Genomic DNA, 56,528 nt, shown 5'->3' on the forward strand with positions numbered 1-56,528 from the left:
CGGCGGGACGCCGTCAGCTTCTGGCTGGCGGCCCTCTTCCCGTCTCCCGTCCCGGGCCGCCTGTGGGGCAGCCTCTACCCCGACCGGCTGGCCGAGCGGTTCATCGGGCTGCGCCTCGAGGTCGATCCACTCCTGGCGGAGTCCCTGGCGGCGGCTGCGGATGACCTGCAGGCCGTGCAACTGCTGACCGTCTACAGCCGCGCCGCGGCCCACCCCGACGTCCAGGGCCGACTGGACGAGCACCTGACCGGGCTGTGCGTCCGGCACAGCGGCCGCCTGGCGCCCCAGCTCATCGAGGTCGCCACCCAGACCGAGAATCCCGGCCCCCTGCTCGCCGCCCTGGAGCGGATCACCGGCGACCTCGACGCGGACGACCTGGAAGGCCTCATCCACCTGCTCCCCCAGTCCAGCCGACGCCTCGCCGACTGGGCCGCCGAGGCCTCCGGGCGACTCGCGGACCGCTGCCGCGCCCTGCCGGACAACACGCCCGACCGGCTCCCCAGGCTCGCGCGAGCCCTCAACGAGCATTCCAACCGGCTGAGCGATCTGGGGCGGCAGGAGGCGGCGCTTGCCGCGGTGGAGGAGGCCGTCAACACCTTCGGGCAGCTCGCCCGGACCGATCCGACGGCCCATCTGCACGATCTCGCCAAGGCGTTGAACAACCTGTCGAACCGACTGGGCGACCTGGGGCGTCGCGAGGACGCGCTGACCGTCATCGAGAACGCCGTGAGCATCCGGCACCGGCTCGCCCAAGCATCATTCGCGCAGTACTTCCCCGACTACGCGATGGCGCTGAACAACCTGTCCAGCCGACTGGCAGAGCTGGGACGGCACGAGGAAGCGCTCGAGACGGCCGAGAAGGCGCTGAGCGCCCACCGCCTGCTGGCCGAGTTCGATCCCGGCACCTACCGCCCCGACCTCGCCAGGATCACCAGCAACCACGGGGTCCGGCTCGCCGGGACGGGACGGCGACAGGAGGCCCTGTCCACCCTCGAAAGCGCGCTGATCACCTGCCGTGACCTCGCCGAGAGCCGCCCCGACGCGCACCTCCCGGACCTCGCCATGGTCCTGGGCAACGTATCGGTCGAGCTGGGCGCCCTCGGGCGGCACCAGGAGGCGCTGGCGGCCTCCGAGGAGGCCGTCGCCACCTACCGCGCGCTCGCCGAGAGCCAGCCCGGCGCCTACCTCCCGGACCTGGCGCGGGTGGTGAGCAACCTCTCCGCCAGACTGCGCGCCGTAGGCAGGCACCAGGACGCACTGCATGCAGCCGAACAGGCCGTTGCGATGTACAAGGGACTCGTAGAGATCCACCCCGAGGCCCACCTGGCGGACCTCGCGACCGCCCTGGACCGGCTGTCCCTGCGGCTGGGCGTACTCGACCGGAGAGACGAAGCCCTGGCCGCAGTCGTCCAGGCCGTGGCCCTCTACCGCCAGCTCGCGGCCCGCTTCCCCGCTCTCCACCAGCCAGATCTCGCCAGGAACCTGCACAGCCTTGCCATGGCTCTGGGCGTCCTGGGCCGGCGCCAGGAGGCACTGGCCGCAGTCGACGAAGCCATCGCGATCCGTCAGAACCTTGCTGCGGCGGATCCTGGAGCCCACGGGGAGTCCGTCGCGGCGTCGAGGCAGCTGCGCGCCGTACTGGATGCACGCGCAGCCCCGCCCGGCGACGGCTCGGTCCGGACGGCGGCCTTGCGGGTGATCGCCATCATCTCCGAGCAACTCGGTATCGACGAGGACCGAATCCATCCGGACGCCGCGCTCGTCGAAGACCTGGGAGCCGACGAGCTGGACATGGTCGAACTCGTCATGGCCGTGGAGGACGAGTTCGACATCGAGATCCCGGAGGAGGACGCCAACGCGGTGACCACGGTCCGAGGGCTGGTCCACGCCGTGGTGGCCCGACTGCCGTGAGATACCGTACGGTGCGGGCCGTTGCTGCCGCGGTCGTCGTGGCGTTACGGCCCGGCCGTCGGCCTGATCACCGGGCGCAGATCCCGGTGCGCACCGCGGAGCCCTTCCGGCTCGGGGCCCAGACCACGGCGCGTACCGGCCTCGGGATGTGCACAGGACCCAGCACTGCAATGGCTAGGCCCGGCCGCACGCTGCCCTGAACGGCACGGCTGGGTGCGTAGCGGTCGGGTGCCGAACACCCCGCGGTGCCGGCGGTCTCCGCCAACCGATCCCCGGGAACAGCGCCAAACAGAACGTCCTCACGGGCACCGGGGGCGATACGGCAGCTGCACAGGGGGCCTGATCGGAGGCTGCCTTCCGGGCTCCGGTTCTGTAAGAAGCTGTTGTCTTTCCGATCTTGAGTGGTGTCCGTCGAACGGGAGTCTCGATGTCCTATCGGTGGGCTACGCTGTGCGGCTATGAATACCGGGACGGCCTTGCGCCACACACGGATTGGTGACCCGGTGCTCTTCTGAGCGCCGTACGGGCCGGTTTGGGCCCGCTGTTCGATCGAGGCTCTTGCGTTGCTGCGCGTGCTCCGCCTCCGTCGTGTTGATCACAGGCTCTGCACGTCAACCACGACAGGAGTATTCATGCCCACCAAGACGCTGCGGATTCCCACCGCGGACGGTCAGGCCGACGCCTTCGCCGCCTTCCCCGACCACGGTGAGCGGCACCCAGGGGTGCTGATGTACGCGGACGGCTTCGGCATCCGGCCCGTGCTGCGGGAGATGGCCCGCGAACTGGCCGGGCACGGCTACTACGTGCTCGTCCCCAACCCCTTCTACCGGCATGGCCCGGCACCGCTGGTCGAGCTCCCCGAGTACATTGGAGAGGAGGTCCGGTCCGCGGTCTTCGCCCAGCTGATGCCCCTGATCGAGGCGCACACCGCCGAACGTGTCCTGAGCGACGCCGACGCCTACCTCAGGTTCCTCACCACTCAGCCCGAGGTCGGCGCCGGACCCATCGCGGTGACCGGCTACTGCATAGGCGGCCTCTACGCGATGCGCACCGCTGCGGCCCTTCCCGACCAGGTGGCGGCCGTCGCCGCGTTCCACGGCCCCGTGGGCGCCGACGGGCCCGACCTCTTCTCCAAGCTCACCGCCCAGGTCCACCTCGGCCACGCCGAAGGCGACATGACACCTGAGGCCCTCGGCGAGCTCAACCAGGCCCTGGATGCAGCAGGAGTCGGCTACACCTCCGAGATCTACCCCGGCACCATCCACGGCTTCACCATGTCCGACACCGACGCTTATAGCGCCTCCGGGCTGAAGCGCCACTGGGATCGCCTGCTCCCCCTTCTGGACCGCACCCTGGCCAACAGCTGAGACTCCAGCCTGGAAACCAAGCCTGAAACGGCCGCGACCAGCAGACGGCATGGCGGGCCACGCTGATGTCTCCATGGCCGTGGCCCGCCTCTATCGCGAACGGAACTTCCGTAAAGGGTCGCTTGAGAACTCAAATCCTCCGCGGTCGCAAACGACCTGGCATCCCAGCTCGTCAACGGCCCACCATGTGACAGCCGCAGTCCGACAGGACATTCGATCGGGTGATTGTGGCCGGTGCCGGGCATGGGAACAGGGCCTCTTGGTAGCTCGGAGGGTGTCTACTCCAACTCGCCATCCAGGAGGCCCTGTTGTTGCAGTTGTATGCCACCGCGGAGACGGAGTCCACTTCGGTCACTCTCGCGTGTGACTGTCTGGCTCACCGGTTCGGGAACGCCGCCGACACCCCGATGCGTCAGCGGCGGTATCCGACGGACATGACGGACGCGGAGTGGGCCCGGGTCCTGCCGCTGCTGCCGGTACCGGGTTGGATGCGCGGCCGGGGCGGCCGGCCGGAGGCGTACTGCCACCAGGCCATGCTCGATGCAATCCGGTATCTCGTGGGAACGGGATCAAGTGGCGGGCGATGCCCGCCGACTTCCCGCCGTGGACCGCATCTACGCATTCTTCCGCCGATGGCGCGACAACGCCCTGGTCAAGGAGTTCCACGACCGGTTGCGCGCGAAGTCCGCGAGGAGCTGGAGCGGGATGCGGAGCCGACGGCCGCAGTGATCGACTCGCAGTCCGTCAAAGCGGACGCCGTCGTCGGCACGGACAGCCGCGGCTTCGACGGCGGCAAGCTCATCAACGGCCGCAAACGGCACGTCGTGGTCGACACCCTCGGCCTGCTGCTGGGCGTCTTGGTCACCGCTGCGGATGTCCGCGACCGCACCGCTGCCCAGGTCCTGCTTGAGCAGGTGGCCGCGGCACACCATCGCCTGGCCCTGGTCTGGGCCGACGGCGGCTACACCGCCAGCCTCGTCGAGTACTGCCTGGCCACGTTCGCCCTGGCCCTGACGATCGTCAAACGCAGTGACGACCGACGAGGGTTCGTGGTGCTGCCCAAGCGGTGGATCGTCGAGCGCCTCTTCTCCCACCTGATGCGCAGCCGCCGCCTGGTGCGCGACTTCGAGCGCCGCACCACCAGCGCCGAGGCGATGGTCTACTGGTCGAAGACCCTGCTCATGACCCGTCGCCTGGCCCGGTCACGCCTGCCGCGAGGGTGAACCGGCCCGGCTGCTGCTCGGCCAGCCAGCCGCGGGCCACCAGGCGCTTCGCTTTCGACCGCAGGGCCTCCACTCGCGCCGGCACCACGTCCATGCCGAACATGGCGGCCATCTCCTGGCACGTCAGCGACCCTTGATGGAGCCGGGCCCGGTCCGCGAGTGTCCTGAGGATGCGCTGGTAGTCGGCCGACAGCGCCGACCAGGCCAGCCCCGGGCGCCACACCGGTACCTGCGACTTCGGTCCGTCGCCCGGAGTCAGTACCGTATCGACGCGCCTGCGAGCGATCGCCCACTCCTGCCATTCCAGCTCGGCCGCAGCGAGCTCGGCCTGGATCCGGTCGGCCTCCTCACGCAGCCCGTCGACTCGACGCCGAGCGGCGAGTTCGTGCTGTTCCAGCAGTCCAACGACCGACGGCATCCGCGACCTCCCGGTGAACGACGACCCGACAGGCCACCACTCCCACGGAACGTCCCCGACCAGCGGAAACGCGTCGATCACGTCCGGAAAGACAACAGCTTCTAAGTACATCAACTGGCCGATGCTCTGGCTCGCCTGCCGAGGCAGATGAAGATGCGTGATTTTTCTCCGGATTTGCCTGACCCGGTGAAAGTACTCGAAAACGCCCTTCGGCTCACCTAAAGTGGCAGGTCAGCAAGTCTGCTCCCCGCACCCGCGGGGATGACCCCATCGAGCTGGGCCCCGAGTTCACCGTCGAGGACTGCTCCCCGCACCCGCGGGGATGACCCCGACCTTCTCGCCGGCGGCAATTTCATGGACGAAGCCCGACAGCTGCAATGGCCCGGCGAGGTCGCCAACCTTCAAGAGAGCCTGCGGCACATCGCGGGCCAGAAGCGGCAGGGCCGAGCGCCTACGTCAACGACGAGCAGCAAGGCGAGTCAGGGGACAGCCCGCTCGGCTGATCAGGCATTGCCAGCACCGTCCGAGAGCCCCGCTGGCGCTCACGCCATAGCGCTGCCGCCCGGGAGCCCTCCGCGAGCACCCAGCTGTCGAAGTCTTCGCGCACGAAGCCGGGGTCGACGGGCATGAGTCTGATCTGCGGACGGTCATCCATCCACCAGATCTCGAAGTCCGTCGCCGTGCCGACGGCAGGCCAGCGCGTCACGTCGCGCGGCAACATGAGCACGTCGACGAAGCCGCCGACGGCAAGGCCCAGGTCGACACCGATCCCGGTGACGCCTGGACGGTGAACCCAGTCCACTGTTCCGGCCAGCCGCTGGCCAAGCCGAAGCTGTCCACGCAGCTCCTCCCGGGCGTCGTGGAGGTAGGTCATTGTGTCATCTTGCCGCATCTTCCCTCGGCTCCTCCTACGCCCCCAGTAGTGCGGAGAAGGGTCTGCGCATCGGCTGGGCAGGAGGTCTTCGAGGTCAACGTCCGCGCTCTCACCTGCCGATTTCGACTGCCAACGCGGCCATCTCCCCCAGGCGCTCGTAGTGCTCGACCGCGCCGCCATTCATCATCGATCAACGGCAGGACCTGCTCAACGACCGCGAGGCAGCTGAGAAGGGCATTGCGGCGCTTCTCGTCGCTGGCTCCGTTCGCCGGCCCCGGAAGAGCTCAAGCGCGTAGAAGCAGCTCTCTTCGGTAGTCCGCAAGCGTGCGAACCCGTTCTTCTCCAGGACGCGCTGGGAGCCGACGTTGTGCAGGTCGGTCTCGGCGTCGATCGCAGCGACGCCGCCATGGTCGCGGCAGATCTCGACGAGCCGAGCGACCGCCTGAGATCCGTATCCCTGCCCCCACTCGGCGCTGACCATTCCGTACCCGATGGTCACGCGGCCGGAGGCGTCCGGCGGACGGTGGAAGCCGATCGTGCCGATGGTGAGCCCGTGGGAGAGCGGCACGATCCGGTACACGCCGAAGGGAGCCGGGGCCGCCGCAGCGTTGGTCAGACGGCTGGCGGCCGGCGCGCAATCGTCTTCACGGGGGAAGCCTGCGGCCCACTGGTCATCCGGATCCGGCCGGTCTGACGCGATCCTCGACGCCTCGCCATCATCTATGGCCATCAGCACGATAGTCCTGTCGCCGCCCGGGCGCGTTCCGCCTGCACTCTCCACGGCACCGGATTCAACCAGCCCCCAGTTCGGCCGGCAAAGAGACACCGCACGGAACGCGTGGGGGTGCACAGGAGTGCTGGCCGGTGCACGGTTCACGCCCCCGCGCCAGGCTGGAAAAGCGGCGACTACAGCCAGCCGAGAGCGGCGGGGTCGCGGTGTAACGCCGGTCTGCAGGCCGCCGGCTGCGCTTACCAGGTGTCGCCGCCCACCTCTTGCGGAATCTGCCAGCATTCCGCGGACCTCGGTCGTGCCGGGGCGCTGGTCTCGTGGCGGTCGAGTGGGAGGCGGGGACCGACGGGGGTGGAACGGTGGCCGGCAGCAGCTCGGCGTCCACGAGCTGGGCCTCGACGACTTCTGTGTTCTCGGTGCTTGCGGCGGCAGTGCGCCTAGGATCGAACGCGGACACCGACGGCTCCCACACCAGCCTCTGATGCTCGGTCATGCGCCTTCTTCTCGCCTCGCCGGTCGTTCCTGGGCAACCACCCTTGTATGGGGAATTTGTTCGGGGGTCTCAGATCTGCACGAGCACCTTGTCGGCGTCACCGGTGGGTTGTGGAACGGACCATCGCCTGGCTCCACGGCTTCCGCCGCCTCCGCGTCCGTTGGGAACGAGCGCTTACAGCTGGACGGTGGTGCCGGGCTCGAGGCGGTCGATCCGGGTGCCGGTCAGGCCCTTCTCGCCGAGGAGATTGGCGGTGGAGTGCTGGCCCAGGTCGCTGAGCATGAGTTCGTGGATCTGGATGATGCGCTCGGGCTTGAGGGTGCGGACGTAGTCGGCGGCTTCGCCGAGCTTTGTCCATGGGCCGCTGGTCGGCAGCAGGAGGGTGCGTACGGGAGCGTCGGGCGCGAAGTAGGCGTCGCCGGGGTGGTAGACGGCTCCGTCGTCGAGGAGGTAACCGACGTTGTCGGGGCACGGGATGTCGGCGTGGATCAGCGCGTGGCGGTGGCCGTGGACGGTGGCGGTGATGGAACCGACGCTGAAGGTGTCGCCGGCGGCGACGGCGTGGACGCGGCCATCGTGGCTGCCGAGGGTGGCTGCGACCGTGGCTGTCCCGTAGACCTGCAGCCCGGGCTGGGCTTCGAGAGCGGCGGTGACGAGCTTTTCGTCGAAGTGGTCGAAGTGTTCGTGGGTGATCAGGACGGCGTGAGCCTGGGTGACGGCCTCTGCCGCGTCCGGGGTGAAGGTGCCGGGGTCGATGACCAGGTGGGTGCCGTCCTTCTCCAGCGTGACGCAGGCATGGGCGTGCTTGGTGAGCTTCACAGCGGGTCCTTTCCGAACCGACCGAATATCTACAGCCAGACTGTACAGTGTGGTTGTAGATATCGGCGCTGCGAGTGTCGACTGCGGCTCGACTGCGACGCCCTGCCCCTGACTGCGAGGCTGGTGGGTGTATCTGGAGCACCAAAGCAAACAATGTAGCCAAGGTGTACAGTTTGGTTGATGGGGGTGGGTAAGCTGGCATCATGGACGAGAGTGAGCTGGCCGAAGAACTTCGCCTGACCATCGGACGGCTCGTGCGCACTGTGCGCACTGCCGACAAGATGCCGCCCGGCGAGGCCGCCGTCCTGGGCTACCTGGACCGCAGCGGCCCGCTGACCACCGCCGATATCGCACAACAGCGGGGAGTCAGTCACCAGTCGGCCGCCAAGGCGGTCAAAGAACTCCTGGCTCAGGGCCTTGTGCATGCCGAGGCACACCCCAGCGACGGGCGCAAGCTGTTGCTCCACCTCACGCCGACGGGAAGTGACCGTCTGGCCGAGGAGCGCCGAAGGCGTGCGGACTGGCTCGGCAGCGCGATCAACGATGTCCTCAGTTCCGATGAACGAAAGACGCTTGAGGCGGCGCTGCCTCTGCTATCACGCCTGACCACATACTTGGATGGCAAGTAGCCCAGGGGCTGCCGTTCGGGTCATCGAGCCCTGCGCATTGTGAAGTTGCAGGTCACGCGTCTGGTCTGCGTGAGGTCCGGGACGCCCGTGCTGGTCGCGCGCGGATGACTTCGGCGAAGATCGCCGGTCGCCGGGGCCCGGCCTTCAAGTGGCGGTGCGCAGCCAGCACGAAGGCGGGCTTCTGCGCAGTCGGATGGTGTCCGGTTCATGCGGGTCAGTCGGGTGGGAAGCCCCGGAAGTAAGGCGGCCGGTCTCGGCGAATCCTGCTGGTTGCCATTCCACCTGGATGCCCGCTCGCTCCGCCAGGACCAGCACCGTGACAACGAACCCCTGGGACAGGGCAGCCGTGACCGCGTGACTCGTTCTCCGGTGCCACGCGAGCAAGGCGCCTACGAACGCTTCGAACACGAGGGCCGATCTGACACTCGTCAGCCTGCACGGGGCCGATGCCGGACGGCGGCCCCAGTAGAACGCCGTGCCATCGCCCTGCCCAGCCCCTCGATGGCCTGGTCGGTGGGTGCTTCGGCCGCCGCGGGCGAGGCGGTGCAGGACCTGCTCGGCCTCGGCGGTGCCCAGGGTGACCGTGCGACGTGGCCAGGGCTACACGGTGCGCGTGACTGTTCTCAGAGCCAACTGCTGTAGCAGTTTCGAGGCCGGGGCTCGCCCCCTGGCTCACCTGGCGGCCGGGCCGGGGTGCGGTGACGCCAGCGCCGCGGACGCAACCGCGGTCGGCCCGGCACTCGGCTCAGCCGCTGACCGGCCACTGCGCTGGTTCCGCGTTGAAGCCCTGGAAGACCTCGACCGCGGCCGGCTTCTGCCCTGCGGGGATCAGGAACGCCGTGCAGATCTTCTCGGACTGACCCGGGCCCAGGGTCTTCTCGCTCTGCGTTGCCGGGCAGTTGGCCCACTTCGCACTGCCCATCATGACGATCAGGGCACGCGTCCTCAGACCTGACTCCGTCCTGATCATCAGGTCGCCGTCCATGTCACCGACCTTCATGGGCGTGCCGCTCTTGTGCGTGAGCGTCGACCACACGAAGACGGGGATCTGCGGGCCTTTGTCGTCCTTCTGCAGGCCGGAGTTCTCGATGTCCGCCTCGGTACCGGTGTGCACCTCCAGCGGTGTCACCGTGAACTTCGCGTCCTGCGAGTCCAGCTTCTGGCTCTCCTGCTCCGGACTGGCCTCGCCCAGGCGGAACGTCTTCTTGGTGTCCGCGGCGGCACGCGGCGATGGTGAGCTGTTCCCCTTCGCCGTTCCAGGGCCATTGCACCCGGTCAGGAGGGCGGTCACGGTCACAGCACCCACCGCTGCCGCTGCAGCGCGCGTCCACGTACGCAATCTCATCTCGCCTTTCCCCGGGCCGGGCGGCAGATGCCGCCACGACCCGCACTTCATCGCTTCGAGCGATCATCCTCTCAAATGTGGACATGCCAAGATGGCCCCAGCCCGGTGGCGGGCCTCCCTCGGCGTGCGGGAGGCGGCCCAGCGCGCCGGCCAGTTGGCGGACCGCTGTTCTCGTGCACCGGGTCGGTGCCGAGGCCGAGGCCGAGGCCGAGGTCGGCGAGGTGCACGACGCTGCGTACCTCGAGCTTCGGGTTGGACGCCACCCGCTCGTTGAGGCGGTACACGCGGACCCGGTGGCCGATCAGCGCCCGGGCCCGTTCGATCATCGCCCGGCCTGCCTCGGAGTCGCCGCGGTCGGTGCCGATCGGTTGTTCCAGCTCGCCGGAGGTGTTGCGCAGGACCAGGACGCCGCGGTACTGGAGGGCTCCACCGGTACGTCCGGCAGCGTGGCCGTGAACTGCTTCGCGAATCCAGCCGGGCGACGTCCTGCCCGACCGTGTCCCCGAGGACGTGGAGGCTGACGGCCCGTTCGCGGACCCGGTCGGTCCACTTGGCCTCCCCGCCCGGCGGGCACGGTCCGACGGCGTGGGCGGCGGCGATGCGAGGTCGAGGTCACGGGGATTCGCCGGTCATCATGACCGACGGGGACCGACCGGCTGCGCCCTGCCCGCGGCAGCTGTCGGATCGCCCGGCCCTTGCCCAAGTCGGCGCGGCCACCATCGTCGCCGCCATGGCAACCAGCGCCTGGCAGGCCGTCCGCGCCGACGCCGTCCGCCTCTTCCGGCGCCGCGGGGCTGCCGAGCAGGCGGCCACCGAAGACCAGCTCAACGGCGGCGCTGCTCGCGTCCCGCGGGCCCGGACCGGGAACGCCCCCGCCTGAGCCCGCTCCCGTAGCGGCAGTTGCAACTGGAAGGGCTGAACGCCCCGGCACCGAAGCTTCTTGGGGTCGCGGTGGGGTCAGAAGGCGTCGTCGGCCGCGGCGGGGGCGGCGAGGCGCTGTTCGAGGTCGGCGGCCCAGTGCCCGGCCCAGGTCCTCAGGGCGGTGATCGCCTCGTCGTCGAGGCCGTACGCGTGGAACTCCTCGTCGTCGTACCAGTCGGCGCCGGCGAGGCGGTCGTGGAGGTCGTCGAGGCGGAACTCGTCGCGGCCGTGGCGCCGGCCGAGGTGTTCGAGTTCGGCCGTGGTGCGCCGGCGGGCGGCGGCATGGACGTCGATGAGGTCGCGGACCGCGCCGCGGTCGGCCAGGGCGCGGACCTTGGTGCCGATGACGTCGTCGAGGGCGAGGACCGGGCCGTACGCGGTGTGGGCCGGGGGGCTCCAGAGGTTCTCCTTGAGGACGTCGACCTCGCATTCGGCGCCGTCCGCCGGGTCGGTGACCATCAGGCGGGCGGACAGCGGGTCGACGGCGATGACTGCGACGCGCCAGCCGCGTCTGCTCAGCTCGTGGACCAGGTCGGCGGTGATCTCGGCCATGGGCGCGGGGTTCTCGGTGGCGACGTCGAGGTCCTGGCTGAGCCGGTCGACGAGGCCGTGGGCCTGGACGGCGTAGCCGCCGGTGATCACGAGGGGGTAGGGCGTGCCGATGGCGATCACGTCGGCCAGGAGCCGGCGGTGGAGGGCGCTGAGGTTCACGCGGCGGACGTCGCCCGGCTCGTGAGCCGGGGGAAGCGCTCTTCCCAGACCTGGCGGACGTGCCGGCTGACCAGGGTGCGCAGGACCGGCCACTGCTCGATCAGGAGGTCGCCGTCGAGGAGGGCGATGAGGTCGTCGTGCTGCCCTTCGGCCAGGACGGTGCGGTACAGGCTCATCCGCTGCCGGGGCCGGTCCAGGTCGTACGTGCGCAGCCCGGACCAGGCGACGTGCAGGGGCAGCTCCACCACTCCGCGGGCCGGGCCGGCGAGCTCGCCGAGGGAGGCGGGCAGGCGGCTGGCGTACCGCTCGCGCAGGACCTCGCCGACGGGTGCCGGCGGGACGGGGGAGGACAGCTGAGCCATGCGGCCAGTATCCCGTGTCCCAGGCCTCACTCGCACAGCGGACGCGACATCCGCCCGCGACCGGCCGGCCCCGCGGTGATGATCACGATCCCACGAGCCGCCGAGCCGCCGAGCCGCCGAGCCGCCGAGCCGCCGAGCCGCCGAGCCGCCGAGCCGCCGGGCCGCCGGGCCGCCGGGCTGTCTGGCCGCCTGGGGCCCGGCCGCCCCGCCGCCCGGGCCCCGGCTGTGCGGCCCCCGGCTACGCCCCCCGCTACGCCCCCCGCAGCTCCGCGGCGCGCTGCTCGATGGCCGTGATCAGCGCCTCGACCCGCACCTCGAAGATCTGGATCTCCGTCACCTCGGCCAGTTCGGTGCTCAGCCCGGTGATGTTCGGGAAGACCTCCGGGTCGACCATCCTGTACTCCCGGTTCCACGAGGACTCGTCGGCCGCCCGTACGTCGGCGTCGAACAGCAGGTAGGCGGCGCGCTGGCCGACGAAGGCCAGGAGCGAGTCGCCGACCATCCGGTAGTGGACCGCGGCCTCGGCGCCGTCCAGGCCGGCTTCCCGGACTGCGCCCAGGATCAGCTCGACCACCCGGAACTCGTTGGGCCGCCGGGTGGTCCGGCTGGCCATGGTCGAGCCCACCACCGGATACCGCAGTGCGACTTCCAGGGAACCGGCGGCGAGCGCCCGGATCCGCCCCTTCCAGTCCAGGCCCTCGGGGATGCTGTCCAGCACTTCTCCGAGGGTGCGGTCGGCGACGGACAGCAGCAGGTCGTCCTTGTCGCGGAAATGCCGGTAGATGGCCGTCGGGTCGGCGCCCAGTTCTTCTCCGAGGCGCCGGACGGTGAAGGCGTCCTCGCTGCCCCGGGCGGCGATGCGCAGGCTGGCCTCGATGATCGCTTCGGGGGTGAGCTGGCTGCCGGCTCTCTTGCTCCGGGCGGCGTTGGCAGGTGGCTTCGACATCGTGCGGGTCAGTGTATCGACGTGGAAGAGAGGTGGCGCAACATCGTTGACAACATTGTTGCGCTGCCGTTCACTCCTCCTCAACAAACCAGCCAGCGGGGGCCGCCCCGCCCGAGCGTGAGGATGCGTCAATGGGCACCACCAGCCAGCGGGCGGACACCGTGTTCGTAGGGGGCCGCGTCTTCACCGGCACCGGCTCCGCCCCGATCGACGCCGCCGTCGCCATCGCGAACGGAGTGATCACCGCGGTGGCCGACGAGACCACGGTGCGCTCGCTCGCCGACGCGTCCACCGACGTGGTCGACCTCGCCGGAGGCCTGCTGCTCCCGGGCTTCCAGGACGCCCACGTCCACCCCGTGGTCGCCGGACTGCAGATGCTCGGCTGCGACCTGAGCGAGGAGCGCACCATCGCGGGCTACCTCGAAACCGTGGCCGCGTACGCCGCCCAGCACCCCGGGGCGGCCTGGGTCCGCGGCGGCGGCTGGTCGATGGACGTCCTCCCGGGCGGCACGCCCACCCGGTCCATGCTCGACGCGGTGGTGCCGGACCGGCCGGTGATGCTCACCAACCGCGACGGCCACGGCGCCTGGGCCAACACCCTCGCCTTCGAACGGGCCGGCGTGGACCGCGACACCCCCGACCCGGTCGACGGCCGCATCGAACGGGAGCCCGACGGCACCCCGGCCGGCACCCTCCAGGAGGGCGCCATGGACCTGGTGGGCCGGCACGTGCCCCTCGCCACCCCCGACGAGGCGCACGCCGGACTGCTCGCCGCCCAGGAACACCTGTTCTCCCTCGGAGTGACCGCCTGGCAGGACGCCATGATCGGTGCCTTCCCCGGCACCCCCGACAACTTCGGCGTCTACCTCCGTGCCGCCCGCGAAGGCACACTCCGCGCCCGGGTGGTCGGCGCCCTGTGGTGGGACCGGGAACGCGGCATGGAGCAGCTGCCCGAGCTGCTGGAGCGCCGCCGCACCGGCCAGGTCGGCCGCTTCAACGCCACCAGCGTGAAGATCATGCAGGACGGCATCGCCGAGAACTTCACCGCCGGCATGCTGGAGCCCTACCTGGACGCCTGCGGCTGCGCCACCGCGAACTCCGGACTCAGCTTCATCGAGCCGGGCCTGCTCAAGGAGGCGGTCCGCGAACTGGACCGCGAGGGCTTCCAGATCCACTTCCACGCCCTCGGCGACCGCGCCGTACGCGAGGCCCTGAACGCCCTCGAAGGAGCCCGCGAGGCCAACGGCGCCAACGACAACCGCCACCACCTCGCGCACCTCCAGGTCGTCAGCCCGCAGGACATCGCCCGCTTCGCCGAGCTGGGCGCCGCAGCCAACATCCAGGCCCTGTGGGCCGCGCACGAGCCGCAGATGGACGAGCTGACCATCCCCTTCCTCGGGCCCGAGCGCGCCGCCCGCCAGTACCCGTTCGGCGACCTCCAGCGCGCCGGGGTCCGGCTGGTCGCCGGCAGCGACTGGTCGGTGAGCAGCCCCAACCCGCTGTGGGGCATCCACGTGGCCGTCAACCGCACGGTCCCCGTGGAAGCCCCCGACTCCCCAGGGCAGGCCGAGCCCTGCGCCGCCCCGTTCCTCCCCGAGCAGGCCCTCACCCTCGCCCAGGCCCTCACCGCCTACACCGCGGGCAGCGCCTGGATCAACCACCTCGACGAGTACACCGGCACCGTCGAGGCCGGCAAGTACGCGGACCTCGTCGTGCTCGACCGGGACCCCTTCGCGCACCCCTCCCAGGAGATCGCCGACACCCGGGTGCTGCGCACGTACGTCGGCGGACAGCTCGTCTTCGCCGCGACCGCCTGATTCCCGGCCCCCCGGCCCCCTCATCCCCAGAAAGTACGGCTTCGACGAGCCCTTCCTGGTGCGGTACTGGCACTGGCTGGAGGGGCCCCGCACGGCGACTTCGGCCGCTCGCACGTCTTCCACCAGGACGTCTCCTCCGTCATCTGGTCCCGGCTGCCGGCCTCCCTCCTGCTGGGCGCCGTCTCGGCCCTGCCGATCGCCCTGTCCGTGAGCTTCACGGCCCTGGTCACCCGCGTGACCCGGTCGGCCATGCTCGACGAACTGCGCCGCGAGCACGTGGAGGTCGCGCTCAGCCGGGGCGTCCCCCGACGGACCGTGATCCGCCGCCATGTGGGGCCGCCGCCCAGTGTCTGATCCTGCTGGCGCTGTTCGTCGTGGTCGCGCTGCCGGCCCCGTGGCTGGCCCCGCAGGACCCGACCTACGGGAGCCTGGGCGAGACCCTGACCGGCCCCGGCGCCGCCCACTGGCTGGGCATCGACCAGGGTGGGCACGACACCTTCTCGGCCCTGATCCTCCGCACCCGCACCAGCCTCGCCGGCCCGCTGGCGGTGGTGGTCGTCTCCACCCTCACCGGTATCGCCGTCGGACTGTTCTCCGGATGGCGGGCGGCTGGGTGGACGCCCCGGTGGGCCGGGCGCTCGACATCCTGTTCGCCTTCCCCGCACTGCTGCTGGCGATCCTGTCGGTGGCCCTGTTCGGCAAGGGGCTGACCGCCCCCGTGACCGCCATGGCCGTCGCCGTGGTTCGGCCCTCTGCGTTCGTTGCTCCGGCACCCGACTCAGTGAGTGCTCCGGAAGCTGCTGGGTACGGCTACTCATGCGTCGAGCAATGGTGACGCCTACCGTCGCATGCATGTTCAAGAGCCTTGTAACCAAAGCCCGCGTCTCCAAGCGGTCCGTCCTGCATGCCGTCACAGGGCTCGTGATGGTGGCGCTGCCAGTCGTTGCCGTAGTGGCGGGGAACGCCATGTGGAACGGCGCGCCGTATCCTTCGGTCGACCCCGACGCGGTCGCACAACGGCTCAGGGCACGGTCCGACGAGGTGTACGACGGCTTCGCGCTGCCCGAAAAGTACGCCGCAGAGTCGGGCAGGGGCGGTACCGGCGCCTGCTACCACCGCGGGCTGAGGAGCATCGCTCACATTGACGAGGCACGAAGCGACGTCCGCAGCTTCGGTCTCGACTGGAGCGTGCCCGACGTCCCTGAAGCCACCGCCCGAGACGCCCAGCAGCGCGTGCGCCAGCAGCTGGTGGAGAAGGGTTGGAAACTCACCCACGAAGGCGACCGTGCAGGCGGGGCCTTCCGCCAACTGGGCTTCCGATTCGAGAACCCGGAAGACGGGGACCAGGTCGACGTGCAGTGGAACAACTCGACCACGACTTTGTTCATCAGCATCTACGCCCCTTGTGGGCAGGTTCCCGACGAGTTCGTGGAGCACGACTGGGCTGGGGCGGACTGGCACCCGAAAGAGCGACCGACCGGGCCTTGAAGCCCTTCCGGGTCGATGCCGGTGTGGTGGTCGCTGGTGAGCATCGCAACGCCGCTGCACCAGGCGAGGGTGGAACGGTCGAAGAGACGGAGTGCCTGCTGGCCACGGGTCGGTGCGGCCGGGGGCCGATGCGGCCGGGCGCGGTGAGCGGGACGCGTTGGGCGGTGAGCCCAGTGATGGCGTCGGTGCTGCGGCGGGTGAACTGGTCGGTGGGCCTGTCCGCCGCCTGCGCCCGCCGCCTGCGGGTGATGACCTCCGGGCCGGTGTGTCACGCCACGAGGCCTGCTGTCCCGCCCGGACGACGACGGACGAGTTCGGCGTGTCGCACGCGGGCGGGTGGGTGTGCTGCTCGCTGACGCCAGACTCCCGGGGTCAGCGTGCTTCGAGCTGGTGGTTCCGGCGCCGGCGGCCCAGAGGTCACCCGCCGGGTGTGTACGAAGGGAACGGGACGGGCTCAGATTCCGTGTGTCGACAGGCAGAAGGGATGGCCCGCAGGGTCCAGGAGCACGCGCCACACGTCGGGCCGGGGCTGGAAGGACGGCACGGTTGCGCCCAGGGCGAGCATCCTCTCCTGCGCGGCGTCCAGGTCGTCGACGCCCAGTTCGAGGTGGGCCTGCTTGCTGTGGGCGGGGTCGGGCCAGGCCGGAGGCCGGAAGCCGGTCTGGCGGACGAATCCGAGCCCAGGGGCTCCCTCCCGCCCCAGTAGAACAAAGTCGTCACTGCGGAACAGCACGGGAAGGCCCAGCGCATCGCCGTAGAAGCGGGCCAGCTCAGCTGGCTCAGGACAGTCGAAGTCGAAGGAAAGCAGACGGATCTGGGGGTTGTTCATGGACCGGACCGTAGGCCACGACCCTGACAGGTCCTGTCCTGGTCATGCGGGACACTGGGGGATTGTGATCAGGACCTCCTCCCGTCTGCTGCGCTTGGTGTCGCTGTTGTCCGCGCGCCCCGAGTGGACCTGCCGTGAACTGGCCGAGCGCATGGAGGTCACCGACCGCACGGTCCGCCGGGACATCGCCCGGCTGCGGGATCTGGGCTACGGAGTCGAATCCGCGCCTGGCCCCTGGGGCGGCTACCGGCTCAGCCCGGGCGCCCGGATGCCACCGCTGGTACTGGACGACGAGGAAGCCCTGGCCGTCGCCGTCGCCCTGCGCGAGGCCGCGCTCAGCGGAGTCCTCGGCACCGGGCAAGCCGCCCTGTCCGCGCTGCTCAAGCTCTGCCAGAGCCTGCCCGCACACCTCGCGGACCAGCTGAGCACACTGGACGGGACCCTCGAACACACTCCCCGTTCCGGCGAGCCGCAGATCGACACGCTCCTGCTGCTGGAACTGGCGCGAGCCTGCCACAGCGCACTGCGCACCACCCTCTCCTACCGGGACCACGCCGGCCGGGCCTCCGTGCGCGCCGTCGACCCGTACCGACTGGTCCACACCGGCCTGCGCTGGTACCTGGTTGCCCGGGACACCGCCAAGCAGGAATGGCGTACGTTTCGCGCCGACCGGGTGGTGAGCGTACGCCTCACCACCGAACCGGCCGACCTGACCGATCCGCCCGATGCGGCAGCAGTGGTCTCGCGGGGGATCGCGAGCGTCGTCTACCCCGTGTACACGGTGATCCGCCTTCCGCTCCCCCTGGACCGCGCCCTGCGAAAAGTTCCGCCCACCATCGGCACACACAGCCCTGACGGCCCGGACGCGACGATGGTCGAGATCGGCGGCAACAGCACCGACCAGCTCGCCGCCTACCTCCTCAGCCTGGCCACCCCGCTCACAGTGCTGTCGCCGGACGAGGTACGCCAGGCACTCATCCGGCACGCCCACGCTCTCCTGGGAGCCAACCGTTGACAGCTGCGAGCAAGGCGCGAAGGACGTCGCAATCCTCAAGACGGGAGACTTCGCTGCTCCTCGCCTTGAAACGCCGCAGTCAGTAACTATCCGGCCTTGGAACGGGCACGGTCGGCGAGGACGCAGAAGCGCGTTGTCCAGCCAGCCCTGACGGTCGGCCTCGGAGAGCCGGTCCAGCCCATTATGAACGACCGGGCGCCGGCTCCGATGTACGCAACGGCCACGCGCAGGCGGGTCGTCATCGGAGCCCAGCTACTGCTCACCGCAGCCGGCTTCGCCGCCTGGGCGACCACGATCTTCAGCGATGCGCGCTGGCCGCTGTTCGCCATGCTGGCCGTGCTCCCGCTCTGGGTGGTGGCCACCGGCGTCATCAACGGAGCCACCCGCGGACTGCTGGAACTGCGCGGTCGGATGCTGGACGAGCGTCAGGTCGCCGAGCGGGACCGCGTCCATGCCGTTGCCCACCGGATCACCGGGGTGCTCCTGCTGCTGGCGGCGGTCGGCGCGGGTGCGGCCGGATGGTTCGGGGACGTGCGGGTCGAAGGCCTGGTTTCACCGGTGCTGTTCGCCGTCCTCGCCGTGCACCTGCTGATGCCGCTCTGGGTGGCTGGTCTGCGGATCCAGGACGACCCCGCCGAGGACTGAACCGCCACTGTCGTGACGCCGACCACTTGAACCACCCATCCCGACCAAGCCAGTCCCCCCGCTCGGCGCCCGATCCCGGCCCGCTTCCTTCCTGCGCCGCGCCATTCCCTCGAACTTGACTCCCATTGTGACTGCCTTGACAGTCATGACTGATGAAATTTAGGATCCGGTCCAGGCTCTACGCGAGCTCGCGTTCAGTTTCGCCGAGAGGGGTACGTGTGTCTTCCGAATATGGGCGTTTGATTTGGCGCAACGGCACTTTCCTGCCGTGGGAAGAAGCGACGGTCCACATCAGTTCCGTCGGGCACGCCTCGGTCTCCGCCGCTTTCGAAGGCGTGCATTCCTACTGGAGCGGCACGCGCGGGACGCTGCACGGATTCCGGCTCCGTGATCACATGCAGCGGCTGCTGGACTCGCTCCGGCTGAGCTGGCTGGAGCCCGCGTTCGACGCGGACGCGCTCGTCGCGGCCACCGTCGAGCTGCTCGCCTCGTGGCAGACCAGCGGCAAGGACCTCTACGTGCGCCCGTGGGGCTTCGCCGGAGGGACGCACAAGGAGCAGATGGTGCCGCGCGGCACCCCCGCGGAGATCGCCATCGAGACCTGGGAGTTCGAGAGCAAGCTCGGCCGGGGACGCACCTGCACGCTCGCCGTCAGCTCCTGGCCCCGCTTCAACCCCGGTGCCTCACCGGCGTCGATGAAGGTGTTCTCGAACTACCACAACGGCAGGCTGGGCAACGTCGACGCCCGTGCCCGCGGCGCCGACTGGCCCGTCTTCCTCAACGGTTCGGGCAACGTCACCGAGTCGTCCGGCTCGTGCATCGCCCTGGTGAAGGGCGGCCGGATCATCACCCCGGACCTGGCCAGCGGCGTCCTGGACAGCATCACCCGCAAGACCCTGCTCCAGCTCGCCGAGGAGGAACTCGGCCTGCCCGTCGAGGTCCGGCCCGTGGAGCGGACGGAGCTGTACCTCGCAGACGAGATCTTCCTGATGGGAACCGCGGCCGAGGTGCTGCCCGCCGTGGAGGTCGACGGCTTCGCCCTCGGCGACGGCAAGACCGCGGGGGAGATCACGCGGGCGCTGGAATCCTGCTACCACGACACGGTCCGCGCCGTCACCGGCAAGCACGACGAGTGGCTCACGCCGGTTCCGGCGGCGCCGGCACGCTGAAGCGCGGTTCGGCGAAGCGCGGTTCGGCCGTACGGATGCGAGCGGCGTAGAGCGCCGGGTCGAGGCCCAGTACGCGGAAGCCGGCCAGTCGTACGAGCAGCACCGGATGCGCCCCGCGGCGGTAGAGGGCGGCGACGTCGCCCCGGAGCAGTTCGTCGCGCTCCTCCGCGGTCAGCGGACGGCGCGCGAGCTCCCGCCGCGGGTCCGTCCGCAGCCGTTCCAGGGTTTCCGGCTCGTGCGCGACGTCGTAGCAGAGCCGGTCGATCGCATGGACGCTCATCAGTGGGTCCTTTCGTCCTCTTCTTGACGTGTTCCTTCGTGACCTGTTCCTTCGTGCGGCCCGTCCACGGCCCGCCCGCTCCTGTCCCCTTCCCCCGCCGCACCTCTGCTCCTCGGCTCCGGAACGCGTCCACCGCGTTCCGGAGCCGCAGGCGTTGCCCGTGCCGTGCGGCCGTTCAGGCGGGACCCCACGCTGCGAAGGCGTGCCCCTCGCCGTCCCGGTGGTCCATGTGGGCGACGGACAGGTCCGCGGCCATCTCGGCGGCCGCTATCCACGGCAGGATCTCGCCGGCGACCGTTCCGGCCTCCTCGATGCGCCGCTCCGTGGTCTCGGCCACGAGCCCGTCCAGGTCACCCCGGTGCAGCCGGTCGGCGACGGTACGGGCCCAGGTCGGCCTCGGAACGCCGTACAAGCGGTCGGGCAGCATGCGCGGGCCGCCCACCTCCAGCGAGAAGCTGCCGCTGGCGACGACGGCGATGCGACGGCCCGGCAGGTCCTCCAGGGCGTTGCGCAGCACCCGGCCGAGCCGTCTGCAGCGCTCGGCGGAGGGCCTGGGCGCCACCATGCCGTTCAGGTACACGGGTACGACGGGCAGCCGGCGCGCGTTGAGGAAGTGCAGCGGCACGACGACGGAGTGGTCGACCGAGTGGCTGCGCAGGGCCACCGGGTCGAAGTCCTGGCGGACCAGTCCGCGGTGGAGCCGCGTCCCGACGCCCCTGTCGAGGGCGTACGAGGTGGGGGAGACGCCCGGGACGTCGTCGTTGGGGCCGCTGGCGCTGTCCCCGGTGGCGACGGCGAACGTCGGCCACATGTCGGGGGTGAAGGTGTTGATGTGGTCGCAGGTGAGGACGACGAGAACGTCGGCGTCCGCCCGTGCGACCACCTCGTCGACCGCCGCGTAGCGCCGCGCGAGCTCCGCCCCGGCGGCCGTGTCGGCGCGGGCCAGCGCGGGGAAGCCCGGGGTGTGCGGGACCCCGGCGACGGCGACGATGTCAGCCATCCTCCGTCACCCGCCCAGTGCCGTCGCCGCGGCCGCCGGCACGGCGTGCCCCGACACGGGCGCAGCCGTGGAGCCGCCGGGCGCCGTGCCCTCGGAGCGGGCCGTGCGGTAGATGTCCCGGAGCAGCCGCAGGGTGCCGAGCCCCGCCGCGCCGTCGGCCGCCATGGTGTGCCCGTCGCGGATCGCGGCGGCGAAGTCGGCGATCTGTCGGCGGTGCGAGATGCCGTAGTAGCCGATGCCGGCGGGGGCCGGTGCCTTCTGCGCGCCCACTTCGCGCGCCGCCGCCCGCAGGGCGTCGCCGCCCTCGGCGAGGTGCAGCGTCCCGGGGTGGTCCAGGTCGAAGAGGACCGAGCCCTCGGTGCCCACGAGTTCGATCCGGGTGCGCCAGGTGATGCTGCTGGCGACCGTGACCTGGTACGTCACCAGCGCGTCCTGCGGGCCCCGCAGGACGGCCGCCAGCGTGTCCTCCGTCTCCATGCCGCCCCGGGGTGCCGTGTGCCCGACGGCCGCGCCGACGACGGCGAGGCCACCGGTGAGCCAGCGCGTCACGTCGAGGGCGTGGTAGCCCTGGTTGACCAGGGCGGAGCCGCCCTCGCCGGCGAAGGTGCCGCGCCAGTAGCTGTCGGCGTAGTAGGAGTCGTCACGGCCGCACTGGAGGCTGACGGTGCCGGACACGAGCTGCCCGAGGAGGCCGTCGGCCAACCAGTCGCGCACGGCGCGGACCACCGGGTCGTAGCGGTGCTGTGAGACGACCGACAGGACGCGGCCGGCGCGTTCGGCGAGAGCCGTCAGGGCGGCCCCTTCCTCGACGGTCATGGCCAGCGGCTTCTCGACCAGGACGTGTTTGCCTGCCTCCAGTGCTGCGGCGGCCAGCTCGTAGTGCTGGGCGTGGTCGACGGTGATGGAGACGCTGTCGACCACGGGGTCGGCCAGGACGTCCCGCACGTGCGAGGTCACCTGCGGCAGTCCGTACTCCCGGGCCAGGGCCCGGGCCCGGGAGAGGTCGCGATCGCACGCCCAGCGCAGTTCGGCGCCCGGTAGCGCGGAAAATCCGTCGACGTGGTTGGGCGCTACTCGCCCGCAGCCCACCACGGCATGAACGAGGGGTTTCACGGAGAACTCCTAGGTCTCGCGGTTGCCCGCCGGGCGGCAGCACGAAAAAGGGCACAGCAGGCGGGCTTCTCGACTTAAGTCAATGCCACGCGACTTCTGAATGTCAATGTGCACTTCCCTTCTCCGCGCGCCCGGAGGGGCAGTTTAGTGACTACATTAGTGACTCGGCTTGACAGGAGATCGTGAAGCGGCTTGACTCTGCCTCGCCCGGCATGGGGACGCTGCCTCGGAGGCCGCCCCGGAGCTCCCGCAGTGCGTCTGCGCCGGGCCGATACGCACCCCGACCACGAGCCGCCCCGTCGCGGCAGACCGGAGGACGTCGTGCTCCATCCCGACGAACTGGCCCGGCGTGCCCGGCGGAGAGTCGTCGAACTGGCCGCACGCAAGCCGGTTCACCTCGGCGCCGCGCTGTCCATGACCGACCTGCTCGCCGTCCTCTACACCCGAGGCCTGCGATACCGCCCGGACCGGCCCGATTGGACCGACCGGGACCTGCTCGTCCTCAGCAAGGGCCACGGCGCCTACGGCCTGTACGCGGTCCTCGCCGAACTCGGCGTCATCACGACGGACCTCGCCGATCTGCCCGGCCACCCCTCCGATGCCGTACCCGGCGTCGAGGCGGCGACCGGCGCCCTCGGCCACGGCCTGTCCCTCGGCTGCGGCATGGCCCTCGGCGCGCGGCTGGCGGGACGCGACCAGCGGGTCGTCGTCGTCACCGGCGACGGCGAACTCGACGAAGGGAGCAACTGGGAGGCCGCGCAGTTCGCCGCCCACCACCGCCTCGACAACCTCCTCGCCGTCGTGGACCGCAACCGGCTCCAACAGGAGGGCGACACCGAGACCGTCAACGCCCTCGAACCGCTCGCCGACAAGTGGCGGGCGTTCGGCTGGCAGGTCGCCGAGGCCGACGGGCACGACACCGGCGCCGTCACCGACGCCCTCGCCGTGCTCCGGGCCGGCGACGGACCCGCCGTGCTCCTCGCCCACACGGTCAAGGGCAAGGGCGTTCCCTTCGCCGAAGGCGATCCCGCCTGGCACATGGGCCAGCTGGACGCCGCGCAGCACCGGACGGCCCTCGCCGCCCTCGACGGACCCGCTGCCCCCGCCCCCACCCTTGCTCCCATCCCCGTCCTTGCCGCCGCGCGAGGTGAGCAGCCGTGACCACCGCACCGCTCACCATGCGTGCCGCGCTGGCCGCGGCCCTGACCGAGGCCGTCGACGCGGACCCCGCACTGGTCACCCTGGGCGCCGACGGACAGGCCCTGTTCCAGGGAGTCATGGCCCGCCACCCGCGCCGGTACGTCGACGTCGGCATCGCCGAGGCGAACCTCGTCGGAGTCGCCGCCGGCCTCGCCCGCAGCGGCATGCGCCCCGTGGCGGCCGCGATGGCACCCTTCCTCGTCCGGCGGGCGTACGAACAGCTGCGCCTCGACGTGTGCGTGCCGGCGCTGCCCGTGGTCTTCCTCGGCGTCGGCGGCGGACTGGGCTACGGCCACCTCGGCCCCACCCACCACGCCACCGACGACATCACCCTCATGTCGGCGCTGCCCCACATGAGCGTCCACTGCCCCGCCGACGCCGCCGACGCGGTGTCCGTGCTGCGCACCCTGCTCCCGGCCGACGGTCCCGCGTACGTACGGCTCTCCGCGCGCGCCGACCCGGTGCTGCCCGCCGAGGCCTCCCACGGCGACCCGCGCACCCCCCGCCTGCTGCGCGCCGGGGACGACGTACTGCTGCTGGCCACCGGCCGCTGCGTGGCCGAGGCGCTCGCCGCGGCCGACGCCCTCGCCGACGACGGTGTGGATGCCGCCGTCGCCTCGGTGACCGCCCTCCACCCCTTCCCCCGGGAGGCCGTACGGGCGCTGGCCCGCGACCGGGCGCTCGTCGTCACCGCCGCGGAGTCCTTGGGCCCGGGCGGCCTGGGGGACCGCACCGCCCTGACGCTCGGCCGTGAAGGCCCCCCGTTGGTGCGTCTGGAGACCGACCACCGCCACCCACCGGTCGCGTCCCACGAAGACCTTCTCCACTTCTACGGCGTGGACGGCCGCGGCATCCGGTCCGCCGTGCTCGGTCAACTCACCAGGAACACGAGGAAAGCGTGACGATGAGGATCCTCTCCAGCGCCCAGGCCTGCGGATTCGGGCCCGTCTCCAAACTGGTCGCCATCACCCCGCTGCTCGCCGGCAGCAGGGTCGACTTCGTCGGCCAGGACGTCGCACTCGACTTCGCGCGGCGGCACAGCCACCGCTTCCACCGCATCACCGAAGGCGACACCCGCCGCCACGAGGACGTGGCACAGCCCCTCGCCGACGCCGATCTCGTGGTCAGCGTCATGGACGCCGAGCTGGTCTTCCGGGCGGTACGCGCCGAGGTCCCCGTGCTCTTCTTCGACAGCCTCCTCGGCTTCTGGCTGACCGACCGCTCCTTCGAGGAGCTGGCGGCGCGCGCACAGCTCGTCCGCTGGGCCGACGACGACACGGCCCGCTACGTCTTCGACTCGCTCGCCCCGCACGAGCGCATCCTGGTCGCCCACCTCCTCGCCCGGCGGTCCTACGCGCAGAACTTCCCCGGTGTGCCCGCCCGCATCGCCGCCCTGGCCGAGGCGGGTGCCGACCACATCGAGCTGTGCGGTCCCATCGTCGACCGCAACGCCTTGGAGAGCGCCCTCACCGAGCCGCCGCCGGAGCGGCCGGCCGGCCTCCTGATCAACCTCGGCGGCTTCCAGAACTTCTTCCTCGACTACGAGTCCCACAACGCCTACCTCGACGTCCTGCGCCGCTGGGTCGCCGAACTGGCCGCGGCCCGCCCCGAACTGGGCCGCATCCTGGTCTGCGGCGGAGCGTTCCGCCAACCCGTCACCGAGACCCACGGCGGGGTCGAGGTCGAGTACGCCTTCCTGCCCCAGACGGAATTCCTCCGGCACCTCGCCCACGCTCCGCTCTACGCCGTGCCGCCGAGCCTCACCTCGCTGCACGAGGCCGTCATCCTGCGCCGGCTGCCGCTGCTGCTCCCCGAGCAGCACTACGGCCACATCGCCAACCTGCGCGCCCTGCGCGGCACCGTCGTCGGCGACATCGCGGCCAGCCTCACCGACCTCGGCGGCAGGTTCGACGTCCCCGAGGACGACCTGGAGGGCACCAAGGCCCTCGACCGGCTCACCCGCGAACTCCTGCACGACGAGTCCGGCTACCGCCACCTCGTCGATCACCTGGACGCACGCCTGACCGCCTACCAGGAGCTGACCGCCCAGGAACGCCAGGCCGCCGTCGACGAACTCGGCGCCCTGCTCGGCGGACCCGCGCTGGCAGACCTGCTCGACCGCGCCGACGCGGCCCTCGCCCCCGCCGGGAGCAACTCATGACCCGCACCCCCGTCCCGCACCCTCCCACCTCCTCCGCTTCCGCCCCCGCCCCCGCCTCCTTCGCCCCGGTCCCCGCCGACCTCGCCGACCTCACCGAACGGACCGTCGACACCGGCGAGGTCGCGCGGCTGATGCTCGCCGCGCACCTGGAGCGCACCGGCGCCCCCGAGCCCGGCCCCGACCGGGTGCGGACCACCACGTGGACTCCGGCCGGCGCCCGCAAGATCCGCCGTCGCACCTTCGTCCAGCTCGACGTCGACGACGTGCCCGTCGCCGTGGCCAAGGTCCCGCTGTCCGTCACCGATCCGAAACTCGCCCGCGAGCTGGAGGTCCTGCGCGGCTTCCCCGCACCCGCGCCGCTCGGAAGCCCGGTGCCCCTGGACGCCCTGTGCGGCGGGTTCACGATGACCCACCTGCCCGGCACCGACCTGCCCACCGCCGTCGCGGGCACCGACGGGCCCCACACGCTGTGGCAGGTCCTGCGGCCCGCCGTCGAACGGGTCGCCGAGCTGCACCTGTCGGGGAAGCGGGACCCGGCCGCCCCGGAGCGCGCCCTCCAGACGGCCGCCGCGTACGTCCGCGAACCCGAGTTCGGCGTCCCGTACGCCGACGAGGCGCTGCGCACGGCCCTGCTGGCGCCCACCCACGGCGACCTGGGCCCGTGGAACGTGCGCTACGACGTCCGCGACGGGTCGGCCAGGGTCCTGGACTTCGAGGACTTCCGCGCCACCGGCATCGCCGCCATGGACATCGTGAACCTGCTCGTCACCACGGCCCTCCCGGTCTTCCCCGACTACCCGGAACACGGCTTCGACTGGCTCTACGACCAGGTCTTCGCCTCGAACCACTGGTTCCGGTCCGTACTGGAGCAGGGCCTGGACCACTACGCGACGCTCACCGGGCAGCACCCCGGCCGCGTCCTCGACCTGCTGCCCTTCACCTGCCAGTGGCTCATCGAGCGCATCGAGGCCGAGGGCCGGGACACCAGCGGTCTCTTCTACCGCACCTTCGTCGAGCGCTACCTGGAGCGACGACCCGCGGCCTTCGGGAGCAACCATGTCTGAGCAGGTCCGCACCACCCCTGCGGACGCCGTCGTCATCGGGGGCGGCCCCGCCGGACTGTTCGCCGCGCTGACCCTGGTCAGGGCGGGCCGACGCGTCGTCCTCCTCGAAGCCGGCGGCGACATGGGCGAAAGCCTGTGCCCCCGCCTCGTGGCGCGCATGGACGGGCGCACGGTCCGCGACGCGGAGAAGTTCCGCCTGCAGTGCCCGCGCTGCACCTGCCTCACCGGACTCGGCGGCGCCGCCTTCCACTTCGACACCAACCTCGGATACATCTCCTCGCTGACCCGCTCCAAGATCGAGTCGGCGCCCGACGGGACGGTCCGCTCCTACAGCGGTCTGGAACGCGCCCTCGGCTCCTTCGACCGCGCGCAGGACCTCATCTCCGAGGCGTACCGGATCCTGTACGAGCTGGGGCTCCCGCCCGCCGGACCGCCGCACGAGCCGGACGACTCCCTCCTCGGCGACGGCACCGTCTTCCAGCACGTCGACACCGCGTACTCGCAGAGCGTCACCGTGGACGACTCCCTCGTCGTCATCGCCCGCCTCAAGGCCGAACTCGAACGCGGCGGCGGCAGCGTCCTGCTGCACCACCGGGCCACCGACGTCGAACCGCTGACCGGCGGCGGGTTCCGGGTCAGCGCCGACACCCCCCGCGGGCCCGCCGCGTTCCGGGCCGAGGACGTCATCGTCGGCGTCGGCAAACTGGGCCTGCCCTGGGTGCGCGACCTCGCCGGCCGCATCGGCGTACGCCACCGGCCCAGCAGCCGGGTCGACCTGGGCGTGCGGCTGGAAGCCGGCCGGCAGGACCTCGCACCCCTCCTGGACGGCTGCCACAACCCCAAGCTGTCCTTCCTCAACGAGGAGGGCCACTCGGTCCGGACGTTCTGCGTGTGCGAGGGCGGCCGGGTCATGCAGTACGGCTTCCTCGACGCCGTCGCGCTCGACGGACAGCACTGCCTGAACCAGCCCACGACCAAGTCCAACCTCGGCATCCTCACCACCGTCGACCTGCCCGAGGGGACCGACGGCACCGAACACGCCGGCGCCTTCGCACGGCGCGTCGCCGCGTACGGCGGTGGCCGGCCCGTCGTCAGCACCGTCGACGAACTGTCGGGACGGCCCGCCCCGGAAGGACCGCTCGCCACCAGCCTCATCAGCTACCACCACGGCGACCTGCGCGACTGCCTGCCCGCGTCCATCGTCCGCGACGTCCTCGCCATGGTCGGTCGGCTCAACACCCTTCACCCCGGGCTCGTCCCGGGCACCGCCACGGTCGCGGCACCCGTCGTCGAACGCCTCTTTCCCGACCTGGACCTCTCCGACGACCTGGAGTCGTCCGTGCCGGGGCTGTACTTCGTCGGCGACAGCTCCTCGAAGATCATCGGCATCACGTACGGCGCGGCCACCGGCATGGCCGCGGCCCGCTCCGTGCTGCGCCGCGGCGCCACCGCGGGCCCGGCGACGGGCGGGGGGCACTGATGATCGTCCTGCCGCACCGCATACCCGCCACGGCGCAGCCGCACTACGCACACCGCACCACCCCGCTGTCCGCGCCGGCGGCCGCCCTGCTCGACGGCCCTGGCGGCCACCTGGCGCTCGCCGCCCTCAGCCACCTGCTCCTCCACCGCTACGGAACCGGCTGGGACGTCGTCGGCGCCCCCGGCGGCACTTCCGTGCGCTACGTCTGCGCCGAGGACCGGGAGACGGGCACCCTGGCGGCACTCACCGGAGCAGCGCGTCCGGTCGACGCGGGCCTGCCGGCCGACGGCGAGCCGTACGTGGCCGTACTGCCCGCCCGGCCGGTCACCACCCCGCCGGCCGCCGTCGGGCGACCCGTCTGGACCGCCGCCGCGGAGGGCACCGCCCTGCACCTCACCTACGACCGCGCCGTCGTGGACGCCACCACCGCAGCACGCGTGGCCCGGCACCTGGCCCTGCTCGCCCACCACACGGCGCAGCGGCCCCTGACCACCGCGGGCACCGTCGACCTGCTCCTGCCGGACGAGCGGGAGCTGCTGCTGGACACCTGGAACGCCCCGCACACCCCCCACGCGGACACCACCCTGCACCGCATGGTCCGCGAGCAGGCCGCCCGCACACCCGACGCGATCGCCCTGCGGGACGGCGCCACCGAGCTGACGTACGGCGAGCTCGACGCCGCCTCCGACCGGTTCGCCCACCGGCTGCGCCCGCACGTGCGCGAACCCGGTGACCTCGTGGTGCTCACCGGCGACCGGGACCTCTCCCTCTTCACGGCCGTCCTCGGCACGTGGAAGGCCGGGGCCGGCTTCGTCCACCTCGACCCGCACCTGCCCGACCCGCGGGCCGAAGAGATCCTCCGCCTCACCGCTCCCGTCGCAACGCTCGCCACGACGACCGGTCACCGCGCCGTCGCCGACCGGGCCCTCGACGTCGCCGCCCTCCTCGACCCGGCGCCGCCCGCCGGTGAGCCCGGTGAGCCCGGCGCACCCGCCGACCCGGCTCGCCCCGACACCACGGCCTACGTGCTGTTCACCTCCGGCAGCACTGGCACCCCCAAGGGCGTCGTCCGCCCGCACCGCATGCACACCTCGCGCATCCGGCTGGAGCAGGCGATGTACGGCATGGGACCGGAGGACCGGCACCTGCTCAAGTCGGCGATCAGCTTCCGGGAGTTCGCCTGGCCGCTGGCGACCGGCGGCACCGCGGTGCTGGCCGCGCCCGGCCGGGACAGGGACGACCGCTACCTCGCGGAACTCATCCGCGACCAGCGCATCACCACCGTCAGCTTCGTGCCCTCCATGCTGCGGCTGCTGCTCACCCAGCCCGCGTTCCGGACGGCGCCCGCGCTGCGCCACGTCTTCGTCGGCGGTGAGGCACTCGGGCAGGACCTGGAGGACGAACTGCGCGGCCTCGGCTTCGAGGTCCACAACACGTACACCCTCAGCGAGGCCGACTACGTGTGCCACCGCACCGGACCGCTCACCGCCCCCCGGCCCGCGAACGCGGTCGGTACGGTCGTCGGCATCCCCCTCGACATGCGGATCTACCTCTGCGACGCGGCGGGCCGGCTCGTACCGCCCGGTACCGTCGGGGAGATCCACACCGGCGGCCCCGGACTGGCCGACGGCTACCTCGGCCGCCCCGACCTGACCGCCGACCGCTTCCGCCCCAACCGGGTGGACCCCGCCGGGCCCGAGGTGCTCTTCCGCACCGGAGACCTCGCCCGCCACCTGCCCGACGGCCAGGTCGAGTACCTCGGACGCGCCGACGACCAGGTCAAGGTGCGCGGGCAACGGGTCGAGCCCGCCGAGGTGGAGACCGCGCTGCGGGCACACCCCGGCATCGCCGACGCGGCCGTCGTCGGCATTCCCGACCCCGACCAGGGAGCCGTCCTCGTCGCCTACGTCGTACCCGAGCACGACGAGGTGCCGCCCCAGCGGCTGCGCGACCATCTCGCCGGCCGGCTGCCGGACTTCATGGTGCCCGCCCACCTGGCTTCGGTCCCCGCCCTGCCCCTGCTCGACAGCGGCAAGGTCGACCGCAAGGCGCTGCGCGTCCCACCCCGCACCCGCCCCGACCTCGACACGCCGTACACCCCGCCCAGCACGCCCGACCAGGAGAGGGCCGCCGCCCTGATGGCCCGCGTCCTCGGCCTGGCCGCCGTCGGCATCGACGACGACTTCTTCGCCCTGGGCGGCGACTCCCTGCGCCTGATGCTGCTGCGCGGCGCCCTGGAGTCGGCCTGCGGACACGAGATCGCCCTCGCCGACGTCTTCGCCGCCCGTACCCCGCGCGGCCACGCCCGTCTCCTCGGCGACGCGACCGGCACCGTCCCGGCCCGCCGCCCTGCCGAACGGCGGCGCCCGCCGCAGCGCAGGAGCACCGCCCCGACCGCCCGCACCCGCTCGTCCGAAGGAGGCGAACCGCGATGAAGGCGCCCCGGCCCGGCCACCCCGCCGTGGGCCCCGCCGCCCCGGCACCTGCCCCGGCCCCGGCCCCGGACGACGAGTACGCCGTCGCCATCGTCGGCATGGCCGTACGCCTGCCCGGCTGCGACAGCCTCGACCGCTACTGGGAGATCCTCGCCTCGGGCGAGGACAGCATCACCCGGCGCGCGCACACGTCCGGCCCGTTCGTCCCGGCGTACGGCTCGATCCCCCGCCCCGCCCACTTCGATCCGGCCCGCTTCGGCATCGCCCCCTCCGAAGCCCTGCTCCTCGACCCGCAGCACCGACTGCTGCTGGAGGCAGCCGACGAAGCGCTGGACGCCGCGAACGTCGACCGCGTCCGCACCCCGGCCGTCAGCGTCTACGCGGGCGTCGGCCACAACGACTACGAACGCTGGGTGGGCACCGCACTCGCCGGACACCCCGGCGTCGACGCCCAGGCCCTGGAGGTCACCAACCGGGGGGACTACGCCGCCACCCGCGTCGCCTACCGGCTCGGCCTGCACGGCGCCGCCGTGACCGTGCAGTCCGCCTGCTCCACCGCGCTCACCGCCGTCCACCTCGCCGTGCAGGACCTCCTCGGCCACGGCAGCGACCTCGCCGTCGCCGGGGTCGCCGCCGTGCGCGTCCCGGCGCCGGGCGGATACGACGCGCCGCTCGGCGGCATCGGCTCCCCGGACGGCGTGTGCCGCCCCTTCGACCGTGCGGCCGGTGGCTCCGTACCCGGCGACGGCGCCGGCGCCGTGGTGCTCAAACGCCTCGCCGACGCCGTCCGCGACGGCGACGACATCTGGGCGGTCGTCCGCGGCACCGCCATGAACAACGACGGCTCCGGCAAGTCCGGCTTCGCCGGCGTCGACCCGGCCGCACAAGTCGAAGTCATCCGCGCCGCACTGCACGTCGCGGGACTCGGGCCCGCGGACATCGACTACGTCGAGGCGCACGGCAGCGGCACCCGCATCGGCGACGCCGCCGAGTGGAGCGCGCTCGGCGAGGTCTTCGCCGACGTACCCCACCCCGTCCACGTCGGGGCCGCCAAAGCCGGCCTCGGCCACCTGCGGGAGGCCGCGGGTCTCGCCGGACTCGTCAAGGCCGTGCTGTCGCTGCGGCACGGGCGGCTCGCCGCCACCCCGCACTTCGAGCGGCTGCCCTCCGACCTCGCCCGCAGGGGCGGGCCGTTGCAGCCGCTGGGCGAAGCCCTCGACTGGCCGGTCGCCGAGGGCCGCCCCCGGCGCGCCGGAGTCAGCGCCTTCGGCCTCGGCGGAACCAACTGCCACGTCGTCCTCGAAGAAGCCCCGACCCGCCCGCACGACGCCCGAGGAGGAGCGGACGGCGCGCAGCTGGTGCTGCTCTCCAGCCACCACCCCGACGCCCTGACCGCCGACCTCGCCGCCCTGCGCGACCACCTCGACCGCGACCCGTCCCGCACGGCCGACACCGCCTGGACCACCCAGACCTCGCACCACCGCCACCCGCACCGCGGCTACGCCGTCGTCACGCCCGAAGGCGGCACCGGGGCGGCGTTCGCGGCGGACCGGCTGCGCGTACAGCACGGCCGGGCACCGGCCCGACCGCCCGAGGTCGTCTTCGTCCTGCCCGGCATCGGCAGCCACTACCCCGGCATGGGCGCCGACCTGGCCCGCACCGACCCCGTCTTCGCGGAACACCTGCGGGCCGCCGTCACGATCGCCGACGAACTCACCGACGGAGCCGTCGGCCGGTCCTTCGCCGCACCACGGGCACCCGGGCCCGCCACCGGTGAAGGCGACCGCGTCGACCTGCGCGCCCTGCTGCGCCGGGACGGCGCCCCGCGCCCGCCCCGCCCGGAGCTGCGCCAGGTCCACCTGTCCCTGTTCTGCCTCGAGCACGCCATGGCGCGCACCCTCATCGACCTCGGCATCAGGCCCGCCGCCCTCCTCGGCCACAGCCTGGGGGAGTGGGTGGCCGCCGTGCTGGCCGGCGTCATCGGCCTCGACGACGCCATGGCGGCCGTCGCCCGCCGGGCCGACCTCGTCGTGACGGCCGGGGAAGGCGCCATGCTCGGCGTGCTCGCCCGCGCCGCCGACGTCGAGGAGTACGCCGTCGGCGACACCTGGCTCGCCGCCGACAACGGCCCCGGCCACTGCGTGTTCTCCGGGCGCCCGGCCGCGGTCTCCGCGCTCGCCGACCGGCTGCGCGCCGACGGGTTCACCGTCCTGCCCGTCGCCACCGCGCATCCCTTCCACACACCCCAGCTCACGCGGGCCGCCGACCTGCTCGGCGAGGACCTGCGCGACGTCCGGCTGGGACCGGCGCGCATCCCGATCGCCTCCAGCGTCCTCGGCCGCTGGCTCGACGGGGAGACGCCCGGGCCCTCCTACTGGCGCGACCACATGGTCGGCCGCGTCCGGTTCCGCACCGCCACGGAGCTCGTCCTGAGCCGCCACCGCGTCCTGATCGAGGTCGGCCCCGGCACCGCCCGCCCGTGGCTCGCCCAGAGCGACCCGGACGCCGTGTGCGTACGGACCGTCCGGCAGTCCTACGAGCGCGTGCCCGACCGGCAGGTCCTGCTGGAAGCCCTCGGCGAGCTGTGGACCCACGGCGTCGAGGCCGACTGGGAGCGCCTGCACCCGGCCCCCGGGCGCCGGACGACCCTGCCGCCCCGCACCCTGGTGCGGCGCCGGTACCTCCCGGACACGGTGCCGCCCGCCGACCCCTTCTCGCCCGCCACGTCCACGCCGGCGGTCACCGCGTCCGCGACCGCCGGTGAGACGGACGCACCGGAGCACCGGCCGGAGCCGGCGGTCGAGTCGGCGGCCGAGCCGGCGACGCCCTCGACCGTGGCCGGGTACCTCGCGGAACGCTTCCGCCTCCTGCTCGGCCTGCGCGAGGTCCACCCCGACGACCACTTCTTCCACCTCGGCGGCGACTCGCTGATGGGCGTCCACCTCGTCGCGGGCCTCAAGGAACTCACCGGCAGGGCCGTTCCCCCCTCCATCGTCTTCGCCTCCGCGACCCTCGGCGGCATGACGCGCGAGGTGGAGAACTGGCTGGCCACCCCGGAGCAACCGCAACCGGAGCCCACCGAGAACGAAAGCCGCAGGCCATGACCCCACCCACCATCGGAGTGCTCGGAGCCGGAGTCATCGGATCCAGTGTCGCCCACGCCGCCGCGGCGGCCGGGTACACGGTGACGCTCGTCGACTCCGACGCCGCCGCACTCGACACCGCGCGGGCCGCCGTCCGCCGCCACCGACGCCTCGCCACCCTCCTCGGCGGCGAGCCCGCACCCGCCCCGGACATCCGTGCCACCACCGATCTGGCGGCCCTGGCCGACGTGGGGCTCGTCGTGGAGAACACCACCGAGTCGGAAGCGGCCAAGCGGGCCCTCTACCCGCAGCTGGAGAAGGTCCTCGCCCCCGGCACGACCATCGCCGCCAACACCTCCGCGGTTCCCATCGGCCGGCTCGCCGAACAGCTCGCCGACCCCGGCCGCGTCGTCGGCGTCCACTTCATGAACCCGGTCGACCGGATCGACATGGTCGAAGTCGTGCGCGGCAGCAACACCTCCGACGCGGCCATGCAGGACGTCGACCTGATGCTGCGGCGCCTGGGCAAGAAGGCCGTCGTCGTCCACGACGCGCCCGGCTTCGTCATCAACCGCGTCCTCATGCCGGTCGTCAACCTCGCCGCCGCCGTCGTCGCAGACGGCGTCGCCACCCCGAGCCAGGTCGACGACCTCTTCAAGGGCTGCCTCGGACACACCTCGGGGCCGCTGCGCACCGCCGACCTCATCGGCATCGACACCGTCGTCCGCACCTTGGAGGTGCTGCACGACCACTACGGAACCGACGAGTTCGCCACCCACCCGGCCCTGCGCCGGATGGTCGACCAGGGCCTGCTCGGCACCAAGAGCGGCCGCGGCTTCTACTCCTACGACGGGAACTGAACGATGGCTTCCCCGCTGACCGCCGCCCCCCAGCCCCACACGCCCGAGTCGGTGACCGCCACCGTGAGGCAGTTCATCACCCGCCTCAGCGGACGCCCCGGCATCCAGGACGACAGGCCGCTCATCTCCGACGGCGTCCTCGACTCCGTGGCCGCCGTCCAGATGGTCGACTTCGTCGAGCGCACCTTCTGCGTCGAGATCGCCGACGAGGACCTGGAGCTCGTCCACTTCGACTCGATCCAGGGCCTCGCCGGGCTCGTCAACCGCAAGCTGGCGGCATCGTGACCGGTTCCGCGCCCGAAGCACTGCTGGAGGCCCTGCGCGACGAGGCGTTCGTCGCCCGGGCCACGGCCTGGGAACGCGCCGGGGCCGTACCGCGCAAGGCCGTCGACGAACTGGCCGGCCTCGGACTGCTCGGCCTGACCGTGGACACCGCCCACCAGGGCAGCGGCACGCCCCTGGCCGCCGTCACCGACGTGCACCGCCTGGTGGCCGCCACCTCACCCAGTCTGCACAGCCTGCTCGTCGTCCACGCCATGGTCTGCCACGCGGTGCGCCGCTGGGCTTCACCCGATCTGCGCGACGCGCTGCTGCCCGAACTGGCGACCGGCCGGATGCTCGCCGCGTTCGCGCTCACCGAGGAGGAGGCCGGCGCCGACATCGGCGCGCTGACCACCACCATCGAACGGGACGGTGACACGCTCCGGATCAACGGCACCAAACGCTGGCTGTCGTTCGGCCAGATCGCCGACGCCTACCTCGTCTTCGGCAGCACGGCGGGGCGCGGCAGCTGCGCTCTGGTCGACGCCGGGGTCGGCGTACACGTCGGCGTGGAACCCGTCACCGCGGGGCTGCGCGCCGCACGGCTCGCCCGCGTCACCTTCGACGGTGCCACGGCACCGGCCGCCCGTGCGGTCGCCCGCCCCGGCTTCGGCATCCCGTTCGTGGTGACGTCCTGCCTGACCCTGGGCAGGCTGTACGTCGCCGCCGGCGCCGTGGGCGTCGCGGAGGCGGCCCTCCGCCTCGCCGCCGACCACGCCGCCACCCGTGCCCAGGGCGGTGCCACCCTCGGTGACCGGCAACTCGTCAGGGGCCTGCTCGCCGACGCCGCGATCGCCACCGACGCCGCCGCCCGCTACGTACGGCAGACCGCCGACGAGGTCGAGGACCGGGCGCCGTCCGCCGCGGTGACCGTCGCCCGGGCCAAGCTGCTGGCCAGCCGAGCGGCGAGCACCGCCACCGCCACCGCCTCCCGGCTCCTCGGCGCGGCCGGTCAGACCGAGGACCACCCGCTGGCCCGCCTGCACGCCGCCGCGCGCGTCCACGAGGTCATCGAGGGGCCGACCGAAGTGCTCCAGGACATCGTCGCCGCCGACCTGCTGCGCGGCCGGCGCACCACCACGGACCGCGCGACCGCCCGTACGGCGGCGCACCACCGAAAGGACGACCGTGCAGGACACTGAGCTGCACACCCCGGCGGACCCGCAGGTCAAGTGCGTGGTCTGGGACCTGGACGACACCCTGTGGGACGGCACACTCCTCGAGGGCGACGACGTCAGCGTCCCCGACGCCAACCGGAAACTGATCCGGACCCTCGACGAACACGGCATCCTCCAGTCCGTCGCCAGCCGCAACGAACCCGGCGCCGTCGCCGAGCGGCTGCGCGCCCTCGGGCTCGACGAGTACTTCCTGTACCCGCAGGTCGGCTGGTCGGCCAAGTCCGCCTCGCTGCGCGCCGTGACGCGGGAGCTGAACATCTCCGCCGACAGCGTGCTGTTCGTGGACGACTCGGAGTTCGAGCGGGCCGAGGTGGCCGGCGCGCTGCCCCGGGTGCGGTGCATGACCAGGCAGGAGCTGCACGCCCTGGTGGCCGCCGGCGGGGTGTTGCCCGCACAGGTCACCGACGACGCGCGGCACCGCCGGGCGATGTACCTGGCGGAGGGCCGGCGCCGCAGCCACGAGGTGGCGTTCGACGGGCCGGCGGAGGCGTTCCTGCGTTCCCTCGACATGACCCTGCGCGTCCGCGAGGCGAGCACCGCGGACCTCGCCCGTGCCGCCGAACTGACCCAGCGCACCCACCAGCTCAACACCACCGGCATCACCTTCGACGAGGACGAGCTCTCGTCGCTGGTCCGGGACCCGGGCCACCGCGTGCTCGTCGCCGAACTCGACGACCGCTTCGGCACGTACGGCACGATCGGTCTCGCCGTCGTCGACACCGGCCCGACGGACCCGGCAGGGGCCCCGCGTGCCGGCGCCGCCCCCCGGTGGACGATCCGCCTGCTGCTGATGTCGTGCCGGGTCATGGGCCGCAACGTCGGCAGCGCCCTGATCGCGGCCGTCACCCGGCTGGCCGACGCGCACGGTGCCGGCACCGTCGCCCTCTTCCGCCCCACCGAGCGCAACCGGCAGATGCTCGTCACCTACCGGTTCGCGGGATTCACCGTCGAGTCCCGCTCGGACGACCTGGTCGTCCTCTCCCTCTCCGGCGAACGCCGCCCGGCCGTGCCCGGCTACGTGCGCCTCGTCGCCGACGACACCCCCGCCGCCCCGCGCGGCACGACACAGGAGCTGACCGCATGACCGCCTTCACCCAGAGCTGGACCGACACCTTCTCCTCCGTGTACGCCGAGGAGCCGCTCGCCAAGCTCTCCTGGTTCAACGCCTCCCCGGGGCTCGAACTCATCAAGCGCGTCGTCGACGGCACCCTCAAGCCCGGCCAGCGTCTCGTCGACCTGGGCAGCGGCCCGGGCGTCGACGCGGTGTTCCTCTCGGTCCAGGGACTCGACGTGACCGGTGTCGACCTGTCGCCCGACGCGGTCGCCCGCGCCCGCCGGTGGGCCGAACTGGCCGGTGCGTCGGCGGAGTTCATCCAGGGTGACGTGCTCGACGTACCGCTCCCCGACAGCTCGGCGGACGTCGTGACCGATTCGTTCGTCTTCCACAACATGCGCGACGAGGTGCGTGAGCGGTACGCCGACGAGGTGCACCGCCTGCTGAAGCCGGGCGGGCTGTTCCTCCTCAACTCGTTCTCCGACCACATGGTCGAGGGCACCGGACCGCGCCGCATCACCAGCGAGGAGATACTCGCCACCTTCCGGTCCGACCGGTTCGCGTGCGTGGGGCTGTACGTCTACCGCAACGTTCCCACCCGCACCAAGCCCGACCAGCTGCACTGGTTCGGCGAATTCCGGGCCCGCTGATGCGGGTCGTGGTCACGGGAGGCGGCCGGGGCATCGGACGCGCCGTCGCGCTCGGTTTCGCCGAGCGCGGCGCCCGGGTCGCCCTGATGGCCCGTACCGCCGACCAGGTGCAGTCGGTGGCGGCCGAGATCGAGGCCCTCGGAGCCGATGCCCTCGCGCTGCCGGCCGACGTCGGCGACGAGGAGCAGGTGCAGTGGTGCGCCGAGCAGGTGACGGCGGCGTTCGGCGGCGTGGACGTCCTCGTCAATGCCGCCGGGCTGTTCGATCTGGGCCCCACCACCGGGTTCTCCGTGGACGACGCCCGCGCACTGCTGGACACGAACGTCATCGGTACCTTCCTCACCTGCAAGGTCTTCGGCAGGCAGTTGCTGGAGCAGGGCCACGGCAAGGTCGTCAACTTCTGCTCGCTGCTGTCGTACACCGCGTTCCCCGAGCGGGCGCTGTACGCGGCGAGCAAGGGCGGTGTCCTGCAGCTGACCCGCAGCCTCGGCGTCGAGTGGGCCGCACGCGGCGTCAACGTCAACGCGGTGGCCCCGGGCATGATCCGCATCGAGACGCCGCACCCGGCCGCGCTCGCCGAGGACGCCATCGTGGGGCGCATTCCCGCCCGCCGGCGCGGCAGACCGCAGGACATCGTCGGCCCTGTCCTTTTCCTGGCCTCCCCGGAGGCCGACTACATCAACGGCCAGACCCTGGTCGTCGACGGAGGCTGGCTCAGCTATGGATACCTCTGAACACCACCGTCCCCCCGCAGACCGCTGCAGGGCGTCCCCGGGCGAATCGCCGTGCCCCGGCGCGGCCGCGTCCGCGCGGGGCGGGGCGGACCGGTGAAAGCAGCGGCACGCAGGCAGCCGCTGCCCCTGTACAAGGGGTTCCTCACCGGCTGGGGTGCCACCACGTTCGGCACCGGCCTCGTGCTGCCGCTCACCGTGGCCTACCTCCGGGAGACGCTCGGTCTGCCCACCTCCGCCGTCTCGCTGTACTTCGCGCTGTTCGCGATGGCCGGGCTCGTCGTCAACCCGCTCGCGGGCAGGATCGGCAAGGTCCGCGGACCCGGCCTGTCCGCGATCGGGGCCACCGTCCTCCAGGCCGCGGGTGCGGTCCTGCTGGCGGTGGCGGACTCGACGGCCGCCACCGTGCCCGCCGCCTGCCTCTCCGGGGCGGGCACCGGTGCCTACTACGCGGTCCAGACACCGCTGCTCACCAAGGTCTTCGGCACCTCGGAACTCAGCCGTGTCCTCTCGGGCCAGCACCGCGTCTCCGCCCTGACCGTGGCCGTCGGCGCGCTGCTCGGAGGCCAGGCCGTCGAACACCTGGGCGCGGGCGGGTACACCCTGTGTCTGGTCGCCAACGCGGTCAGCTACCTGCTGTACGGGGCCGCGCTCGTCCGTCTCCGGCGGGCGGAGCGACGGCCCGCCGCAGAAGGCCCGGACGGCGCCGGCTCCGCCGGACCCCGTGCGGAGGCGGGGGAGCGGGGTGCGGCGCTGCGCGACACGGTGTTCCTGCGGCTCCTCCTCCTGCAAACCGCCCTGGTCGTCTTCGGCATCGCCCAGGTGGACGCCGTGGTTCCGGCGATCCTGCGCAACGCGCACCTGTCCGTTTCCGCCATCAGCGTGGTCGTCGCCTGCAACACCGTCGGCGTCATCGCCTTCCAGGGCCTCGCCCTGCGGGTCGTCGAACGCATCGGCTACGTCGCCGCGCTGACGGCGGCCATCCTGGTGTGGGTGGCCGCCATGGCGGCCCTGACGGCAGCCGTGCTGGTGCCCGGGACGGGGGTGCGCCTGCTGCTCGGTGCGTTGTTCGGGCTGGTCTTCGCCGTCGGCGAGTGCCTGATCGCGCCGAGCGTCCAGCCGCTCGTCACGCAGACCGCCCCGGCGGCGCGGCTGGAGAGCTATGCCGCGGCCACCTCGCTCGCCCACGGCCTCGGCGCGTTCGTCGCGCCCCTGGTGCTCCTGCCCGTCGTGGACGGCGGCGGGGTGTGGAGCTACCTCGCCCTGCAACTCGGCGGCTACGGCCTCGCGCTGTACGCCCTGCTCTCGTTCCGGTCCCGCAGCGTCCGCCGCCAGGCGGCCTCCGCCCTGGTCAAGGAGGCATCCCCAGAGGAGACATCCGCGTGAAGGAGTCCATCGTGCGCCCCGACCCGCATCGGTGGGCGTCGTCGGCGCCGGCGGGGCGGCCCGTCCGCGGCGACCTGCCGGGACCCGGCGAGGCCGCCGTCTGGATCGTCCCCCTGGACCGCGTTCCCGACGGGCGTGCGGAACGCGTGCTCGACCGGCGGGAGCGGGCCCGGGCGGCTGCGTTCCGGGACGGCCTCGCGCGGCGCCGCTACGTCGCCTCGCACCTCGCGCTGCGGACCGTACTCGGCGGGTGCCTCGGCATCGCGCCCCGCGCAGTGCGGCTGACCCGCGAGGCCTGTGGTCTGCCGCACTGCGCGGAGCGGCACGGACGACCCAGGCTGGCCGCCGCGGAGCCGGCCGTCGAGTTCTCCCTGTCCCGCGCGGGCGGCCTGGCCGTCGTGGCCCTCGCCGCGGCCCCCGTCGGCATCGACGTCGAGTCGCGGGCCTTCCGCCACCCGGACAGCCCGCTCGACGGAATGATCCGCCGGCTGCATCCGGCCGAGCGCGCGGCGCTCGCCGAACTGCCGCCCGCACGGCGGGAGGAGGGCTTCCTCAGCTGTTGGGTGCGCAAGGAGGCGTATCTGAAGGGCATCGGTACGGGGCTGCCCGGCGGGCTGGCCGGCGCGTGCGTGGGCCTGGCCGCCGATGCCGCCGCCGACGGGAGGGGACCGGCGCCGACCACCCGGGGGTGGGTCTTCCTCGACCTCGACCTGCCACCCGGCCACCGCGCGGCCCTCGCCGTCGCCGCACCGGACGGCGAGGCGTCCCGGCGGCCGCCGGAACTGACCGTCAAGACCTTCCCCGTCCCCCCGCGGGAATTTTAGTGACTCACTTTACTGACTGAACTTGACAGCGAGTCATGTAGATAATTGACTCTGTTTTGCCCCGCCCCGTTCGGGAGACTGCGGAACCCGACCGGACCGAGAGGAAGACACGTGACACACGACCGTGCGGGCAGCCGCGAAACGCTGCTCGTCGTGGGGTCCGGCTACCGCGCCGGCCACGAGCGCCTGCTGGCCCAGATGGCCGCGGAGGCCGACCTGGTACTACTCAATCCCGAACCGGTGACCTGGCAGCGGCACTGGGTCCAGGCCGCCGAGGTCTTCGACGCCTCCGAAGCCGGCGACACCGACGGGAACGCGCTGCGGGCCGCGAAGGCCCTCGTGGGCCGGCGCCGGGTCGCGGCCGTGGTCACCTACGAGGAGACCATGGTCGTCACGGCGGCCCGACTCGCCCGGAGCCTGGGGCTGCCCGGCGTGCCGGTGGCGGCGGCCGAACTGGCACGCGACAAGCACCGCCAGCGGACCCTGCTGAACGACACCGGCATCTCGCCGACCCGTTCCCTCCTCGTGCACGACCTCGACGCGGCGCGGCGGGCCGCCCGCGACATCGGCTACCCGCTGATCGTCAAACCGCGGGGCCTGTCCGGCAGCGCCGGAGTGCGCCGGGTCGACGAGGAATCCCAGTTCGACCCCGCTTTCCACGCGGCACTCCACGCGGACAAGATGGGCCTCGAAAGCGAGGGAATCCTCGTCGAGGAATTCCTGGAGGGCTTCGAGTTCGACGTCGACTGCCTCGTGCACGACGGCACGGCCACCCCCGTCTCCTGGGCACGCAAGATCTGGGCGTACGACCCCTATCCCGTCGAGGCGGGTTTCATTACCGGACACGGCACCCTGGGCCGGGCCGAGATGACCGAGGGCTTCGACCTCGCCTGCCGCAGCGTCCTCGCCGCAGGCATCGACCGCACCGTCGCCCACGTCGAGGTCAAGATGACCCCGGCGGGACCGCGCATCATCGAGCTGAACGCCCGACCGGGCGGCGACATCGCCTCCCGCATCGTCGAACTGGCCCGCGGCGTGCGGCTCGGCTCCCTGCTCACCGCCGCCGCCCTGGGCCGCCCGCCGCACACCGCGTCCAGCGAGGACCGCTCGGCAGGCATCCGCTTCCTCTACCCCCGGGCCCGCCAACGCTTCGACGGCCTGGCCGAAGCCGCCACGCTGCGCGCCCGCCCCTGGATCCACGAGATCGGGGAGCTGCGCCCGCGCGGGGAGACGGTGACGCCCCCGCCGGACGACCTCTACGGCCGGGTCGGCTACGTCATGGCCACCGGCCCGCACGCCGACGAGGTCGAGGACCGCCTGCTCCTCGCCCACCACGAACTGAGCGTCCTCGGCTCCTGATCACCCGACCTCCCCGCCCACGCACGACGCCCCCCGCCGCGCCCCGCCCACGCCGCTCACGGCAGGGCGCGACCGCGCACGCCCGCCCACCCCTGACCACGACAGACCGCGAGAAAGGCCCGAACCATGACCGACTGGCAGCCCGAGACGTACGGCCCCCGCTGGAAGAACGTGTACGACCACATCGACTGGCCGCAGCCCGAGGGCGCCGTCGAGTTCCTCGCCCAGCGCGTCGGCGGCGGCCGCGCACTCGAACTCGCCATCGGGACCGGCCGGGTCGCCCTCCCGCTCGCGCAGCGCGGCGTGCCCCTCGACGGGCTCGACGCGTCCCCGGAGATCGTCGACGTGATGCGCACCAAGCCCGGCGGCGAGTCCATCGAGGTGTCCATCGGCAACATCGCCGACTTCACCTCCGAGCGCCGCTACTCCCTCATCTTCCTGCTGCTCAACTCGCTGTACGCGCTGCAGACCCAGGAAGAGCAGATCCAGTGCTTCGAGTCGGTGGCCGCCCACCTGGAGCCCGGCGGGCTCTTCGTCGTCGAGACGTTCGTACCGGACCCGACCCGCTTCCGCTTCAACGGCCGGGCCCACGTGTACGACGTCGGGCTCGACCACGTGCGCATCGAGGCCGACACCTTCGACCGGGCCACCCAGCACATCAAGGAGAACCACATCGAGATCCGGGAGGACGGCATCAAGCTCTACCCGGCCTTCCTGCGCTACACGTGGCCCTCGGAGCTCGACCTCATGGCCAGGATCGCCGGACTGGAACTCAGCGAACGCTGGGGCGACTGGGGCAACGTCCCCTACGACACCTACTCGGAGAACCACATCGGCGTCTACCGCAAGGCGGGCTGACGGTGTCGGACGAACCGGCGCCCCTCGTCCTGACACCGGCGGTGGCCGACGCCCGCTGCGATCCCGGGCTGCCGACCGCAGGACCGCACACCGGGCGCCCCCATCCGGTGGCGGCGCTCGTGGACCGGATCGGGGACCTGTTCGTACCGCTCGGCTTCGACATCGTCGACCTGCCCCTGCTGGAGTCCGTACGCGACAACTTCGACGTGCTCGGCTACCCGCAGGACCATCCGACCCGGACCCGCCTGAGCTTCTACCCCGCACCGGACCTGGTGCTGCGCACCCACGCGTCCTCCGGCGGCCCGCAGGCCATGCGGGCCGCCGCCCCCGCACCGCTGCGGACCCTGCTCGTGGGCACCTGCTTCCGCAACGAACTCTCCTCCCCCTACTCCGGCTCCCAGTTCACCCAGATCGACGGACTCGTGGTCCAGCCCGACGCGGGCCTGCCCGACCTCATGGGACTCTTCGACCGCCTGGTGTCCGGCCTGTTCGGACAGGGGCATCCATGGCGCGTGCGCCGCGGCGACTATCCCTTCGCCTCGCCGGGGTTCGCCGTTGACGTGGCGTGCCCGCGCTGCGGCCCCGGCTGTGACGAGTGCGAGGGCCGCGGGCACGTCGAGATCGGCGCCGGCGGCATCCTCCGCGACCGGGTGCTCACCGCCGGAGGCCACGACCCGCGCACGGTCGCGGGCTTGAGCTTCGGCTGCTCCGTCGAGCGCCTGCTGAGGCTCACCCACGGGCTGACCGACATCCGGGAACTGCTGGTCAACGACGTGCGCCTGCTGGAGCAGTTCGACCACGCCTGCCTGCCGCTGGGGCTGCCGGAGAAAGGAACCGACCCACTGTGAAGATCCCCCTCGCCTGGCTGGAGCAGGAATGCGGCGGCCACCTCGACCGTACGGCGCTGCTGGACGGTCTCCACGAGAGCGGTGCACGGGCCGTCCTGGACGCCGACCGCGCGGTGGAGGTCGTACCCCCGCCCGAGCTCGCCCACCTCGGTTCCGTACGCGGCCTGGCAGCCGAGGTCCGGGCCCGCAACGGAGACGGGCCCACCGCACCGCTCCGCCTGTCGGTCCTGCCGAACGGCCTCGCCCTGACGGCGGACGAGGGCATCCCCGGCCGGGTGGCGGCAGCCGTCGTCCGGATCCCGGCCGCGGTCCGCCTGCCCGACGCGGCGGCGGACCGGCTGCGCGCGGCAGGCGTGCGGCCCACGGGGACGGTGGCCGACCTGGCGGCGTACGTCGCGCTCGAAACGGGTCAGCCCCTCGGTTCGACCGACGCCCGGGCACTCGACCTCACCGGGCTGCGGCTGCGTGCCGCGAGCCCCGCCGGACCCGCAGCACACGACGACCCGAGCACACCGTCACCGCCCCCCGGCGCCTGGGTACTGTCGGCGGGCGAGCGGACCGTGGCCGTCCTCGGACGGGACACCGCGCCGGCAGCCGTTCCCGCCGACGGCCGCGAGACGCTGGTGTGGGCCTGGTGGCTCGACCCGGCGGCGGCGCACCCGGCGCCCCAGCCCGAGCCCGAGCCCGAGCCCGAGCCCCTGCCCCAGCCCGGGACCGGCCCGGACACGGACACGGGCACGGACGAAACAGCCCCCGCCGTACGAGGACACGACCCGCACTCCTGCGACCGGGCGCTGGCCCGCCTGGTCCGACTCGTCACCGACTGGGCGGGCGGCACCGTCACGGCAGCCGGCCGGGCCGGCGCGGCGGCACCCGCCCCGCGCGTCCTGCGCCCCGACGCCGACGAACTGCGCCGACTGCTCGACCCGGACACCGACCTCGCGACGCTGACCTCCCTCCTGGCCGCCGGCGGAACGGCAGTGGCGCCCCCCGGGGAAGGCAGCGCGCTGCACGTCACGGTGCCCGCCGCGCGCCCGGACCTGGACTGTGTTCCCGCACTGGCCGGCGAGGCCGCCCGCGTCCGCGGATACCGGACGCTGCCGCGCCGCCTGCCGCCTTCGGCCGGGGGCCCGTGGCCGGACCGGGCGCGCCAGCTGCGGGGCGGCCTCGCCGCCGCCGCCCTGCGGCGGGGACTGCAGCAGATCGTCTCCCCGGTGCTGCTGCGTGCCTCGGAACCCCTTTCCGCGGTCGGTACGCCACCCGGGGCCGAGCCCATCACCGTGCACGGGCGGGCCGGGTTGCGCGACATGCGGGTGCGCGGTTCCCTGCTTCCGGGCCTGCTCGGCGTCGCGGGCCGGTCCCTGCGGCACACGGGAGCGGCCCACCTCTTCGAACTCGGCCAGGTCCCGCTGTCCGCCGCGTACGGCGACGAGTCCTGGCGGTTCGCCGTCGTCCTGAGCGGATCCGCCGCACCCGCGTCGCTGGTCGAACCCCGACCGCGGACCGTGGGCTTCGCCGACCTGAACGGCCTCCTGCGGACCGTGGCCGGCGCGGCCGGCCAGGAAGCGTTCGAGCTGACCCCCCGTCCCCACGCGGAGTTCGCGGACGGCGCCTCGTTCGCCGTCCGCGTACGGGGCACCGCCGTGGGCCGGGCAGGACTGCTGTCCGAACGGACCGCGGAACTGATCGACGCGGTGGGGGAGCGGGTCTTCTGCGCCGAACTGGACCTCGACGCGCTGGGCGGCCTCCCACCGGTCCCCGCGACCGTGCGGCTGCCGGACCCGCTTCCCCCGCCCGCGTTCAACGTGACCGTCGTGGTGCCCGAGGCCGTGTCGGCCGGCGAGGTCCTGCAGGTGGTCGCCGAGGCCGGCGGCACCGAACACCGGCGGGTCGCCGTGAAGGACCTGCTGCAGGGCGGACGGGTGCCCGCCGGACACCTCTCGCTCACCGTGCGGGCGGAGTTCGTCCGCACGGACGACGGCCCCCTGCGCGAGGAGCGGCGCCGCCGCCGGGAAACGGTGCTGCGGGCGCTCGCCGACCGGGGGTGGAGCGGGCGATGAGGGAGGACACGCAGGGCCGTGAGCGCGCCGAGGACGTGGTCGAGCGCTTCGCGGCCTGGCTGCGCGCCGACACGTTCACCTGCCTGGGAGCACGGGCGGCGCTCCACCGAGGGGAACTGGAGACCGGTGTCTACGGGGCCCTGGGCGACCGAGAAGGCCTGGACCGGCTCTGCACGGACCTCGGGCGGTTCGTCACCGGCCGGCTGACGAGCTCCGGACGCTTCCATTCCTTCGCCGCGATCTTCACGGAGTCCGATCCGGCGGACGAGGAGACGTTCGAGGAGTTGCTCTGGGAGCAGCTGGGCGCACTCCACCGGGCAGACCGGGCCGAGAACCCGTGGGCCCCCGACGTCTCGAACGATCCGCGCAGCCCCCGGTTCGGGTTCAGCTTCGGCGGCCACCCGTTCTTCGTCATAGGCCTGCACCGCCGCGCGTCGCGCATCTCACGGCGCTTCGCCCATCCCACCCTCGTCTTCAACTCCCACCGGCAGTTCGCCGAGCTGAAACGCACCGGCGTCTATCAGGGAATGCAGACGAAGATACGCAGCAAGGAAGAGGCGCTACAGGGCCACGTGAACCCCATGCTCGCCGAGCACGGCGAGATCTCCGAAGCACGGCAGTACTCCGGGCGCGCGGTCCCGCCGCAGTGGACGTGCCCGTTCGACCGGCACGGCTGAACGGGGCGAGTGACGAGCCGGTCCGGACCCGCACCGAGCGGACCACCTCGGAGCCGCCCCGTCGCCCGCCGCCCCGAAGCGCCGGCTCCCGCCGTGCCGACCGACTGACACACGGCCCGCTCCGACCTGGTCCGACCCGGGCTTGACCGAGTATATTCACTCGCTCTGTCCCGTAGTCAGTCACAATAAAAAGGGGTGGCCACCATGGCGGAACCGCAGGCTCTGGGGTCACGGATCCGCCAGCTGCGCCGGGCGGCAGGTCTGTCGCAGATGGACCTGGCCGGCCAGGAGCTCTCCCCGAGCTACATCTCGTTGCTGGAAGCCGGCAAGCGGACCCCCTCCACGGAAGTCCTGGAGCAGATCGCCGCCCGACTCGGCTGCCCGCCCGAGCACTTGCTGGAACTGGTGGCGAACGAACAGCCCGACACCCTCCAGATCGAGCTGCGCTACGCGGAGATCAGCCTGCGCAACGGCGACCCGAAGACCGCCCTGGACACCTTCTCCTCCGTCCGCGACGCGGCCGCCGCAGGAGGGAAGGACGCCGTCCGGCTCTCCGCCGAGTACGGAGTGGCCCAGGCCCTGGAACACGACGGCCGGCTGGAGGAGGCCGCCGAGCGCTACCGGGCGCTGCTCGACCACGTCGGGCACGGCCAGTCCCTGGTCCCGCGGCTCGCGGTCGCGGTGGCACTGTGCCGCTGCCACCGCGAGATGGGCGATCTGGCCCACGCCGTCGACCTGGCCACCAGCACCCTGGAGGAGGCCCGCAAGCTCCGGCTCACCCCGACCGTGCTGGGCGTGGAACTGCTGGCCACGCTCGTCGGACTGCACTGCGAACGGGGCGATCTGCACCGTGCCGCCGCCCTGGCCCGGACCGCCATCGAGGAGGCGGAGGGGATCAGCGACCGCAAGGCGCTGGGCGCCGCGTACTGGAACGCCGGAGTGGTGGCGCACCGCAACGGTGCGTCCGCCGACGCCCTGCTGCTGCTGGAACGCGCCCTGGCCATCTACTCCGAGGGTGACGACGCCCGTGCCCTGTCCCGGCTGCGCAACGCCTACGCCTCGGTGCTCATGCAGTCGGAGACCGGCGACATCGCGGAGGCCAAGGCGCAGCTGACACGCAGCGCCGAGGCCCTCGCCGATCACGGCAGCACCGTCGACCTCGCCTACTGCGAGACCTCGCTCGCCCGCGCCTGCCTGCTGGAGTCCGACGCCCGCCAGGCCGAACGGCACGCCCAGCGGGCGCTGGAGCTGCTGGGCTCCGGGCACCGGCTGGAGACGGCACGCACCCTCCTGGTACTGGCGGGCGCCCAACTGCAGCTCGGCGACGCGGCGGCGGCCGAGGCCGGCTGCGAGCGGGCCGCGCTCCTGCTGGAGGCTTCCGAGGCCGACCGGCAGGCGGCTTCCGCGTGGAACGACCTCGGCGAGCTGCTGGAGCGCTCCGGGCGCACCGAGCGGGCCGTGTGGGCCTACCGACAGAGCCTGCGCTGCCTCGGCCAGCGCAGCAGCCTGCTCCCGGCCGCGGGCGGACCGGTCGCCGACGGGGCATCCGCCACCGGGCCTGCCGATCGACACGGCCCGGCACGGACGTAGATCGGCTGCTGATCCTCTGTTGATCGCCGGCGTCTAACGTCGGGAGGACAGGGCCGGGACGGGGCGACAACCCCCTCACGAGTCTCTTCCCCGGTCCATGCCTCCGACGAGAAAGCAGCGCTCCGTATGCCGTACGCCGCCAGCCCCCCCACCGGTGTCCACACCCCACGCGGAGCCCTCACCGGCCCGCTGCCCCACCGCACCGCCCGCGCGGTGGTCCTGGCCCTGCTGCTGGCGCTGTGCCCCGCCCCCCTCACCCTCGCATCGACGGCGGAGCTCCACGGCGCACCGACCGTGCTCCAGAGCGCCCTGCTCGAACTCGACATCCCCCTGTGCTGCTGACGCGATCCGTCGGCAGCACTCCACCACCCCGCAACCACCACCGGCGGACCACCGGTGGTGAACGTCAAGGAGGACCCTCATGTCCAAGCTGTCCCGCGCCTGTGCGGCCCTCGGCCTGGCGCTGCTCGCCGCGGCCGCCCTGGGCACGGCCGGACTCGGCCCCGCCGCCCCCGCAGCCACCCGCATACAGGCGGACGAGCACGACACCGTCGTGTCCAACGTCAACAACACCGGATCGGACTTCAAGCCGCCGGCCGTGCTGATGTGATCCCCCGCTGATGGACGGCCGTCCGGCACAGCGGGCACACCCGGCGCCCGGGCGGCCATCTCCACGCCCGAGGTCCCCGTCCCCCCGTAACGGGAACCACGGTCAGTCCAGTCCGGCCAGCAGCTCCGACACGTCGGCCGCGTCCGGCAGCCCGAGGCGGGTGAAGACACCGTGGGCCTGCTCCAACTGCTCCCTGGCCCGGCGGGTCTCGCCCAGGTCCGCCAGTGCCCGCCCCATGGCGACCGACGCATGTGCCCGGTCCCGGTCCGAGCACGCCTCCTCGCAGCGCTCGACCGCCGCCGCGGCGTGCTCCACCGCCTCCGGCACCCGCCCGGTACACCGCAGGGTCTCCGCCAGCTGGTACAGCACCTGCGCCTCCCGGTCCCGCAGGCCGGCCGCCCGGCACACCGTCAGGGCCTCGCCGTACCGGACCGCCGCTTCCTCGAAGCGGCCCAGTGCGTGCAGGGCCAGGCCGAGCACGTAGAGGGCATAGGCGGCGCCGACGCGGTCGTCCAACTCGCGCATCAGCGACAGCGCGCGCTCACAGGCGGGGACCGCCTCCTCGGGCCGCCCGCTGCGCACCCGGGCCAGCGCCGCGTTGACGGTCGTCACCGCCGCGCCGGAGCGGTGGCCCAAGGTGTGGGCCAGGGCGATCGCCTCGTCGTAGCAGACCGCCGCCTCCTCGAAACGGCGCAGGAACTGCGCCACCAGACCCAGGTCGTTGAGGGCCTGGCGCAGCGTGTAGACGTCTCCCGCTTCACGGGCCGCCTCGACGGACAGCCCGGCGTGCCGCCCCGCGTCCTCGATCCTGTCCGCGCGCAGCGCGATGCCCCCGCAGAGCATCCGTGCCCGCCCGATGGTCCTCCGGCAGCCGGTCAGTTCCGCGGCCTCGGTCAGCGCCAGCGCCACGGGTGCCATCCGCTCGTACCAGACGGCGGGGGTGAACGGGCTGACCGCGAGCAGCATGTCGACCGCGCTGCCGAGCCGGTCCTCGGCCGTGCCCGGCAGGCGCAGGGTGACGGCGCCCAGGGCGGCCGCCACCAGCCCGTCGATCTCGGCGACCACCCAGGCACGGGCGGCGTGCACGTCGTGGAACTCCAGACCGGCCGATCTCGGCGGGCCGAACGCCTTCGCCACCGCGTCTCCGGGAATAGCGTGGGGGAACGCGCTGGAGGCCGTCGCCAGCAGGAAGTCCAGCAGCCTGCCGCAGGCTTCCCCCGCCTCCCCGGCGTCGTGCGACTCCGCACGCTGCCGGGCGAACACCCTCACCAGTTCGTGGTAGCCGTAGCGGCCGGGCTTCGTGGACTCCACCATCGCGGCATCGGTCAGCGACTCCAGCAGGTCCTCCGCCGTCGACTCGTCGACGCCCAACAAGGCCGCCGCCGCCGGCACCCCGATGTCCGCCGCGCCGGCCAGCGCGACCAGCCGGAACGTCCGCGCCTGGGCCACGGTGAGCTGCTGGTAGCCCAGTTCGAAGACGGCGTCGATGGCCAGCGTGCCGATCCTCAGCTCGGCGATGCGCCGCTGCTCGTCCGCCAGGCGCGCGGTCAGCGTCGCCGCCGTCCACGAGGGCCGCGCCGACAGCCGGGCCGCCACGATCCGCACCGCGAGCGGCAGCTGACCACAGGCCTCGACCAGCCTCAGGGCATCCTCCCGCTGCGCGGCCAGGCGTTCGCGGCCGATGATCGCACCGACCAGCTCCAGCGCCTCGTCGGCGCCGAACGGCTCCAGCAGGAGCTGCGACGTCACCGGCAGGTCGAACACGGGCGACCTGCCGGTGAGGACGACCGCGCAGCTCGATGAACCCGGGATCAGCTCGCGGACCTGGTCGGCATCCCGGACGTTGTCCAGGACGATCAGCATCCGCCGCCCGTCGACCAGGGACCGGAACAGCCTGCCGCGGTCCTCGACGCCGTCGGGCACCTCGTCCTCCGGCACGCCCAGCGCAGCCAGGAACCCGGCCAGGACGAAGCCCGGTTTCGCCGGATCGGGCCCGGTGCCCCGCAGGTCGGCATGGAGCTGGCCGTCGGGGTAGTGGGCACGGGCCCGATGGGCGACGTGCAGGGCGAGGCAGGTCTTGCCGACGCCCCCCATCCCCGCGGCGGCCAGCACGATCGGTGTCCGGCGCACCGGTTCGGCGAGTAACGCGTGCCAGACGTCCACCTGGTCGCGCCGCCCCACGAAGTCCGGTGCGTCATAAGGGAGCTGGGCGGGAGTCGGCGGCGTGCTCGAGGACGCCGCCCCTTCCGGCGGAACCCCGCCCGAGCCGTCCACGGCGTCTTCGCCCTGCGGCCGGCCCGGCCCCTCGGTGCCGTCGCTGCCCGTCCGCCCCGCCGGCGGTGACGACGCCACCGTTCGCGTCAGGCCCGGCCTGGTCGGCACGGGGTCGCCCATGAGGATGCGACGGTGCACCTCGGTCAGTTCCGGACCGGGCTCGATGCCCTGCTCCTCGATCAGCAGGTCCCGCACCCGGCCGAACACCGCCAGGGCATCGGCCTGACGCCCCGCCTTGTGGAGCGCGCGCATCAGCAGGCCGTGGGGACGCTCCCGCAGAGGATGCGCCTCGGTCAGTTCGACCAGATCCGGTATGGCCGAGCGTTCCCCGCCCAGCGCCAGCGCGAGCTCGAAGTGCTCCTCGCACAAGGTCAGCCGCAACTCGTCCAGTCGGACACGCTGCCGCTCCGCGAACGGCCCCGGCACCCCCGCCAGCGGCTCCGCCTGCCAGAGGTCCAGCGCCTGCGCGAGCAACCGCGCGCCCTCCGCCGCACGCTCGCCGGCCGTGGCGCGCGCGGCCGCAGCCGCCAGCGCCTCGGCCCGGCACAGATCCAGCGCCCCGTCGGGCACCGTCAGCCGGTAGCCGTCGCCGGCCAGCTCCAGGACGGTCGGCGCGCCGCCCTCCGGCTCCAGCAGCTTCCGCAGCCGCCAGACGTAGGTACGGACGGTGGTCACCGCCCGGGCGGGCGGTGCGTCCCCCCACAGCGCCCCGATGATCTGCGCCATGGAGACCGGCTGGTTGGCACGGAGCAGCAGGAGCGACAACAGCGCCTGCTGCTGCGGTGGTCCCACCCGCAGCTCGACGTCCCCCCGGTACGCGCGCACGGCGCCCAGTATCTCGAAACGGAATGCTCCGGCCACTCGGTGACCCCTCTCGCAACGGCCAGTAGAGCGAACGCACACGATCGCTCGCAGACACCTGCAAGATGAAATCCGCCGGGCCGTGGATCCACCTTTCCGACGATTTTTCGCCGCCGTCAGCCTTGGCGGACGGCGCGACTCCGCGAGCCGCGCGCGTCGCGCGGCGAGGAGCAGCTGCTGCGGGGCGTGCCGACAGATGGAACCGGCGGGCCGGCGCTGACGGCGTTCGAGTCGCCAACGCACCCGCCCGCCTTCTGCGGGGTTGCTACGGGCTGAGGGAGCAGGCAACAGCACCACAGCCCGTCACCCTTCGGCCTCGCCCTTCGACGGAACGGCCACACGCGCACGCCGCTCCGAAGCGCGCAACTGCGGGCGGAGGGCACGGCCGTCCTGCCCCCCATCACCGTCGACGGCGGTGCACCGCTCGGCGACGCGACGCTGCGGCGCGCCCCCGAAGCCGTGGAGCTCGGATCCGCCGTGGGAACGTCGCACCGCGGCCGCGTGCCGGTGATCCAGTGTCAGGATCATCTTGAAACCGGTGCACACCTTGCTGTGCATCGTTCCCGTCCTCTCCTGATGGCCGCTGTGCTGCCTTCACGGTTCCGGTTGCTGAGGTTGAACCCGTGATGTCGCCGGGTGGCTTGGGTGGGTCTGATTTGTCGGGCCGGTCTCGGCGAGGCGGCCGTCTATGACCGGACCGCTGGCCGCCGCTGACTACCTGGTGCGCTCAGTGCGGTCGTCGTACTCTTCGCGGGCGGTGATGACTTCTTCGATGTGCAGCACGGACCACTCCGTGAGCGCCTTCAGCGGTTCCCTCAGCGTCTGGCCGAGCGCGGTCAGCTCATACTCCACGTGCGGCGGCACCTCTGGGTAGACGGTCCGGCTGACCAGCCCGTCGCGTTCGAGGGTGCGCAGCGTCTGGGTGAGCATCTTCTCGCTCACGCCCGCCAGCGCCTGCCGGAGCTGGCCGAACCGGGAGGTCCCGTTCCGGCCGAGTTCGCCGAGCACGAGGACCGCCCACTTGCTGCCGATCTGGTCGAGCAGGTCCCGCGACGGGCAGCCGCGCTCGTACGGATCGAATGACGGCATGGGCCCGGTCACATTCCCGACAGCAGCCATACGGCTCACCTCAATGCTTTCGCTACGGTAAGTACCGTACCAAGAAGTGGCTACTCCCCAACAGAGAGTGTCCAGGTCATTCTGTGTTCCATCCCGCGGCGGACGGACCGCGGCAGGCGTGCAAGGCACGCGCGGAAGGAAGGAATGACCATCATGCCGATCGTCGTCACCGGAGCCACCGGCCAGCTGGGCAGGCTCACCGTCGAGGCACTGCTGCGGCGCGGGATCCCGGCCGCGGACATCATCGCGACCGGCCGGGACATCGCCGGGATCAAGGATTTGGCCGACCGAGGCATCACGGTACGCCGCGCCGACTTCGCGGACACCGACGGCCTGGCCGAGGCATTCGCGGGGGCGGAAAGGCTGCTGCTGATCTCGGCCTCGGTCCCCGTGGGCGAGCGGGTCGCCAACCACCGCCGCGTGATCGACGCCGCGGCGTCCGCAGGCGTGTCGCTCGTGGCGTACACGAGCACGACGCACGCGGACACGGCCACCACCGTCATCGGTGCCACGCACGGCGAGACCGAGGCGTATCTGCGGGACCGCGGAATCCCCAGCGTGCTGCTGCGCAACGGCTGGTACCTGGAGAACTACACCAGCCAACTGCCGCAGATCCTGCAGAACGGCGCGGTCGTCGGCGCCGCAGGCGAGGGGCGGATCAGCGCCGCGTCCCGCGCCGACTACGCCGAGGCCGCAGCGGTCGTCCTCACCGCTGAAGGCCACACCGGCGCCGTGTACGAGCTCGGCGGCGACGAATCCTTCACCCTGACTGAGCTCGCTGCCGCGATCTCCGCTGCGGCCGGAAAGCAGGTTACCTACGCTGACCTCCCGGTGGCCGACTTCGCCCAGGTACTGGGCTCCGCGGGCCTACCCGCCGAGCTGGCGGAGGTCCTCGCTGACGCTGACCGCGGTATGAACCGCGGCGAGATGTACACCGACTCTGGCGACTTGCGCCGCCTGATCGGCCGCCCGCCCGTGACCCTGGCCGAGGCACTCGCGGCCGCCCTGCACGACTGAGGTTGAACGACGGGTTGAGGTCGGGTGCGTAGGGCGGCAGGTAGTAGATGGTCAGCCAGTCCCGGGCCTCGGCGAAGTTTTGTAGGTCGGCGGCCTTGTGGACGTTGGGGTTGTCCCAGACGAGAACGATCGGGCCGCCGAGCTGCTGGTGTGCTGCGATCAACAGGTCCCGGTAGCCGCGCCAGGAGAAGCTCTTGCGCCCATCGCGACGGCCGTCGTCATGGCGGGGCCGGTAGATGAGCCTGGAGCGGTGACCGGGTTTGTAGCAGGTCAGCGCGGCGATGGAGATCCGTCTGCGGGAGCGGCCGCGGACCCGCACCACCGGGGTCCGGCCGCGCTGTGACCAGGTCTTCGCGTGCGGCGGCGTCATGGAGAATCCGGCTTCGTCCTCGAAGACGAGCCAGGCTCCACGGGCCGCCGCAAGGCTTCCGCGCAGGGCCACACCTCCTTGACCCACCCGGCCACCACCCCGTCGTCCCGCTCCATGGCCCGGCGGGCCGGGACCTGCCAGGACCAGCCGTTACGCGCCAGCAGTTTCCGCACGCCCTGGATCGTGTAGGCCATGTGAAAGCGCCGACCGATCACCGTCTTGATCCGCGCCAGTGTCCAGCGCTGGTCCTCCCAGCCGTGCGCGGCTGGCCCCTTGGCCTGCTCCGCCTCCAGCAGCGCGAACTGCTCCTGGCTCAGCCTCGGCAGCGATGCCGGCCCCTGCGACCGCAGGGCCCGCGGACCGCCCTCGTCCCACTTCTGCCGCCACCGTTGTACCGAGCGGACGTTGACGCGCAGGGCCTTGGCGACGACCGAGCTCGCCTCCCCCTGGGCGAACCGCTCGGCCGCCTTGAGCCGTAACTCCTCGCGGACTGCTGCCGTTCGGCAGTCAGCCCGCCTCCTTGTGGATACCGCATGCCCCGGTGATACCGCACGGGCGACGAGCCATCAGCCCCTACGACACCACGAGTTCAACCTCAGCAGCCGTCGGTGCGGGGGGCGTCTTGCCGAACACCGGGCCGCCGAACGTTGCTCGTCCTACCGGGGGAGCGCTCGGCTGGCGCGGGGACGTGGTCGGCGGCCCAGCTGGCCAGGATGCGCAGCGCGTCTTCGGAGTCGCTGCCCGGCTCGGCACCGTAGGCGAACAGGATGAGGCCGTCTGCGGGCAGGTCGAGGGATTCGTAGGCGAGGTGAAGGGGGCCGACCACGGGGTGGTGGATGGCTTTGGCGCCCTGGTGGTACTGGCGGACGTCGTGGCCGGCCCAGCGGGTACGGAAATCGTCACTGCGGGTGGACAGCTCACCAATGAGGTCGGTGAGGTCCTTGTCGTAGGGGTCGCGGCCGGCCTGGGCGTGCAGGAGAGCGACCAGGTTGTCGGCGGCGCTTTCCCAGGCGCCCCAGAACTGGCGGGAGCGGGGGTCCAGGAATATGAACCGGCCATGGTTGGGGGTGGCTCCCCCGGCAGCTTCGATCATGGGGGCGTACAGGGCACGGCCGAGGCTGTTGGCGGCCAGGACGTCACCACGGCCGTTCAGGACGAACGCCGGGCAGGCCATGGAGTCCAGGAGACGCTGCAGGTTCGGCCGCACCGAGGCGGCGGCGGCCCGGCCGTCGGCGTCGACGTCCCGGACCGGCGGCGCGGGCGAGAGGTCGCCCCATCCCGGGCGATAAGTCCGTCCATCGGTTGGGCCCCGGGCAGGAACCACGGAATACCCGCGTTGCGCGGCAACGCGGGCGGTAACTCGAACTCCGCGCGTGAGGTGCACGGCGTCCCCGCCGCGGTGCACCTCGCGGGTCGCCGGGTCGACGACCAGCGGCCCGGCCCGCAGCGGCGTGTCCGGGGCCGGCCCGGACGGGCCCGCCGGCTGCGGCGCAGCAGCGCGTGAAAGGCGCAGCACCAGTTCCTCCAGTGCGAACGGCTTCACCAGGTAGTCGCCTGCCCCGGCCTGCAACCCCGCCACCCGGTCGGCGAGCTCGTCGAGGGCCGACAGCATCAGCACGGGCGTCCCGTCGCCCCGGTCCCGCAGGGTCCGGCACACCTCGTACCGGTCAGCCGGGCATCGACACGTCCAGCACCAGGACGTCGGGGCTGCGCTCGGCGAGCAGCGCGAGCGCCCCGTGCCCGTCCGCGGCGAGTAGCACGGTGAGGCCGCTCAGCCGCAGCCCGCGTTCCAGCGAGCGCCGGGTGGCGGCGTCGTCGTCCGCCACGGGCACCACGCCTGCGGTGGCCGCCCTACCGGCATGAGCCCCACCTCCCGTCCGGCCCCTTCCCGGAGCCGGTGCCCGGCCCTCTCGCGCCGACGCGTGCGGCGCGAAGCCGGGCCGGGCCTGGGACGGGTCATCCGGGCCGGTGCGTCAGCGCCGGCAAGCGCGGCTCTCGTCACCGTCCTTGCAGATGGTGACCCAGGGGCCGTCGAAGTAGGCGACGGGGCCGACGGCGGCAGTGACCTCCAAGGTACCGGGGCCGCACTGCTTCTGCGGGGACTTGGACCACACCTCGAGGTGCCTCGGCTTGCCGATGGGGAGCCCGACACCGACGGCGATGGTGTAGCAGGCCTTGGGGTCGGTGACGGTCAGCTTGCCCTTGGCCGTTATGGTGCCCTCCCCGTTCGCCCAGACGCCCGTCATCATGCCCGAGCCGTGCGCACCGGCGACGCTCTCGTTCCAGGGCTTCGGGTCGGGGATCCAGTCGGCGGAGGCGGCGGAGGCGGTGCTCGCGGTGGCCCCGATCATGA

55 protein-coding genes and 1 pseudogene (2 of these 56 only partly in view) are annotated in these 56,528 nt (G+C 72.4%); 36 read left to right on the forward strand and 20 right to left on the reverse strand.

Annotated elements, in window-relative coordinates:
* The 3 genes from acpP to ACSHWO_RS37600 all read left to right on the forward strand — a co-directional run.
* On the forward strand, positions 1–1,911 hold the 3' portion of the coding sequence (gene acpP / locus ACSHWO_RS37590; RefSeq protein WP_438319748.1) for an acyl carrier protein. It extends 1,605 nt beyond the left edge of the window; only the last 1,911 of its 3,516 coding nucleotides appear in the window; its start codon lies off the left edge, out of view; it ends in the stop codon at positions 1,909–1,911.
* 632 nt (positions 1,912–2,543) lie between these two features.
* Positions 2,544–3,278, forward strand: coding sequence for a dienelactone hydrolase family protein (locus ACSHWO_RS37595; RefSeq protein ID WP_438319749.1), 735 nt, complete (start codon positions 2,544–2,546; stop codon positions 3,276–3,278).
* Positions 3,279–3,712: 434 nt separating this feature from the next.
* Positions 3,713–4,501, forward strand: coding sequence for an IS5 family transposase (locus ACSHWO_RS37600; RefSeq protein ID WP_438319750.1), 789 nt, complete (start codon positions 3,713–3,715; stop codon positions 4,499–4,501).
* Here ACSHWO_RS37600 and ACSHWO_RS37605 read toward each other — a convergent pair.
* From ACSHWO_RS37605 to ACSHWO_RS37620, 4 genes are all read right to left on the reverse strand, one after another.
* Complete coding sequence (locus tag ACSHWO_RS37605) at positions 4,458–4,919, reverse strand: hypothetical protein (RefSeq protein ID WP_438319841.1); 462 nt, start codon at positions 4,917–4,919, stop codon at positions 4,458–4,460. The genes ACSHWO_RS37600 and ACSHWO_RS37605 overlap by 44 nt on opposite strands.
* Positions 4,920–5,370: 451 nt before the next feature.
* Complete coding sequence (locus ACSHWO_RS37610; RefSeq protein WP_438319751.1) at positions 5,371–5,793, reverse strand: hypothetical protein; 423 nt, start codon at positions 5,791–5,793, stop codon at positions 5,371–5,373.
* Between the two features lie 190 nt (positions 5,794–5,983).
* Entirely contained in the window at positions 5,984–6,523 is a 540-nt protein-coding gene (locus ACSHWO_RS37615; protein ID WP_438319752.1) for a GNAT family N-acetyltransferase, read from the reverse strand.
* A 667-nt stretch (positions 6,524–7,190) separates the two neighbouring features.
* A complete protein-coding gene (locus tag ACSHWO_RS37620; RefSeq protein WP_438319753.1) occupies positions 7,191–7,835 on the reverse strand; it encodes an MBL fold metallo-hydrolase in 645 nt (214 codons plus the stop codon).
* A gap of 203 nt (positions 7,836–8,038) precedes the next feature.
* Here ACSHWO_RS37620 and ACSHWO_RS37625 point away from each other — a divergent pair, with 203 nt between their 5' ends.
* Positions 8,039–8,464, forward strand: a complete 426-nt coding sequence (locus ACSHWO_RS37625) for a MarR family winged helix-turn-helix transcriptional regulator (RefSeq protein ID WP_438319754.1) — start codon at positions 8,039–8,041, stop codon at positions 8,462–8,464.
* 144 nt (positions 8,465–8,608) lie between these two features.
* On the opposite strand, the gene ACSHWO_RS37630 is transcribed toward ACSHWO_RS37625, so the two are convergent.
* On the reverse strand, positions 8,609–8,872 hold the full coding sequence (locus ACSHWO_RS37630; RefSeq protein ID WP_438319755.1) for a DUF6086 family protein: 264 nt from the start codon (positions 8,870–8,872) through the stop codon (positions 8,609–8,611).
* Positions 8,873–9,209: 337 nt separating this feature from the next.
* Positions 9,210–9,761 carry a hypothetical protein gene (locus ACSHWO_RS37635; protein WP_438319756.1) on the reverse strand — a complete coding sequence of 184 codons (552 nt, stop codon included), beginning with the start codon at positions 9,759–9,761 and terminating at the stop codon, positions 9,210–9,212.
* Between the two features lie 778 nt (positions 9,762–10,539).
* Between ACSHWO_RS37635 and ACSHWO_RS37640 the strand changes: the two genes are divergently transcribed.
* Complete coding sequence (locus ACSHWO_RS37640) at positions 10,540–10,689, forward strand: hypothetical protein (protein ID WP_385843628.1); 150 nt, start codon at positions 10,540–10,542, stop codon at positions 10,687–10,689.
* A 77-nt stretch (positions 10,690–10,766) separates the two neighbouring features.
* Here ACSHWO_RS37640 and ACSHWO_RS37645 read toward each other — a convergent pair whose 3' ends face one another.
* The 3 genes from ACSHWO_RS37645 to ACSHWO_RS37655 all read right to left on the reverse strand — a co-directional run bounded on the left by ACSHWO_RS37645 (position 10,767) and on the right by ACSHWO_RS37655 (position 12,749).
* Entirely contained in the window at positions 10,767–11,441 is a 675-nt protein-coding gene (locus ACSHWO_RS37645; RefSeq protein ID WP_438319757.1) for a nucleotidyl transferase AbiEii/AbiGii toxin family protein, read from the reverse strand.
* Positions 11,438–11,803 (reverse strand): hypothetical protein, encoded by a 366-nt coding sequence (locus ACSHWO_RS37650; protein WP_438319758.1) that lies wholly within the window; start codon positions 11,801–11,803, stop codon positions 11,438–11,440. The genes ACSHWO_RS37645 and ACSHWO_RS37650 overlap by 4 nt, the downstream gene beginning before the upstream one ends.
* A gap of 250 nt (positions 11,804–12,053) precedes the next feature.
* A complete protein-coding gene (locus ACSHWO_RS37655; protein ID WP_438319759.1) occupies positions 12,054–12,749 on the reverse strand; it encodes a TetR/AcrR family transcriptional regulator in 696 nt (231 codons plus the stop codon).
* A gap of 131 nt (positions 12,750–12,880) precedes the next feature.
* Here ACSHWO_RS37655 and ACSHWO_RS37660 point away from each other — a divergent pair, with 131 nt between their 5' ends.
* The 4 genes from ACSHWO_RS37660 (at position 12,881) to ACSHWO_RS37675 (ending at position 16,054) form a co-directional block, all read left to right on the forward strand.
* Positions 12,881–14,566 (forward strand): amidohydrolase, encoded by a 1,686-nt coding sequence (locus ACSHWO_RS37660; RefSeq protein WP_438319760.1) that lies wholly within the window; start codon positions 12,881–12,883, stop codon positions 14,564–14,566.
* A gap of 207 nt (positions 14,567–14,773) precedes the next feature.
* A complete protein-coding gene (locus ACSHWO_RS37665; protein ID WP_438319761.1) occupies positions 14,774–14,920 on the forward strand; it encodes an ABC transporter permease subunit in 147 nt (48 codons plus the stop codon).
* A 244-nt stretch (positions 14,921–15,164) separates the two neighbouring features.
* Complete coding sequence (locus ACSHWO_RS37670) at positions 15,165–15,401, forward strand: hypothetical protein (protein ID WP_438319762.1); 237 nt, start codon at positions 15,165–15,167, stop codon at positions 15,399–15,401.
* 17 nt (positions 15,402–15,418) lie between these two features.
* Entirely contained in the window at positions 15,419–16,054 is a 636-nt protein-coding gene (locus tag ACSHWO_RS37675) for a hypothetical protein (RefSeq protein ID WP_438319763.1), read from the forward strand.
* Positions 16,055–16,508: 454 nt separating this feature from the next.
* On the opposite strand, the gene ACSHWO_RS37680 is transcribed toward ACSHWO_RS37675, so the two are convergent.
* A complete protein-coding gene (locus tag ACSHWO_RS37680; protein WP_438319764.1) occupies positions 16,509–16,883 on the reverse strand; it encodes a VOC family protein in 375 nt (124 codons plus the stop codon).
* A gap of 64 nt (positions 16,884–16,947) precedes the next feature.
* On the opposite strand from ACSHWO_RS37680, the gene ACSHWO_RS37685 reads away from it, so the two are divergent.
* The 3 genes from ACSHWO_RS37685 (at position 16,948) to ACSHWO_RS37695 (ending at position 19,712) form a co-directional block, all read left to right on the forward strand.
* Positions 16,948–17,898 carry a helix-turn-helix transcriptional regulator gene (locus ACSHWO_RS37685; protein WP_438319765.1) on the forward strand — a complete coding sequence of 317 codons (951 nt, stop codon included), beginning with the start codon at positions 16,948–16,950 and terminating at the stop codon, positions 17,896–17,898.
* A 207-nt stretch (positions 17,899–18,105) separates the two neighbouring features.
* The gene (locus tag ACSHWO_RS37690) at positions 18,106–18,543 is read left to right on the forward strand and encodes a hypothetical protein (protein ID WP_438319766.1); all 438 of its coding nucleotides are present in this window, start codon (positions 18,106–18,108) and stop codon (positions 18,541–18,543) included.
* A gap of 218 nt (positions 18,544–18,761) precedes the next feature.
* Positions 18,762–19,712 (forward strand): aminotransferase class IV, encoded by a 951-nt coding sequence (locus ACSHWO_RS37695; protein WP_438319767.1) that lies wholly within the window; start codon positions 18,762–18,764, stop codon positions 19,710–19,712.
* Here ACSHWO_RS37695 and ACSHWO_RS37700 read toward each other — a convergent pair.
* From ACSHWO_RS37700 to ACSHWO_RS37710, 3 genes are all read right to left on the reverse strand, one after another.
* The gene (locus ACSHWO_RS37700; RefSeq protein ID WP_438319768.1) at positions 19,681–19,992 is read right to left on the reverse strand and encodes a hypothetical protein; all 312 of its coding nucleotides are present in this window, start codon (positions 19,990–19,992) and stop codon (positions 19,681–19,683) included. The genes ACSHWO_RS37695 and ACSHWO_RS37700 overlap by 32 nt on opposite strands.
* Before the next feature lie 175 nt (positions 19,993–20,167).
* A complete protein-coding gene (locus ACSHWO_RS37705) occupies positions 20,168–20,992 on the reverse strand; it encodes a hypothetical protein (RefSeq protein WP_438319769.1) in 825 nt (274 codons plus the stop codon).
* A gap of 6 nt (positions 20,993–20,998) precedes the next feature.
* The gene (locus ACSHWO_RS37710; RefSeq protein ID WP_438319770.1) at positions 20,999–22,105 is read right to left on the reverse strand and encodes a Gfo/Idh/MocA family protein; all 1,107 of its coding nucleotides are present in this window, start codon (positions 22,103–22,105) and stop codon (positions 20,999–21,001) included.
* A 321-nt stretch (positions 22,106–22,426) separates the two neighbouring features.
* Between ACSHWO_RS37710 and ACSHWO_RS37715 the strand changes: the two genes are divergently transcribed.
* The 23 genes from ACSHWO_RS37715 (at position 22,427) to ACSHWO_RS37825 (ending at position 48,534) form a co-directional block, all read left to right on the forward strand.
* Positions 22,427–23,266, forward strand: coding sequence for a transketolase (locus ACSHWO_RS37715; protein WP_438319771.1), 840 nt, complete (start codon positions 22,427–22,429; stop codon positions 23,264–23,266).
* On the forward strand, positions 23,263–24,207 hold the full coding sequence (locus ACSHWO_RS37720) for a transketolase family protein (RefSeq protein WP_438319772.1): 945 nt from the start codon (positions 23,263–23,265) through the stop codon (positions 24,205–24,207). Before ACSHWO_RS37715 ends, ACSHWO_RS37720 begins: the two co-directional genes overlap by 4 nt.
* On the forward strand, positions 24,204–25,466 hold the full coding sequence (locus ACSHWO_RS37725; protein ID WP_438319773.1) for a hypothetical protein: 1,263 nt from the start codon (positions 24,204–24,206) through the stop codon (positions 25,464–25,466). The genes ACSHWO_RS37720 and ACSHWO_RS37725 overlap by 4 nt, the downstream gene beginning before the upstream one ends.
* The gene (locus ACSHWO_RS37730; RefSeq protein WP_438319774.1) at positions 25,463–26,530 is read left to right on the forward strand and encodes a hypothetical protein; all 1,068 of its coding nucleotides are present in this window, start codon (positions 25,463–25,465) and stop codon (positions 26,528–26,530) included. Before ACSHWO_RS37725 ends, ACSHWO_RS37730 begins: the two co-directional genes overlap by 4 nt.
* Positions 26,523–28,010, forward strand: coding sequence for an FAD-dependent oxidoreductase (locus tag ACSHWO_RS37735; RefSeq protein ID WP_361098544.1), 1,488 nt, complete (start codon positions 26,523–26,525; stop codon positions 28,008–28,010). The genes ACSHWO_RS37730 and ACSHWO_RS37735 overlap by 8 nt, the downstream gene beginning before the upstream one ends.
* On the forward strand, positions 28,010–30,445 hold the full coding sequence (locus tag ACSHWO_RS37740; protein WP_438319775.1) for an amino acid adenylation domain-containing protein: 2,436 nt from the start codon (positions 28,010–28,012) through the stop codon (positions 30,443–30,445). The genes ACSHWO_RS37735 and ACSHWO_RS37740 overlap by 1 nt, the downstream gene beginning before the upstream one ends.
* Complete coding sequence (locus ACSHWO_RS37745) at positions 30,442–33,549, forward strand: type I polyketide synthase (RefSeq protein ID WP_438319776.1); 3,108 nt, start codon at positions 30,442–30,444, stop codon at positions 33,547–33,549. Before ACSHWO_RS37740 ends, ACSHWO_RS37745 begins: the two co-directional genes overlap by 4 nt.
* On the forward strand, positions 33,546–34,388 hold the full coding sequence (locus ACSHWO_RS37750; RefSeq protein ID WP_438319777.1) for a 3-hydroxyacyl-CoA dehydrogenase family protein: 843 nt from the start codon (positions 33,546–33,548) through the stop codon (positions 34,386–34,388). The genes ACSHWO_RS37745 and ACSHWO_RS37750 overlap by 4 nt, the downstream gene beginning before the upstream one ends.
* Before the next feature lie 3 nt (positions 34,389–34,391).
* On the forward strand, positions 34,392–34,673 hold the full coding sequence (locus ACSHWO_RS37755) for an acyl carrier protein (RefSeq protein WP_361098556.1): 282 nt from the start codon (positions 34,392–34,394) through the stop codon (positions 34,671–34,673).
* Positions 34,670–35,851, forward strand: coding sequence for an acyl-CoA dehydrogenase family protein (locus ACSHWO_RS37760; RefSeq protein WP_438319778.1), 1,182 nt, complete (start codon positions 34,670–34,672; stop codon positions 35,849–35,851). The genes ACSHWO_RS37755 and ACSHWO_RS37760 overlap by 4 nt, the downstream gene beginning before the upstream one ends.
* Positions 35,838–36,971: an HAD-IIIC family phosphatase gene (locus ACSHWO_RS37765; protein WP_438319779.1), complete on the forward strand. Its 1,134-nt coding sequence runs from the start codon at positions 35,838–35,840 to the stop codon at positions 36,969–36,971. Before ACSHWO_RS37760 ends, ACSHWO_RS37765 begins: the two co-directional genes overlap by 14 nt.
* A complete protein-coding gene (locus ACSHWO_RS37770; protein WP_361098565.1) occupies positions 36,968–37,591 on the forward strand; it encodes a class I SAM-dependent methyltransferase in 624 nt (207 codons plus the stop codon). Before ACSHWO_RS37765 ends, ACSHWO_RS37770 begins: the two co-directional genes overlap by 4 nt.
* 8 nt (positions 37,592–37,599) lie before the next feature.
* Positions 37,600–38,325 (forward strand): SDR family NAD(P)-dependent oxidoreductase, encoded by a 726-nt coding sequence (locus ACSHWO_RS37775; RefSeq protein WP_385843550.1) that lies wholly within the window; start codon positions 37,600–37,602, stop codon positions 38,323–38,325.
* 93 nt (positions 38,326–38,418) lie between these two features.
* Positions 38,419–39,708 (forward strand): MFS transporter, encoded by a 1,290-nt coding sequence (locus ACSHWO_RS37780; RefSeq protein WP_361098571.1) that lies wholly within the window; start codon positions 38,419–38,421, stop codon positions 39,706–39,708.
* Positions 39,705–40,532 (forward strand): 4'-phosphopantetheinyl transferase family protein, encoded by an 828-nt coding sequence (locus ACSHWO_RS37785; RefSeq protein ID WP_438319780.1) that lies wholly within the window; start codon positions 39,705–39,707, stop codon positions 40,530–40,532. The genes ACSHWO_RS37780 and ACSHWO_RS37785 overlap by 4 nt, the downstream gene beginning before the upstream one ends.
* 111 nt (positions 40,533–40,643) lie before the next feature.
* Positions 40,644–41,891, forward strand: coding sequence for an ATP-grasp domain-containing protein (locus ACSHWO_RS37790; RefSeq protein ID WP_438319781.1), 1,248 nt, complete (start codon positions 40,644–40,646; stop codon positions 41,889–41,891).
* A gap of 126 nt (positions 41,892–42,017) precedes the next feature.
* Entirely contained in the window at positions 42,018–42,749 is a 732-nt protein-coding gene (locus ACSHWO_RS37795; protein ID WP_361098580.1) for a class I SAM-dependent DNA methyltransferase, read from the forward strand.
* Between the two features lie 2 nt (positions 42,750–42,751).
* Entirely contained in the window at positions 42,752–43,597 is an 846-nt protein-coding gene (locus tag ACSHWO_RS37800) for a tRNA ligase subunit PheS family protein (RefSeq protein WP_361098583.1), read from the forward strand.
* A complete protein-coding gene (locus tag ACSHWO_RS37805; RefSeq protein ID WP_438319782.1) occupies positions 43,594–45,657 on the forward strand; it encodes a phenylalanine--tRNA ligase beta subunit-related protein in 2,064 nt (687 codons plus the stop codon). The genes ACSHWO_RS37800 and ACSHWO_RS37805 overlap by 4 nt, the downstream gene beginning before the upstream one ends.
* Positions 45,654–46,334: a guanitoxin biosynthesis heme-dependent pre-guanitoxin N-hydroxylase GntA gene (gene gntA, locus ACSHWO_RS37810; protein ID WP_438319783.1), complete on the forward strand. Its 681-nt coding sequence runs from the start codon at positions 45,654–45,656 to the stop codon at positions 46,332–46,334. Before ACSHWO_RS37805 ends, gntA begins: the two co-directional genes overlap by 4 nt.
* Before the next feature lie 204 nt (positions 46,335–46,538).
* Positions 46,539–47,924, forward strand: coding sequence for a helix-turn-helix domain-containing protein (locus tag ACSHWO_RS37815; protein ID WP_385843520.1), 1,386 nt, complete (start codon positions 46,539–46,541; stop codon positions 47,922–47,924).
* A gap of 126 nt (positions 47,925–48,050) precedes the next feature.
* Entirely contained in the window at positions 48,051–48,266 is a 216-nt protein-coding gene (locus ACSHWO_RS37820; protein ID WP_361098595.1) for a hypothetical protein, read from the forward strand.
* Between the two features lie 79 nt (positions 48,267–48,345).
* Positions 48,346–48,534 carry a hypothetical protein gene (locus tag ACSHWO_RS37825; RefSeq protein ID WP_438319784.1) on the forward strand — a complete coding sequence of 63 codons (189 nt, stop codon included), beginning with the start codon at positions 48,346–48,348 and terminating at the stop codon, positions 48,532–48,534.
* A 102-nt stretch (positions 48,535–48,636) separates the two neighbouring features.
* Here the strand turns inward: ACSHWO_RS37825 and ACSHWO_RS37830 are convergent, their stop codons facing one another.
* The 3 genes from ACSHWO_RS37830 to ACSHWO_RS37840 all read right to left on the reverse strand — a co-directional run bounded on the left by ACSHWO_RS37830 (position 48,637) and on the right by ACSHWO_RS37840 (position 52,758).
* The gene (locus ACSHWO_RS37830; RefSeq protein ID WP_438319785.1) at positions 48,637–51,633 is read right to left on the reverse strand and encodes an AfsR/SARP family transcriptional regulator; all 2,997 of its coding nucleotides are present in this window, start codon (positions 51,631–51,633) and stop codon (positions 48,637–48,639) included.
* 339 nt (positions 51,634–51,972) lie between these two features.
* The gene (locus ACSHWO_RS37835) at positions 51,973–52,227 is read right to left on the reverse strand and encodes a hypothetical protein (RefSeq protein WP_438319786.1); all 255 of its coding nucleotides are present in this window, start codon (positions 52,225–52,227) and stop codon (positions 51,973–51,975) included.
* Positions 52,228–52,383: 156 nt separating this feature from the next.
* Positions 52,384–52,758, reverse strand: coding sequence for a winged helix-turn-helix transcriptional regulator (locus tag ACSHWO_RS37840; RefSeq protein WP_053212341.1), 375 nt, complete (start codon positions 52,756–52,758; stop codon positions 52,384–52,386).
* A 174-nt stretch (positions 52,759–52,932) separates the two neighbouring features.
* On the opposite strand from ACSHWO_RS37840, the gene ACSHWO_RS37845 reads away from it, so the two are divergent.
* On the forward strand, positions 52,933–53,805 hold the full coding sequence (locus tag ACSHWO_RS37845; protein ID WP_361098607.1) for an SDR family oxidoreductase: 873 nt from the start codon (positions 52,933–52,935) through the stop codon (positions 53,803–53,805).
* A gap of 10 nt (positions 53,806–53,815) precedes the next feature.
* Here ACSHWO_RS37845 and ACSHWO_RS37850 read toward each other — a convergent pair.
* From ACSHWO_RS37850 to ACSHWO_RS37865, 4 genes and pseudogenes are all read right to left on the reverse strand, one after another.
* A pseudogene (locus ACSHWO_RS37850) lies at positions 53,816–54,710 on the reverse strand (IS630 family transposase); the annotation flags it as partial.
* Between the two features lie 60 nt (positions 54,711–54,770).
* Positions 54,771–55,787 carry an MmyB family transcriptional regulator gene (locus ACSHWO_RS37855; protein ID WP_438319842.1) on the reverse strand — a complete coding sequence of 339 codons (1,017 nt, stop codon included), beginning with the start codon at positions 55,785–55,787 and terminating at the stop codon, positions 54,771–54,773.
* 55 nt (positions 55,788–55,842) lie between these two features.
* Positions 55,843–56,001: a response regulator gene (locus tag ACSHWO_RS37860; protein ID WP_438319787.1), complete on the reverse strand. Its 159-nt coding sequence runs from the start codon at positions 55,999–56,001 to the stop codon at positions 55,843–55,845.
* A 147-nt stretch (positions 56,002–56,148) separates the two neighbouring features.
* Positions 56,149–56,528 carry the 3' portion of a hypothetical protein gene (locus tag ACSHWO_RS37865; RefSeq protein ID WP_438319788.1) on the reverse strand. It continues 43 nt past the right edge of the window, so 380 of the gene's 423 nt are visible here — the last part of the coding sequence; the start codon falls outside the window, past its right edge; the stop codon is at positions 56,149–56,151.

Source organism: Streptomyces pallidus (ex Mingjun et al. 2026), from assembly GCF_051550185.1.
In the GTDB taxonomy this organism is placed as follows: Bacteria; Actinomycetota; Actinomycetes; order Streptomycetales; family Streptomycetaceae; genus Streptomyces.

Coding starts and splice junctions, on each gene's coding strand:
- ACSHWO_RS37610 (WP_438319751.1), bottom strand. CDS start 5,793: ATGACCTACCTCCACGACGCCCGGGAGGAGCTGCGTGGACAGCTTCGG.
- ACSHWO_RS37755 (WP_361098556.1), top strand. CDS start 34,392: ATGGCTTCCCCGCTGACCGCCGCCCCCCAGCCCCACACGCCCGAGTCG.
- ACSHWO_RS37670 (WP_438319762.1), top strand. CDS start 15,165: ATGGCGGGCGGCTGGGTGGACGCCCCGGTGGGCCGGGCGCTCGACATC.
- ACSHWO_RS37730 (WP_438319774.1), top strand. CDS start 25,463: ATGACCCGCACCCCCGTCCCGCACCCTCCCACCTCCTCCGCTTCCGCC.
- ACSHWO_RS37655 (WP_438319759.1), bottom strand. CDS start 12,749: ATGTCGAAGCCACCTGCCAACGCCGCCCGGAGCAAGAGAGCCGGCAGC.
- ACSHWO_RS37650 (WP_438319758.1), bottom strand. CDS start 11,803: ATGGCTCAGCTGTCCTCCCCCGTCCCGCCGGCACCCGTCGGCGAGGTC.
- ACSHWO_RS37595 (WP_438319749.1), top strand. CDS start 2,544: ATGCCCACCAAGACGCTGCGGATTCCCACCGCGGACGGTCAGGCCGAC.
- ACSHWO_RS37745 (WP_438319776.1), top strand. CDS start 30,442: ATGAAGGCGCCCCGGCCCGGCCACCCCGCCGTGGGCCCCGCCGCCCCG.
- ACSHWO_RS37770 (WP_361098565.1), top strand. CDS start 36,968: ATGACCGCCTTCACCCAGAGCTGGACCGACACCTTCTCCTCCGTGTAC.
- gntA (WP_438319783.1), top strand. CDS start 45,654: ATGAGGGAGGACACGCAGGGCCGTGAGCGCGCCGAGGACGTGGTCGAG.
- ACSHWO_RS37750 (WP_438319777.1), top strand. CDS start 33,546: ATGACCCCACCCACCATCGGAGTGCTCGGAGCCGGAGTCATCGGATCC.
- ACSHWO_RS37660 (WP_438319760.1), top strand. CDS start 12,881: ATGGGCACCACCAGCCAGCGGGCGGACACCGTGTTCGTAGGGGGCCGC.
- ACSHWO_RS37675 (WP_438319763.1), top strand. CDS start 15,419: ATGTTCAAGAGCCTTGTAACCAAAGCCCGCGTCTCCAAGCGGTCCGTC.
- ACSHWO_RS37700 (WP_438319768.1), bottom strand. CDS start 19,992: ATGAGCGTCCATGCGATCGACCGGCTCTGCTACGACGTCGCGCACGAG.
- ACSHWO_RS37840 (WP_053212341.1), bottom strand. CDS start 52,758: ATGCCGTCATTCGATCCGTACGAGCGCGGCTGCCCGTCGCGGGACCTG.
- ACSHWO_RS37735 (WP_361098544.1), top strand. CDS start 26,523: ATGTCTGAGCAGGTCCGCACCACCCCTGCGGACGCCGTCGTCATCGGG.
- ACSHWO_RS37815 (WP_385843520.1), top strand. CDS start 46,539: ATGGCGGAACCGCAGGCTCTGGGGTCACGGATCCGCCAGCTGCGCCGG.
- ACSHWO_RS37825 (WP_438319784.1), top strand. CDS start 48,346: ATGTCCAAGCTGTCCCGCGCCTGTGCGGCCCTCGGCCTGGCGCTGCTC.
- ACSHWO_RS37605 (WP_438319841.1), bottom strand. CDS start 4,919: ATGCCGTCGGTCGTTGGACTGCTGGAACAGCACGAACTCGCCGCTCGG.
- ACSHWO_RS37680 (WP_438319764.1), bottom strand. CDS start 16,883: ATGAACAACCCCCAGATCCGTCTGCTTTCCTTCGACTTCGACTGTCCT.
- ACSHWO_RS37600 (WP_438319750.1), top strand. CDS start 3,713: ATGACGGACGCGGAGTGGGCCCGGGTCCTGCCGCTGCTGCCGGTACCG.
- ACSHWO_RS37640 (WP_385843628.1), top strand. CDS start 10,540: ATGGCAACCAGCGCCTGGCAGGCCGTCCGCGCCGACGCCGTCCGCCTC.
- ACSHWO_RS37795 (WP_361098580.1), top strand. CDS start 42,018: ATGACCGACTGGCAGCCCGAGACGTACGGCCCCCGCTGGAAGAACGTG.
- ACSHWO_RS37820 (WP_361098595.1), top strand. CDS start 48,051: ATGCCGTACGCCGCCAGCCCCCCCACCGGTGTCCACACCCCACGCGGA.
- ACSHWO_RS37690 (WP_438319766.1), top strand. CDS start 18,106: ATGTACGCAACGGCCACGCGCAGGCGGGTCGTCATCGGAGCCCAGCTA.
- ACSHWO_RS37835 (WP_438319786.1), bottom strand. CDS start 52,227: ATGCACAGCAAGGTGTGCACCGGTTTCAAGATGATCCTGACACTGGAT.
- ACSHWO_RS37740 (WP_438319775.1), top strand. CDS start 28,010: ATGATCGTCCTGCCGCACCGCATACCCGCCACGGCGCAGCCGCACTAC.
- ACSHWO_RS37615 (WP_438319752.1), bottom strand. CDS start 6,523: ATGGCCATAGATGATGGCGAGGCGTCGAGGATCGCGTCAGACCGGCCG.
- ACSHWO_RS37855 (WP_438319842.1), bottom strand. CDS start 55,787: ATGCTGTCGGCCCTCGACGAGCTCGCCGACCGGGTGGCGGGGTTGCAG.
- ACSHWO_RS37625 (WP_438319754.1), top strand. CDS start 8,039: ATGGACGAGAGTGAGCTGGCCGAAGAACTTCGCCTGACCATCGGACGG.
- ACSHWO_RS37845 (WP_361098607.1), top strand. CDS start 52,933: ATGACCATCATGCCGATCGTCGTCACCGGAGCCACCGGCCAGCTGGGC.
- ACSHWO_RS37705 (WP_438319769.1), bottom strand. CDS start 20,992: ATGGCTGACATCGTCGCCGTCGCCGGGGTCCCGCACACCCCGGGCTTC.